This is a genomic window from Maledivibacter halophilus (genome assembly GCF_900167445.1).
GTDB classification, from domain to species: Bacteria; Bacillota; Clostridia; order Peptostreptococcales; family Caminicellaceae; genus Maledivibacter; species Maledivibacter halophilus.
On the sequence record NZ_FUZT01000003.1, the window covers coordinates 57,672 to 115,342 of the forward strand.

Consider the following 57,671-nt stretch of genomic DNA (forward strand, 5'->3'; position numbering starts at 1 on the left):
AAGGTATATTTAAAACCTCAGACATATATCTGCATATTATTTTTGCTTCATCATACTCCTTCTTATAATCATCTACAATATATGATGTATTATAAACTGGTGGAGTATCGCCCTTTTTCATATATGATAAAAAGGAATATATATGTAAATAGAAACTATTTTTATTATTATCATCTAAAATTCTTCCAGTAACCTCTTCTATTTTACCAATTATTTTATTAATTTTACTAGCCATGGGCTCATCTATGACCTTTTTAGTAGACATAGACTGTAATTTATTATGAAAAGTATATTGAAATAAAGTTTGTATTTTATTTTCCAATAGTACTTTAATTTCTGAATGTGATAATTCTTTTTCCATAAGTACACTATATTCTTTTATTAGTAAAGAATAAAAATTTATTTTATCATCTTCTAATTCCTTCAAATCTATTTCTTTTGTATATAAATTTGTGTTTTGAGTATTAATAATAATAAATTCATTATTCTTATATATAGATTTTAATAAATTTTTAATTCCTAATTCCTTCTTACTAATTTTTTCTGTCACAAAAGTGTCATCTAAAACAATGCTATTATAGCCTTTTGTCATAACATTCAAAAAAGCTTGAGCACACTTATATTGAATTTCACTTTTTAATTCACCAATATTTCCTTCAAATTCATGGGTCATAAGATAATAAGCAAAATCATATGAGAGCCTAATATCTAAATTAGTTTTTATACTTTCCTGCTGCAAAAACTTAAGAATCATTTCCAATCTTTCCTGCAAAGTTCTTTCCTTTAATGATGGAATCTCAATAACTACTTGTATTCTTCTAAGAAAGGTTTTTAAAAAAGTTGAATTTACATCGCAGGTTGTTGCTCCAATAAGCCTTACTGTAACCTTTTCTTCCTTATTTGAAGAACCCAATTTCCTAAATTTGCCTTTATCAAGGAGCGAAAAAAGCTTTTCTTGACCTTCTGCAGGCAGTCTGTGAATTTCATCTAAGAAAAAAAACCCTCCATCGGCTTTTTTTATTAGTCCGTCCTTATCATTAACTGCACCTGTAAAGGCTCCTTGAGTATACCCAAATAATTGTCCAGTTAACAGCTCAGGATTATTATAGTACTCAGAACAGTTGAAATAAACAAAGGGAACTGCTGTATCAGTTTTATTATATAGCTCATAAAAACGATACATTAATTCAGCAAAATAAGTCTTACCCACACCAGACTCTCCCGTTAATAAAACATGTAATCCATTGGGAGGATAAAAAATAGCAGATTTAGCCTTATATATTGCCTCCTTCAAACTTTTATCATATCCTATTAGATTTTTAAAAGGGTTTCTATCTTGATTTTTAAAATTTTTTTCATTTTTCTTAACTAAATACTTTTTTCTTAAGACTTCAAAGGACTTAACTTCATAATCCTCTTTGTCTATAGTAGTATTTAATAAATTTTCTATATGATACTTTTCTATAAAAAGTACTGGTCTACTTTTTACTTTAATTACTTTTCCTTCTTTATTTAAAATATTTAACTCCTGGCTAACTGAATTCCTTGCAATATTAAGATTTTCACTTATTGATTGGGCAGAATATCCTATAGAAGAATTATAAAAAAGGGATTCTCTATCTATTTTTTGAGATAATTTTCTTATTTCATTATATATACGATCTTTTCTTTTCATAAGATCTCCTCCATGGACCTTTATTAAGCAAATATTTTAAAAATTTGTTAGATAAAATAATTAACTTTAAGATTTAATAGATTTGAAATCTTATATTTATAGTATATTCTTACGACATATTATGTCAAATTTCTTATTGTTTAAACAATAAGGCCACATAATCTGAAAAATTTAACCATACTCAAAGAGTACAGCAAAATGGAGTCAAAAAAAAGTTAATTGAATATCCCTTAAGAAATCCCCCTGACCAATTTGATTACAAATTTTCAATTGTACTCAGCTTGATTTTATTCAAAACAAACAATTTTTAAAAATTTTCTTTATTTCTATTTTATAACATGTTAAGCTGATTATGTAATTAAGAATTCGAATTCCTAACACAAAACACGATGATCATTTATAAATGAAAAATATCCAAAAGGAGGTAATTATTATGCAAAATACTGAATTACCAACATTAAATTGGAAATCCACAGAATCTCAACGTATAGAAATAATTCCAGAAAAACTATCAGAACTTGATTCCATAATAAAATCAAAATGCAATAATATAAACGGTATAATCGTCGTAAAAAAAGGAGATATAGTTTTCGAAAATTATTATAGAGGATACGGTCCAAATGACATTCATCACGTAGCTTCTGTAACAAAAAGCATTCTCTCTGCTCTTATCGGCATTGCTATAAAAAAAGAATATATTAAAAGCATAGATCAGAAAGTGCTGGATTTTTTCCCTGAATATATTTCCGATACCGACAATGAAAATAAACAAAAAGTAACTATTCGTCATCTTCTTACTATGACCGCCCCCTATCCTTATGATGACTGGAATGAACCCCTTGATAAGCTGTGTACCTCACATGACTGGGTAAAATATACTCTAGATATGCTAGGACAAGGTGGAAACATTGGGGGGTTTAAGTATTCCACAGCTGGATCACACTTGCTATCGGCCATCATCACCCGTAGCACAGGAAAAAGCGCCCTTGAGTTTGCCAATAAATATCTTTTTGGCCCCATAGGTATGAGAATAATTCCACAATATAAAATGGAATCATTTTCTTATGATGATTTGTTTGGAAAAAATGTAAGGGGATGGGTAACCGACCCACATGGAAACTCTACAGGTGGATGGGGTCTCACACTTACTCCCCGTGATATGGTCCGTTTCGGTCTATTATATCTCAATTATGGATTTTGGAACAATCAAGAGATTATTCCAAAATCATGGATTGAAGAATCAACAGCCTCTAATAAAAATAACTATGGATATCTGTGGTGGTTATTCAAGGAAAACACTGTTTTTGCATACGCAGCAATGGGGGATGGCGGTAATACTATTTGCTGTATTCCATCAAAAAACATGGTTGTATCAATCGTTTCAGAATTTATGATAAACCCGTATGATCGTTGGAAATTGATTAAGGAACACATCCTTCCAATTTTTTAAAATTAAATGTTCCCTATCGCTTGTAAACAGTAATAAACTCAAAAATCAAGAACCTCTCATCTATTTATAGATGAGAGGTTCTTGATTACACATTGATATTTAATAGAAAAGTAGATAATTATATTTTACAAATAACACATGATACAAACTCTTTGTCAATTTATTTTAAGCCAGTGGTATTATTCCCACTCGATAAGTTAGAATGAAGCTTAAACTTATTTGTTTAATTTTAACGGTGGTTTATAGTAATTTTGGATATTTTACTGATATTATTTGAGGTTTTAAAAGTTTTTAATAGCATTTTAATATCAATGGCTACTTATTAAAATAACCATATAGCATTTTATAAATCCATTTTGATTTAATCGCATCTAATTTTTTTTGTAAGTTACTAATTTTATTCTGTAGTGAAATGTTTATATCTTTAATGCTATTAATTTCATTTTAAAAAAAAGATAACTCACTTAATTTCTTTTTTTCATTAATAGTAGCTAGTCTAAGTTGCTCTTTCAGTTCTCTATTTTGTGCATCAAGTTCATTAATTTTCTCAGAAATTAGGTATTCTTTTGAAATAGGGTCTACCAGAATAGAAACATATAAAGTATTATTTAGTTTTGACACAATGTTTTTGTATTGTTTTTCTTCTTCTTCCTGGGTTTTGAAATCCTCTTTAATATATTTCCAATTTTTAGCATTAAATTCTATTATAGGTATTTCTAAATCTCTAAACTCTTTTATTTTCAGTTCATCAACTTTATAACTATAATATATTTCTATAGCTAACTTTCCAGCCCACTTTTCATAATATATAGCTGGTTCTGATTTTGTAAAATACACCATTACATCTACTACTCTATACTTGGTTTTACTAGTGTATACGACCTCTTCTTGCACAGATTTGTCAATATAAATTTTAACAGGTTGCCCCTTAACTTTTATATTAATAACTTCTAATCTAGAAATACACTCCTTAAAAAATTCGTGTCTATAACTTTCTTCATAACCTTCATGAATTCTATTTGATTTATTTGATTTATATCTAAAATGACTTTTGCTGAGCACTCCGTTTTTCCCTAAAACAAAAGTCATTTTTTCCTTAAAGTTAGCATTATATGTACTATAAAAATTGTCTTTGTTTCTTTCCCAATATTCCGTTTCAAACGTTTTCCAATGAATTACATCCCAGATGTTGATTCTTTTATATTCTCCATTAATTAGTAAATCAGCACTTCTTTTCATATATTCTCCTCATATTTATTAATTTCCTCAATACCTATCTCTTTCATATACTCATAAATCCCATTATAATATTCACATATTCTTGTATGATCATTATCATCTCCATATGGGACATATATAACCATACCTTGTCTAGCTCTAGTTAGTAGCACCCTATAAGCGTTTTTTAAGTATAATTTTTTGTCATTACTATTTATATTGATCCACTTATTACCTCTAAATTGTTTATAAATAAACTTTTCACCATTAAATCTAAAATCAGCCCCCCAAGCTACTAATGCGAAGTCTAGCTCTAACCCCTGTATATCAAACTCTGTAGCTGTATCCTCAAGATAATATGATGATCTCACATCTAAGCAATCATTTAAAAACCAATTTTTTGCCTCAATATCGTTCTTTACATATATTCCTTCTGCCTTTAATCTAAGTGCTTTAGAGCTTGCGACCATGCCGTATCTCTCTGTGCCTCTAGCCTTATTTTTAATCCAATTTTTAGCAACAATCAAATCTCTTGTTATTACAATATCATAATTATCCTTAAGTGTATTAAAAAGTTCTTTAGCAACAACATGCTTAACATCTAATAAACTCTTCACAAAACCAGATAAATTTTCACTTCTAAAAGAACGTAATGATACAGATAAATGAAGTTCTTCCTTAATATTTGCATTAATAGCCGATAACATCGCATTAAGATCTTTTCCTCTTCTATATTCGTTATCCGTAATTCTATTAGAAACAAATACATTCCAATCTTTATGTTTATACTTTAACGCCTGAAACCATTCTCCTAACCCTGCTTCTCCAGTGTTTATTTCTTGTCCACCACCGACAAGACAAATGATAACAGCCCAGTCTTCATGTCTATTCATATATTGAATCAAAAATTCTGGTTCTGACATGTCAAAATCAAGTTGTCCTTTTTTAGTTCTCATGAATTTTGATGTTTGCTCTTTAGTCCACGCTCTTTGTGCTTCATCAAATATTGTAACTTTTTCTGTAGGTGGATGCTCGCTTTTAAGTGCTTCATCTCTGAAATGATGTATTATTTGTATAAAAGATTTTGCTTTTCTTAAAGCATCTGTTTTCTTTACTTTAGAAGTTAAACATTGATCCCTAGCTAGCGATTCTTGTAAAACATCAACAAGAGGCCCATTCCCTGACAAAAATACTGCATGCTCATTTTCATCAAAATTTTGCCTTACACTTGCTATATTAAGTCCCGCTAAAGTTTTTCCCGCACCAGGTACCCCTGTTATAAAACAAATGCTTTTCTTCTTATTTGACTTTGAGTAATCAATAATATTATTTATTATCTCCGTAGTTTGATTAAGGTTAATAGCACCTGCATCAGACCTTGAAATTTCTTCAACATTATGTCCAGAATAGAGAGCTTGTGCTGCCTCTATGATTGTGGGCGTTGGTTTGTATATAGAATTTTCCCAATCTTCAGCTACTATTTTTGATTCTTTATCAAGTGAACTAATGTTATTTAAACAGCTGTAAATATTTCTCTTATTACAGCAAATAGGAACATATATATTATCATCATACTTTTGTAATGAATTATTAATTGCATTCGCTTCAGTAGCAATCAAAACTGGGACTAATTTTACATTATGACTTTCAGAATGAAAATACTTAAGATCAAGCGCATAATCCATAACCTGATCAATATTATGATTAAGATAATTTTTTTCTCCAACTTTAAATTCTAGTAAATAAACAGTATCATTATGTATAAAAACGTTATCTATTCTTTTACCTATTCGTGGTATAACATATTCAAATATAATCTTCCCACTTTTAAAATTTCTTAACTCCTCTTTTAATATTATAATCTGCTCAATCCATGCTGATTTTTGTGCAGAGTCTATACCAAATTTATCATTAGAAGCAATTTTCCCTAATATTTCACTATTTGATTCTGCTAAAAATCTATGTAATAAAGCACTATATAAGCTTCTTTTCATCTTTTTCTCCTAACTTTATTTGTCCTTCCTTTTTAAGTACCTTTATCCTATTAATATTTTCAACTGTTGCTTTTGAATGTCTATTTACATGACTAAGGATATCATTAAGTATCTTATTTTCCTCTTTTATTTTTTCAATATCCCTTAATTTTTCCTTTAGTATATAATGGGGTCAGGCTTTACTAATTTTTGTTATTTTCAAAACAATCAATTATTACTTTGACCTCTTTCGTCAATTTTTTCTCCTTCAAATACACTTTGCCTGTTATTTCTCTCTAGTTATTACATGATATAGTGCTCCTACATAATGTATTCTAGGTTTTCTTGCCATAGTATCACCTTCACTCTTTTAAAGCTTTTATTATTTTAATTATATCATTTTTAGTAAATAGTAAAGCCTGACCCTATTTCCTTCCTTCCAAACTATTTAACGACGCATTTTATGAATTATGTCTAACTAACACTCTAAAATATCTTCTATATAACTTAAAACTATATAATTTCCTTCATTAAATTGTTTAATTTTAAAGATCATATTTCAAAAATAGAAGCCATTGCTAATTTTCTTTAAGTTTCAATAAATAATGAGTATATCCCTTTAAATCGTCTTCTGTTTCTCCAAAGGATATAGTTTCCATGGCGACAAAAATATTATCTTTTGTTATATAAAACATAGGATTTGACAAAACCCCATCTTCTACATACATAGTATAATGCTTGATTTCATTGACACCTAATTCTTTTTTAATGTCATCATAGTCAAATATAGAACTCAAACCCTCAAAATTCTCAAGATTTTCTCTGGCTAAATCATCATAATATTTATCACCGTAGTCCTTTATGGTGATAAATTCAAAACCTTCTGATGGATTTTCTCCAAACGTTCCTGAAGTTTCATAGAAATAACCCTCTTCTATTGAAAACTCTACACCTGTGAAAGTTTCTGTTAGTGCTTTTAAGTCATTTTGATATTGTTCTTCACTTATTGCAGAAGATTTGGGCATATATACTACTTCATCAAATGTGTATTCTCCATAAAAATCAGCTATATTTAGAGATGTATTATCTATAGATTTATTAGAATTTGATACCAGGACAATAGCAACCACTATTAAGAAAATAATCGAAACTAGCGCCACCCAAAATTTAGGTTTCTTATAATTAATCACGTTTTTAATCCTCCTTTTACCTTCCCTTCGCCGAAAACAAGGGGGCTAACATTTAATATATGTCTTCCAGCAGCTAATGATAATGAAAAATTAGCGTAGTATTTTTTTATGTTTTCATTCATTTCTTTCAGTACTTTTTCGTATCAATATATAAATCTATGTCACTGCCATAAATAGCTTCATCCTTTACAGATGAACCAACTAATATTGCCTTATCTACTGGGTAACTCTTTAATATTGGAATCATTTTTTCTTTTATTGTTTTAATTGAAATAACGCTAGAAGTCATCATAATCAACATCCTTAATTTATTTAATTATAGATTTATTATATCATTAGACAAATAACATTTGTAATTATAGCTTCAATAATATTTTAGGATAAACTTCAAATATTAATATTCTTTACTACAATAAATCACGCGATAGAAATTCCCGTCCTAATAAAATGAATGAAGTATTAAATTCAATTTATGCCGAATATGTGCCAATGACAATATGCCTTGACAAAGGGATTGTAATCAAGGCATTTAGCGGCGAAAATATGGTGACAAACATTAAAAATTATTTTGATTCTAAAGAAGGGTCACTGTTTCTAAAAAAGCTCAATCCTTATTAAATCATAGTCAATATCTCTAGCTCTTATTTTTTTGCCAAAACTATAATGATTGGTAAATATAATTTTATAGTTTTGGTAAGTCTATAATCAAAGTTAATATCAATTTTGTTTTATATTATTTAATTTAATAGTTATTGTCAGATTGGAATTAAACTTTACTAAAAGCACAAAGTTATTTACAGACTCGCATTTAAGCAAGCTTGCCATAATTGCATTTGTGATAAACTCAAATATTTTAAACTAAAAATTATTTAGCTAGTATTAATATTAATGATGTGACTTTGATTTCAATCTCTTAATTATTTATTGATATTCTAAAAACTTGGGTTTCCTGTCCTTTTCCATCATGTGTTTTATATACATACTCCCATCCTAATTTTTTATAATATTCAGAAGTATGCTCGGTTCTTAAATATAGTGTTTCAAATCCTAATCCTTTTACCACTTCCCGAACTCTATTGATTAACTTTTCCGCTATTCCTTGACTTCTATAGTTTGGTCTTACATATAGTGAGGCTAACCACGGTGTTAAATTATCTTGGGTTTTTAAATCATTTTCAAAAATAGAGATTGTTCCCACACACTCACTGTCTATAACTGCTACAAGTGTTATGGGAAAAGATTTTACATTGGTCTTTTTAAAATACTCAGTAATCAGGTCCAACTTTTTTAAACTCTTTTCTGATTCTATAACAAACTCATTATGAATCCAATTTGCTACTGTTTCTACATATTCAGGGTAGTTACATAAATAATCTATATACATTTTTATCACTCCACTAATAAAGTCATTGTCTTTTACTCATTTGTTTCATCATCCATAACACTTATTGTATATTTATCTAATGATGCGACATAAGCTTTCTTCTTTAAACATATTCGAATAAGTTTTTAAGACTCGTTTTAAAAACTTATTCCTATCTTCTAGAAGTTTTATATTATGTATTTACAAAATATAAGTAAAGTGCCTAGTATAGTTAGATTGATTTTTTAGATAAGAGACTAATGAAGAGATTTGTGTAAGAATCCCACTAAGAGAAAAAATTGCTTAGGTTCGAACTGTTTGACCATAGTGAGTTTTCAAACCTATTTTTTATCGTGTGGTGATTATTACCAAATCTTGAACCTGACGGAACGTTCTAAAAAATCAATCTAACTTCCCAAATAACAAAATATTTCTTAAGACACATCAATATACTAATGTGACATCTTTCACATTGCTTTTACATCTAGCTTTTTCAATACATATACTGCTCACATGTAATTATACCATTATTTGTAATGAATTCATTCAATTCTTTGCTTTTATAAATTTCTTTTATATGATAATTAATCGTATGAGATTCTCCTTCAAAACATTTTCTCATTTTGCATTTGATGGGACTTGATCATCTCTTAGAAGAATGGTATGAAAAGAAAAAAGCTCTTGAGAGCGGTAAAATATCTCAAGAAGAATATTATGAGTGGAAAATGAATTGGCCTAAAAATATAGATAGACGTTAAAAGTTTTTTACTCTTATAAGATACTTAATATCAAAAGACATTAAAAAGCCTCTATAATCCTTAATATTAAAGGATTACAGAGGTTTTGTTTATTATTCCCACTCAATAGTTGAAGGAGGTTTACTAGTTATGTCATATACTATCCTATTTACATTGTCTACTTCATTTACTATCCTATTTGATATCTTTTCTAGTATATCGTAGGGTATTCTAGCCCAGTCAGAGGTCATACCATCTGTAGAAGTAACAGCCCTTATACCTACTGTGTGGGAATAGGTTCTTTCATCTCCCATAACTCCCACCGACTTCATATTTGGCAGGGCAGTAAAGTACTGCCATATTTCTCTTTCCAAGCCAGCTTTCTTGATTTCTTCTCTTAAAATGGCATCTGATTCTCTTACTATTTGAAGCTTCTCTTCCGTAATTTCACCTAAAACTCGAATGGCAAGGCCTGGTCCCGGGAAAGGCTGTCTCCATACAACTTCCCTTGGCATGTCCATTTCTTCTCCAACTCTTCTAACTTCATCCTTGAACAATTGCCTTAAAGGCTCTATTAAATCAAAATCCATATCTTCAGGAAGTCCACCAACATTATGATGACTTTTGATTACCGCAGCTTCATCGGTGCCGCTTTCTATAACATCAGGATAAATTGTACCCTGTAGTAAATAATCTATTTCTCCTAATTTTTTAGCTTCTTCTTCAAATACCCTTATGAACTCTTTTCCAATTATTTTCCTCTTTGTCTCTGGATCCGTTACTCCATTTAATTTTGTTAAAAATCTTTCTCCAGCATTTATTCTTATAAGATTCATATTGAATTTTTCGCCAAAGACTTCTTCTACCTGATCTCCTTCATTTTTTCTTAAAAGACCATGGTCAACAAAAATACAGGTTAGATTATCTCCTATGGCTTTATGGACTAAAACTGCAGCCACAGAAGAATCTACTCCTCCTGATAGTGCACATAAAACCTTTTTATCTCCAACCCTTTCCTTTATTTCCTTTACAGTTTTTTGGACAAAATTATGCATAGTCCAATTTCCACTACATCCACATATTTCATATAAGAAATTTTTAATAAATTCTTTGCCAAAGGGAGTATGATTAACTTCTGGATGAAACTGAACAGCATATAGCTTCTTGTCTGTATTCTCCATTGCTGCAACGGGACAGCTTTCTGTTGTAGCTGTTATTTCAAACCCCTCTGGAGCCTTTTCAATAAAATCAGTATGGCTCATCCAGCAAACGGATTTATCCTTAATATTTTTAAATATATCCTTATTTGGTACTATATTTAATTTAACTTTACCATATTCCCTTGAAGATGCTTTATTTACCTTTCCATCAAAAAGCTTTGCCATAAGCTGTCCCCCATAGCAAATTCCAAGTACAGGTATTCTTAGCTGAAATATTTCCTTTGAAATAGTGGGAGCATTTTCAGCATATACACTTGCAGGTCCACCCGTAAATATTATACCCTTAGGTTTCTTTTCATTTATTCCTTCTAAGGCCTTTTTATAGGGAACAATTTCACAATAAACATTGGCTTCTCTAACTCTTCTTGCTATTAATTGATTATATTGTCCACCGAAGTCAACAATTAATATAAGTTCCTTAGCTTCCATAGTAAACCTCCTTTTCTTTATTAGCCATTATAAATTAATCTCTTAAGCTGTAATTTGGTGACTCCTTTGTGATGTGGATATCATGGGGATGACTTTCCTTAAGTCCTGCACCGGTTATTCTTATGAATTTTCCATTTTCTTTTAAATCCTTTATTGTAGGAGTTCCACAATATCCCATACCAGCTTTAAGTCCTCCTAATAATTGGTAAATACTTTCTCTAAGGGGTCCTCTATAGGGAACTCTACCTTCTACACCCTCTGGTACAAATTTCTTTGTATGCTCTTGGAAATATCTATCTTTACTTCCTGCAGCCATAGCTCCAAGGGATCCCATCCCTCTATAAACCTTAAAGCTTCTTCCTTTATATATAACTGTTTCACCAGGGCTTTCCTTTGTTCCTGCAAATAACGAACCAACCATTACTACATCAGCTCCTGCAGCTATTGCCTTAGGAATATCTCCTGAATATTTAATACCACCATCTGCTATTATTGGAATACCATATTTCTTTGCAGCCTTTGCACAATCGTATACCGCAGTTATTTGTGGAACACCTATTCCTGCCACAACTCTAGTTGTACATATGGACCCAGGCCCAATTCCTACTTTAACTGCATCGGCTCCAGCTTTGATTAAATCCTCTGTTGCCTCGGCAGTGGCAACATTTCCAGCTATAACCTGAAGCTCTGGATACTCTGACTTAACTTTTTTTACAGCATCCAAAACTCCTTGGGAATGTCCATGGGCAGTATCTAAAACAACAACATCTACTCCAGCCTTTACCAGCGCCTTAACCCTTTCCATCATATCCTCGGTTATTCCTATTGCAGCCCCTGCTAAAAGTCTCTTACTTTCATCGGTGGATCTATTAGGATATTTAATGGCCTTTTCAATATCCTTTATTGTTATAAGTCCTTTTAAATATCCTTTTTCATCAACTATTGGAAGCTTCTCTATCTTTCTTTTGGTCAATATCTTTTGAGCTTCGTCTAAAGTTGTTCCTTCCTTAGCAGTTACTAAATTTTCCTTAGTCATTACTTCATCTATTTTTTTATCAAAGTCATTTTCAAATCTTATATCTCTATTTGTTAAAATACCAACTAATTTCTTATTTTTATCTGTTATTGGAACACCAGAAATATGATATCTCTCCATTAGCTCCAATGCATCTGCTATCAAATGTTCCCTAGATAAATAAAAGGGATCAACTATTACTCCATGTTCACTTCTTTTTACCTTATCCACTTCCATTGCCTGTCTTTCAATCGACATGTTTTTATGAATTATCCCTATTCCACCTTCTCTGGAAATTGCAATGGCAAGCCTTGCTTCGGTAACAGTGTCCATTCCTGCACTCATAATAGGAATATTAAGCTTTATTTTTTTAGTAAGTCTTGTTTTCACATCTACTTCCTTAGGAAGAACATTTGATTTTTGTGGTATAAGTAATACATCATCAAATGTTAAACCTTCTTTAATTAATTTTCCCTCCATAAATTCACACCCTTCACTTTTTTCATATTATTTGTAAATTACCGAAATATAAAACCTATAGAAAAATAAATTTTACTTTTTTATGTTTCAATATATTGGAAAACATAAAAAAGTCTACATAATAACTTCATAAGAGTGAAATTATTACCTAGACTAATTACATACTAAATTTAAAGCCTTACCAATAAATTTTACTATACAAACAAGTACATTTGAAGTATATTATTGCTAAAGAAAATAGTATGTCCTATAATAATTCCACCCATAGTCGGACAATTTAAGGTTGACCGGTAGAGACTTCCAGACCATATTTCTGGATTTATATGAGTGCTATAAATCTGTTTATTATTTTCTATATAAAGTATCAAATTTATTTGTAATTGTCAATATAGTAAAAAATTATTGTAATATTTAGTGAACTAAGCAAATTGCATAATTACCTTTTCAAAAAACTAACTATTATATATTGTTTTAAAATCTCTTAAGCTATACCATATATATTATGCAATTTCCTCAACTGTCAAAAGTCTTAATCTGGGTTAATATATATTTTACTATATTTTTTTATAATGGACCACTGATAATTGTCTTCCTCTTCTTTTAAATTTGGTTAAATTAATAACAAATAGGGTAATTTAGAAATAGATTACTAATATTAAAAAGGAGGAATTTAAAATGGGAAAAATTATTAGCTCCCCAGGAAAATATATACAAGGAAGTGGTGAACTCAAAAACCTTTATAATCATACTATAAACCTAGGTACCACTTTCATGGTTTTAGCTACTGAAGGTGGTATGAAAAGAACAAAGCATATTGTTGAAAAAAGCTTTGAAGGTAAAGATAAAAAATTAGTTTTTGAAATATTTAACAAAGAATGCTCCAAAGAAGAAATTAATAGATTAATTGAGATTTCTAAGAAGAATAATTGTGATGCTGTAATCGGCATAGGTGGAGGAAAGCTGTTAGATACTGCAAAAGCAGTTTCATATTACGAAAAAATTCCAGTAATTATTATACCTACTATTGCTTCCACTGATGCTCCATGTAGTGCATTATCTGTTCTATATACGCCAGAAGGTGTTTTTGACGAGTATCTGGTACTTCCTGAAAATCCTAATCTAGTACTAATGGATACAGATATAATTGCTAAAGCTCCTGTAAGATTATTTGTATCTGGTATGGGAGATGCCTTAGCAACTTATTTTGAAGCAAGGGCTTGTAATATTTCTAACGCGAAAAACATGGCAGGCCTTCTTCCTGCAAAATCAGCCTATGCTTTAGCACAACTTTGCTATAAAACACTTTTAGAAGATGGTCTAAAGGCAAAATTGGCAGTAGAAAATAAAGTAGTGACACCTGCCGTTGAAAATATTATAGAAGCCAATACCTATTTAAGTGGTATAGGATTTGAAAGCGGCGGACTTGCTGGGGCACATGCAATACATAATGGATTTACAGTCCTTAGTGAATGCCACCATCTATATCATGGAGAAAAAGTGGCTTTTGGAACTCTAGTACAATTGGCCATGGAAAATGCTCCAATTGAAGAAATAGAAGAATTTATTCTTTTCTGCATTAATATTGGTCTTCCAGTAACTCTAGAGGAAATGGGAATTAAGGAAATAAAGTCTGAAGAAATAATGGAGGTTGCAAAAGCCTCCTGTGCAGAAGGAGAAACCATTTACAATATGCCCTTTGAAGTAACTCCTCAAAGTGTCTATGCAGCCATTATGACAGCAGATGCATTAGGTAGACAATATATATAATAAAGTAAGGGCTAGGAAATTCCTAGCTCTTTACTATATTTTAATTATATTTATCCTTTCTAAAAAACTATTTACTTCTTCTATTTTAATAATCCCAGCTCCATAATTTAAAACATTGGATGTTGCAGCAGCAGTTGAAAGCCTTATCACTTCTTTAATATCCATATTTCTACTTAGTCCAATGGCAAAGCCCGCAACCAATGCATCCCCACATCCTACAGGATTTACAGGGGTTATTTGTGGTGGAATTACTTTATATAAATCCCCATTATACCCTACTATTGAACCATCCTCTCCCATAGAGACTACAAATAATTTTATTCCCTTTTTCATATATTTGTCAGCAGCATTAATAATATCATTTTCACATTTCAATGATATACCGAGTACATTTTCTAATTCTTTCCTATTGGGCTTTGCCATAAAGGGAATAGCCCTTAGTCCTTTTTCCAGACTTTCTTTACTACTGTCAAGAATAGTCACAGCTTTATTTTCCTTAGCTATATTGATTAGATTTTCATATATCCCTTTAGGTACTCCATTAGGCAAGCTTCCAGACAAAGCCACTACATTAGCCCTTTTAGAAAGATATTTATATCTTTCTAAAAATCTATCCAGTTCATCTTCATAAATATAGGGGCCAGCTTCTAATATTTCTGTACTAGTATTATTTTTGCTATCTAATACATTTATACAGGTTCTGGTTTCTTCTTTAACAAACTCAAAATCACTTTTAATTCCCTGATCCTTTAGTCCTTCTAAAACAGTTTTTCCATTATTCCCTCCAATAAAGCCAGTTAATCTAACATCCTCCCCCAAAGCCTTTGCCACTCTAACCACATTAACACCTTTACCACCTGGCAAAGCCTTATATTCTTCAGTTCTAAAGACATTTCCAATACTATAATCAGGTACTGTGTAGGTTTTGTCTACTGCCATATTTAAAGTAACAGCAAGTATCAATACCCTCACCTCCATTTCTTTCTATAAAGCTTTGCCTATTATATAAATACCTTATTGGCGGAACCAGCTAAATCAATTTTTTGTCTGATAACATCCTTCATCATTTTTATACCAGGCTTTAAAAATTTCCTAGGATCATTTTCATTGCTACTGTCCTTAAAAAATTCCTTTATGCCATTAGAAAATGGAATTTTTAGTTCAGTTGCAATATTAATTTTATTTATACCAAATTCTATACATTTCTTTATGCTTTCATCGGGAACTCCTGAAGCACCATGTAAAACCAATGGAATATCCACCATACTTCTTATCTTTTTAAGTCTTTCAAAATCCAATTTCGGATCCCCCTTATAAACTCCATGGGCCGTTCCTATTGCTATTGCTAAAGAATCTACCTTTGTTTTATCTACAAAATCCACAGCAGCCTCAGGATCAGTATATACTGCACTTTTTTCATCCACAATTAAATCATCTTCTGTTCCCCCAATTACACCCAACTCTGCTTCAACAGGTACTCCCACTGCATGGGCTGCTTCAACAACTTTTTTTACCATATTTATATTTTCTTTTAAATCCAATTTTGATGAATCTACCATGATAGATGTAAATCCTGCCCTAAGGCACTGAATTATCATATCAAAATCTTCACAGTGATCAAGATGCATAACAATAGGTATATTATACTCATCAGAAGCTGTTTTAGCCATGTTTGCAAGGTAATTTACCCCTGCAAATTTAATTGTTCCAGGTGTTGCCTGAAGAATTACAGGAGATTTTTTTTCTTCAGCCACACTAACCGCTGCCTTTAAGGTTTCTAAATTATGTATATTAAAGCCGCATATGGCGTATTTATTTTTTTGAGCATCTATTAAGTATTTCTTTGATGTAGCCAATGCCATTTCGATTCCTCCTTATTTTTTAAATATTGAGCATAATTTTTATGGAATTCTCATTTTTATCTACCATTGTTTCAAATGCCTTCATTCCATCCTTTAGACCATATGAATGGGTTATTAAGGGTTTCAAATTTATTTTTCCTTCTTTTATAAGATTAATGGCTAAATTCCATTCATGGCCAGGATAAGGTCCACTATATGACATCCATGATCCTGTAATCAATAATTCACCCCTTAATATTTTTTCAAATGTGGATCCATCAAGCTCAACCTTGCCATGGGCTGTACCTATATATACTATTTCCCCTAGCTTATCCACTACATCAATACATTGTCTTTGTGTAACAGGAGTTCCAGCAGTTTCAAAGGCAAATAGAGGTTTACCATTTTTCTTTATATGATCTATTAAATTTACTTCTCTAGGATCTATAGCTTCATCTGCCCCCAATTTCTTTGCTATATCTAATTTTTCCTTTACTATATCCACTATATAAACCTTTCCTGCCCCCAATGCCTTTAAGCACTGAAGTGTCAAAAGTCCTATTGTTCCTGCACCAAATACTATACAAGTCTCGCCAGCTCTAAGGTTTATCCTTTCTATGCCATGTAATGCAACGGTAACAGGCTCCACCATAGCAGCCAGATCATAATCCATATAATCTGGAATTTTTATTACATTTTCTGCCTTTACAGCCACATACTCTGCCATGGTACCATTTTGCCTTGAACCCAGAAAACCATAGTTTTCACACATAGCAGGCTTTGCGATTTTACAATAATGACACTGTCCACATGGTAAAAGGGGAGCAGCTATAACTTTATTTCCTATCTTAAGATTTTCTACCTCTGAGCCTATATTAACAATTTCTCCTGAAAATTCATGACCAAGTACAATTGGATAATATCTGGCTCCATCACCCATTGCCCTGGGTATATCGGACCCACATATTCCACATGCCCTTACCCTTATTAGAACTTCATCTTCACCATACTTAGGTATTTCTATTCCTTCATATCTTAAATCCCCTTTTCCATGGACTAATAATGCTTTCATTTTACCCATAATAATCCTCCTTTTAATACACAATAAAGCAATTTCCCCATATAAATGAAACCAAACACAAAAGCTGTAGAACTTTGCTTTTAAATATAACTTAGGGAGTTTTAATATTTCGTTTGAGTGATTTTAATAAACTTGTTTTTTCCTTTTGGGTTTATATAAAAAAACAGGTTTATTACATGAACGAAAAGGAAATATTAAAACTCCCGATATATAAACTAGCACAAAGAGTTAATTATTATATTGTTTTACTACCTTCCTGCTGCTTTAATTTTTTGAAATATAATACAGTGAACACAACACAGAATATATAAATACTTCCTATCACTAATAAACCACTAATATTTTCTAATTTGAATAACTGAGTTAATATATAAGTTATTGGAGAACCACCCTGGTCCAATGAAGCCACTTTTGTCACACCATCGGCTAGTTTTGCACCGGATTGTTCAGCTAATATAGTATGTAGTCCTATTGTTTGTGTTGAAATCCATATTGTCATAAACATAATTGCAAATCCAGATATAAGGGTTCTAAATAAATTCCCCTTGTGAATACCAACAGCCATAGCCACGAAAAATCCTATTGTAGCTAAATCACCAAAGGGCAACACCTTATTTCCAGGTACAATCACAGCTATTATAATTGTAAGTGGTACAAATAATAAACTTGCAGATACAACTTCAGGCTCCCCTAAAAGTACAGCTGGGTCTAATCCAATATAAAATTTCTTTCCATTAAATTTCTTAGAAAGTAATTCTCTTGCAGCTTCAGATACAGGAATAAGTCCTTCCATAATACATTTAACAACCTTTGGCATTAAAATCATAACAGCAGCCATTTGCATACCTAATTGTAAAGTTATTTTAAACTCATATCCTGCTAAAAATCCTATTATTATTCCCAGTATCAAACCAATAATCATTGGCTCACCTAATACTCCAAATCTTTCGCTTATTTTCTCAGAGTTAAAATTAATTTTTTTAACTCCCGGAATTCTATTAAGGAGCCATTCTATTGGTACAGCAATTGGCCCACAATATGCTGAAGTCCCATGGGGAACAGCTATTCCTTCCAGTCCAAAGTATTTTTCTGTAATAGGAGCAAACCAATCCCCTAGCTTATAAGCAAAGGCTGCATGAATAATAACACCCACTATTCCTATTGCAAAGCTTCCTGTAGCTATATGTAGTATTGCACCTGTAAAGGCCATATGCCATATATTCCAAATATCTACATTTACAACCCTTGTCAACCCTAAAACCAGCATAATAATATTTACTGCTACTGCAATAGGTATAGCTATAGTAGCAATGGGAGTGGCCCAAGTCATCGGAGATGAGCCTGGCCATCCAACATCTACTACACTAAGCTGAACACCAAATCTTTGAGCCATAGCTTGAGCTGCTGGTCCAAGATTATCTAGCATCAATCCTATTACAAGACCAATTCCTATGAAGCCAATACCTATCATTACTCCTGATCTAAAAGCTCTACCAGGTTTTTGTCCCAGTAAAATTGCAAATAAAAATATAACTATAGGAAGCATAACTGATGGTCCTAAATCCAAAATATATTTTATAAACTCCATGAAAAATCCTCCTATCACAACTTAATATTTGTCTTTATTCATATACATCAAAGAATTTGTATAATTCTAGTTCGGCAAAATTGCATAATATATAGTATTTCTGCAAAGATTTCAATACCACAGTAATGGCTGATTTTTTGATAACATAATTATGCAATTTGCTCACATCAATTCATATAAAATAATTCAATTTTTTATTTGAGGAAATTGCATAACTAGTTATTGTAAGAATTCCAATATTTCACCCTATATATTATGCAATTATCCCAAAATCAAATTATAAAATTAATTTTCTTATTTTTTATATCTTTATTTTAAATAGCTTAATATGGTTTCCTCTGTTTTTTCAACATTTATTCCTGAAACAAACGACATTCCACTTACAAGGGGTATACCATAATCCTTTTTAACCCTTGATGTTGTTACTATTAAGTCAACATTGTCACATTTAGATGCAATTTCTGATACCCTGCATTGAATAATTTCTACAGGTATATTCTCCTTTTTACACAATTCTGCTATTTTGTCTGCTGCCACTGTGGAAGTTGCAACTGCTCCACCACATGCCACAATTATTCTCTTTTTCATTTTATATTTTTCCTCCCCTCAAATTTAATTTTTATTTTTTTTATAAAAATGATATACTATTACTACATCAATTTTATATAAAACAATTTAATTTTTTATTTGTCTTTCCTTGTATAGAGATTTAAGGAAAGATTTTTTTTCTATACTTTCAATTCCTGCTTCAAAAGATTTATTATATCCTTTGACTCCTTCATCTCTTTGATTTTTTGTAATACCTCTATTTTTTGAAACATAGCCATAAGTCTTTTTAGGAAAAATAATTGAGTCTTAGGTTCTTTAACTACTAATATAAATACTATTTCAGCATTTGTATTTCCATCTTCGGCCATAAGCTCAAATTTTATAGGTTTTTCAAGGGTTACCATTGCTATAGTAGTTTTATTTACATGGACAGCATCGGTATGGGGAATGGCAATTCCAAGCTCACCTACCTGAATACCGGTAGGGTGCTCTTTTTCCCTGTTTATTAGAGCTTCTTTAAATGTTTCTTTCACATAGCCCTTTTCCTTAAGCAAATCTCCCATTTTCCCCAATAATTCTTCCCAATTATTTACATTTACATTTGGCCTAATTATGCCTGGATCAAATTCAATTGCTATTTCATTTTCTTCTTGCATATTTTAAAACCTCCTTTATTACATCTTCGCCATTATTCAACTTTTTTATTTTTTGATTAAGGTCTGTTCCTTTAATTAATTTGTATATTTTAAGAAAATTATTCTTATGCTTAGGAGTTAAAGCCAACATAAGGACAATATTTACTTTACCATCATCCCAGAGCAAAGGTTTTTTTAGTATGCCCACCCCAATAATTGGCCTGATTATAGAATTTTCCCTGGTTGTATGGGGAATAGCCACATTATCGCCTATATATGAGCTTGCATCCTCTTCCCTTTCCATGACATCATTGTAAAATTCCTTTTTAACATATCCTTCATGTACTAAAGTATCTACCATATTTGCTATTAATTCCTCTTTAGACCTACATGAATCAAAAAATTTAATTGCTTTACTATCAAATAAATCCTTTATAGATACTCCCCCATTGTTTTTCATAATTGAATTATTGCTGAGCTTAACTGCATTAAGTAAAAAATCTAATTTTTCTCCATCTAATATTTTTTCAAAGGGAATAAATATTAGATTTTTATATTCAGGATCTACTGTTCCAACTATTAATAATATTTCATAATCCTTTTCTATCTCTAAAATTTTTTCTAGAAAATCACCATCTAATAATCCAACAGGTATAATATCTATACCACAACTTAAATCCCCAAGCTTCTTTTTAATTACTTCCTTAATCTTAAGGGCTGTACCTTTTCCTGTGATACAAGTTGTAATAATCGCTTTACTCTTTGGCTTGCTTCTAAAGTCCCATTTCCTTATTTTGCTGTTGGATACCATTCTATCTAACTCTAAAATAGAATCATAAACCCCTTCTAGTGTATTTGAAGATATGGATGCTTTTCTAATTGCCTCTATAACCATTAAAGTATCTACTCTAGGTATTGCCTTTACCTTTACCCCAAGCTCCTCTGAAATAATTTCTTCAAAGGATACAAGGGAACCCATATCTACTAAAAGTAAAACTCCCTTTCCTTCATGGACCTTTGTTATAGTATCCTTTACTTTTTCCAATATTTCTCTAGGTTTAACACTAAGTTCCATACTTATAGCTATGCCGTCATTGATTCCAAGGAGGGCTTGTGCCACCTTTAGCATTGAATCAGCCACCTGCCCATGGGTTACAACTACTACCTTTACTCTTCTTTCTTTATAATTCCTATTTTTTTTAATATAGTGAATTAAATATAATGCTATAAACCCTGCCTCATCTTCAGGAACAGTAATATCTAATTTTTCATTTAATATATTTGCCAGCCTCAGTGCAATTTCAAATTCCTTTTTATTGTTTCTTTTTATATTATCAAGCTGGGGATTTATTATGATATTTCCAGCCATTAAGCGCTCTACAGCAGAATTTATATGTAGAGACAATATATTAAAAAGTGATTGCTTTAATTTTTCATCTATATTAATTTCCTTTAATACATACTCAACAGCCTGGGTTATATCTATGCCTAAAAAGTTTTTTAGATCCTTTTTAGATATATATCCATATTTTTTTTCAATACTATTTGTATAATTTTCTACAATTGTATTTAACTCCTTAACTAAATTCTTCTTCTCCTTTAATCCTTCTTCAGTTTTTTTGATTTCATCAATTCTCTTTTTCATTAAATATCCAATATCATGTTTAATTAGCTGTTTCTCAATATCTTTATTATTGGGAACAATCGTAATATCATTGAGTCCCAATAAATTATGCTCATCCCTTTTATTGGATATATCCAACACCTGATTTTTTATATGGTTTGGAAGTTCTTTTATTGTGATCTTTATAATATCTTCCTTTTCAGATAAAAGCTTTAAAAAAGCCTTAGCACATATCACCTGTACATCTGATTTTAATTGGCCTATATTTCCTGTACATTTGTAAAACAATAAAATTTCTAATATTTTCTCAGATAATTTAATACTACAATTTAGCTTAGCTGCTTCAATGGAAAAAAACTTATATATAAGCTGCAATCTTTCTTTCATTGGCCTATCCTTAAGAGGAGGAATTTCAATTAAAACTGGAATCCTTCTTCTAAATGTAATCAATAAATTAGACTCTAAATTTTCTGTTGTAGCACCAATTATCATAATATTTACTTTTCTAATACGACTGGTTTCCCCCAGTCTGGAAAATTCTCCTTTATCTATTATCCTGAATAGAATTTCCTGCCCTTTGGGGGGAAGCCTATGAATTTCATCTAAAAATAATATACCTTCATTTGCTTTTTCAACTAAACCTTGCCTATCTTTATCAGCACCAGTGAAACTACCCTTTGAATAACCAAACAATTGAGAAACTATGAGTTGAGGATTATCACTATAATCAGCACAATTTAATGTAATTAAAGGCATATTTCTGTTTTTTCTAATTGTTTTAGCATAATTATATATCTCCTCAACCAATTGACTTTTGCCTACTCCCGTTTCCCCAAATAAAAGAGTATGTAATCCATTTGGAGGGTATAATACCGAAGCCTTAGCTAATTTAATAACTTGTCTAAGACTCCCTAAGGCACCTATAACATTGGAAAAATCATCAATTTTATTAGCAGCATCATTAGTATCAACAAATTCAAATTCTTCCCTTTTTAAATATTCTCTTTTTTTATTATCTATATATTCCTTATATTTTCTTACTCCAAAGGTTGAAATCTTAAATCCCAGTTTATTTAATTCGCTAGTTATTTTTCTTAAAGATATTTGGGGATCTGAGATAATTATATTGTCTATATTTTCTATTAAGTAACTTTCTCTTCTTTCTAAATAATTAGGAATATTATTTTCCTGCCTTAATAGATTAATCTTTTCTCTATTTGTATCTAAGATTTTAGCCAATTCATCATCTTTCATAGGATTTCTTTTGTCTTCTCTCTGGATAATAGATAATAAATCACTAATCAACTTAATCCCTCCATTATTCACCTGAGAAACTTGCATAATTAACATTATTAATTTCAAAATACAATATGTAGATAACTAACCTGACTTTCTCCACTCCATTTTGTATTTTAAAATTCTTTACATGTATTATGCAATTTCCTCAACTATTAATATTAGCAAAACTTATGCCAAGATAAATATATTCGTTGAACTTTTAAAAAGACTGGTATCACTAATGTTGGAAATATTTTTTAACAAACTATATCACATTTTATACTATCTCTTGTTTTTTAACAAATTTACTAGAGGTATTTCTTGTGATATTTTCTGTGATATCTATTGTATAATATAACACTCCATTATCTCTTTGTATATATAGTGAAATAAATCCGTCTTAAGTTTTAATATTGTATCTATAGATAAGTAAATTAAAAGGTGAATTTATACATAAAAATTAGGCCGTCTCACATTTTATTGTGAGACGGCCTGTGAAAATTACTCTATTTCATCTTCTGGATTTCCTATTGTGCCTGGATCTTCTCCAAAGGATACATGGGTATCCTTCATATTTGTTAGATTGTTATCACTTGCAGTATTATTCCTCTTATCTCTTTTGTCTTTAAACATATTAAAAAAATTATCTAAAAAACTCAAGTTAACACCTCCTTATAATTTTTCTAAAGAATATCCATTACTGTAAATTATGTTTATCTTCTTCATAATTTACAAGAAATATAAATTAATTTATTTCAAATAATATAATTAAGAAAATCTCATAACTACGATTTGGCAAAATTGCATAATATATATGGTATATCTCTGAAAATTTTTAAGCTATATATAATATATGGTTCTTACAGAAGGTAATTATACAATTTGCTCAATTAAATACTATTTCTAAAGGAGGATTAAAAATGTACCCTAATCCTAAATTTGACGAATCTAATTTAAAAGTCCTTGAAAACCAAATGTCCTATGAAGCTATGATGAACAAAAAATATAATTTGTATGCATCATATTTTAATGATGCTCAGTTAAAAATTCTCTGCCAAAACTCTGCTGAAAAGCATAAGGAAAATTACAATAATTTACTTAATTATATAGAGTCCAACCATAAATCTACATTTTAATTTTTTTAAACTATATTAAAAGTAGCTTTTGCAAAAGAAGACAATTATGCAATTTCCTCAGTTATATATAGTATTTCACATTTTTTCATATTAATTCAAAAATGTTCCATGGAGGTTGAAAAAAATGTCTTACAGTCTAGATTTTAGCGAGAAAGAATTACTCAGTGACTTACTTATGTCAGAAGAACAGATTACTCACTCATATACTTCATCTATCATGGAGTCAACTTGTCCAGATTTAAGAAATGCATTAAGCATATGCTTAACAAATACTCAAAATTGTCAGTTTGAAATTTTAGATTTAATGAATCAAAGAGGTTGGTATAAAATTAAAGAGGCAGATTCAGTTGATATAGAAAATATTAGAAATAAATTTTCCATATTATACAACGAACTATCATAAACTAACTCATTGTGCAAGTTCTTATATAGGGGTTTTAATATTTATTTTTAGTTTATTAAAATCACTTAAATGAAATATTTAAAACCCCTGATAATCTTTTTAGCCAAAACCATTAACCATAATCCATAAGCTAAAAATATGATATCATAATATTATAAATATGCTTTTAAATGGAGGTAAGACATATGGAGTTTATTTATGGAGCTACTACTATAAAGTTAGTTCAAGGAGATATTACAAAGCAAAATACCACAGCCATAGTCAATTCAGCAAACTCAACATTATTAGGAGGCGGCGGAGTCGATGGCGCCATTCATAGGGCAGGAGGACCTAAAATACTAGAAGAATGTAAGGTCATAAGAGCTAGGTATGGTGGCTGCGATGTTGGTGAAGCTGTAATTACCACAGGAGGAAATTTACCATCGAATTATGTAATACATACAGTAGGTCCAATATGGAAGGATGGCAAGCATAAAGAGCCTGAGCTTTTGACAAACGCCTATAGAAACAGCTTAAAGCTTGCCCATAAAAATAACATAGATACCATTTCTTTTCCTTCCATTAGTACCGGAGTATATGGATATCCAATTGAAAAGGCCTCAATCATAGCCCTAAACACTGTTAAAAAATTTATAGATGAAACAGACTTTAAAGAAATAAGGTTTATATTATTTTCAAAAAAAGATTTTGATATATATTTAAAATCAGTAAAAGAAATCTTCAAAAGCCATATTTAAGCCCAGATTATTCATGGAAAGTTTGAAAGAGTGCAGCAGAGTTTTAAATTTTTTATGAATAATCTGGTTTAAAACCCATGAGAAATTTCTCATGGGTTTTTTATTTCTATTTTTTACCATATACAATTTCATAAATATTTGTATATAAGAATCCTTTAAATCACAAAATAAAATTGAGTAATACAAAATAACTCTTAGTGTAAGAAAGGAGAATCTTTGTGGCAAATTTAAATCAAGTTGACCTTACTAATGTATCTCAACAAGAATTGCAAAATTTAAGACATATTATTGATGAGCATCAAACTATGGCTAGTAAGCTAAATGAATACTCAAATAGGTGTCAAGATAGCCAGCTAAAGCAGATGTTTAAACAAGCTGCTCAATCTGCTCAAACCACTGTACAGCAATTAACAAACAAATTATAGAAAATGGAGGTAAAGTTTATGAATATGCAAGAAAGAGATATGGTAAGTGACGTTCTTTCTGGTACAAAATCCAGTATGGTTACCTACACCAATGCAATTGGAGAATGTAGCAATAAGAGTTTAAAAAATGCCTTAACACAGCTTAGAACTGAAGCTGAACAATTTCAAGACCAATTAGGACAGATAGCAATACAAAAAGGTTACTACCCATCTGCTCAAAATGCTACTCAACAAGACAAACAACAGCTTAAATCAGCTCTTTCTAAAAATATATCTGGTGGAAATATGACCGGTGGAAATATGAATAATAAAATGAGCTAATAATTTAAATGTTTAAGGACTCCATTACTTTATGGAGTCCTTGTTTTGTTTATTATCTTAAATGCCAGGGAATACTATTTTTAGCTATTAAATCTTCATATGTTTCCCTTTCAACTATCACCTCGGCATTTCCTTCATTTAAAAGTACTACGGCTGGTCTTAAAGCCTTATTGTAATTACTGGCCATAGAATAATTATAAGCTCCAGTGCTGAGAACTGCCAAAAAATCTCCAGGCTGGATTTTAGGAACATTTAAATCCCATATAAGTATATCTCCCGTTTCACAACATTTTCCAGCTATTGTAACAGTATTATCAGCAGGCTCATTTACCTTATTAGCAACAACAGCTTCGTATTTTGAGTCATAAAGAGCTGGACGCGGATTATCAGGCATTCCACCATCAATTGATACATAAGTTCTAATTCCTGGTATTTCCTTGATAGCACCTATAGTATATAAAGTAATTCCCGCATCTCCTATGATCCATCTTCCAGGCTCTATTATAATAGTAGGTATTTCCAAATTGAATTCTTTACACTTTTCAAATACCTTCTCCATTATTGCATCGGTAAAATAACTTAGAGGCTTTGGATCATCTCCCTTTGCATAATAAATACCATATCCACCACCAGTATTTAATTCCCTTGTAATAAAACCAAACCTATCCTTGGCTTCCTTTATTAGATTCATAATTTTCTCAGCTGCAATTATATAGGATTTATTATCAAATATTTGAGAGCCTACATGAAAATGAAAGCCCAAAAGGTTAATATTTTCATATTCTATACCTGCCTTTATGGCTTTAAATATTATATCTTCCACAATAGGAATACCAAATTTTGAATCCTTTTGTCCTGTTATAATATATTTATGGGTCTCGCTTTCTACTCCAGGAGTAACTCTAAACAATACATTGGTCTTCTTATTATATTTTTCACTAATACTATTGATTAGTTCAAGCTCATATAAGTTATCTACAACTATCCTCCCGATATCCTTAGATATGGCAAGCTGTAACTCATCCTCACTTTTGTTATTACCATGAAAAAATATTTTCTCTATTGGAAAATCTGCCTTTATTGCAGTAAATAATTCTCCACCTGAAACCACATCTAAATACAGCCCTTCTCTTTCAATAATCTTGCACATAGCAAGATTTAGAAAGGCTTTACTAGCATATGCAGCCTTAACATTCTCATATTTTAGTAAAAAACTTTCTCTTATCTCTTTACATTTTTCCTTGATAATATCTTCAGATACAACATATAAAGGAGTACCATATTCTCTAGCAAGCATCACAGTATCTAAACCACTAAACATATAATTACTATTATTAATTTTATTTTCCATAATAATCACCCATTCTTTTTAGTAAATTCAATTTTATTTTTAGCAATTTTTATGCCAAATATAATTGCAGGAAGAATAGGGGATTTATAAATTCACAATTTAATTATTTTCCGTTTAATCGAACTAATATTATAGACAATCTCCCTTAATGCTGTATTTTTCGACAAAAACATAGTTCGTTTTAGCGGACCATTTTCCGTATTATCGAACTTCTATTTCATACTTCTTTATCTTGTCATAAAAAGAAGTTTTTCTAATATTCAATATATCCATGGCTTGTTTTTTATTACCATTGCAAATTTTTAGAGCATTAATAATAGCTTTTTTCTCTGCCTCCATTACTGCTTGTTTAATAGTTTTAATATTATTTATATCTTCTTTTGCATCCCCATTACCTGTTTCAATTTTTAAATGCTTTGAAAGTATAGTTCTACCATCACAGAGAATTACTGCCCTTTCAAGAATATTTTCCATTTCTCTAACGTTTCCCGGCCAATTATAATTTTTAAGTTTTTTTAAAGCTTGTCCAGAAATATGTTTTTCTTCACATCCAACCTTTTTACAGATTTCTGGCAATTTTGAATATACAATAGGGTATATATCCTGCTTTCTTTTCCTAAGTGGTGGTATCCAAACGGGAAATACATTTATTCTATAAAATAAATCCTCCCTAAATCTACCTTTTAAAACTTCCTCCTCTAGGTTTTTATTAGTGGCTGCTATAATTCTCACATCAATTTTAATTTCCTCTGTACCACCTACTCTAAAAAAAGATTTACTTTGTAAAACCCGTAAAAGCTTTACCTGAGTTGAAAGAGGAATTTCAGATATTTCATCTAAAAATATAGTTCCCGATTTTGCCATTTCAAAAAAACCAATTTTTCCTTTTGTTCTAGCTCCAGTAAAGGCTCCTTCTTCATATCCAAAAATCTCGCTTTCAATAAGGGATTCTGGTATAGAAGCACAATTAACGTGAATAAAGGGGTTATTCTTAAATTTACTTGCAGCATGTATTTCCCTTGCCATTAAACCCTTTCCTGTTCCACTTTCTCCAAGAAGGAGAACTGTAGAGCTTGAATTAGAAGCCTTATAAAGAAGTTTTTTAACCTCATTTATTTCATCACTTTCTCCAATTATATTTGGAAACATATTAGCAACACTTTCTCTTCCACTAATTTGTTTTTCAATTTCTTCTAATTTCAAAAATGCTTCATTTCTCTCTTCTATGAGTTTCTTAAGTTCTGATATGTCCTTAACTTTTAAAATAGCCCCTACTCTTTTACCATCTCTATCCACTGGTGAAAGAGAACACAGAGTAGGTCTGCCGTTTATTTCTATAAATTTATTTTTAAAGCTTATACTTTTACCTTGGGCAGCTTCATAGAATTCCTTAATATCAGAAACATGCCCATGAATATCAAAAATATCTCTCCCTATAACTTCTACTTCAAGATTTTGCCCCTTTGCCATATATTCCTTACCATTAAGCAAATCTAAAATACTTTCCTTTCTTATGGTATATCCATTAGCTTGATAAAACTTTACTTCTCCAGTTTGGCCTTCAAGTACCACCATATGACCTATTGCACTTATATACTCAATTTCAAACTTTTCACCATTTACGATAATATCAATAATTTTACCTACTATATCAATATTTACAGTTATATCTATTCCCTGAAAACTTGTATTCAGTTTCATAAATTTTCCACTATCATTTTTCATATATTTATATATAGGAATAATCTTTTTATTCATATAGGAGCCTATAGCTATAATGGAATCCCCTATTTTTATATTTTTATCTTCAATACCTATTACACTTAAATTATTTGGAGTAAGTCCACCGTCATCTCTTCCAAGATTATTATCTGCTATTATTACAATATCTCCCTCAATGATTCTTCCTGATTCATGTCCTCTTCCCTGATTATAAATAACACCAAAAACTTCCTTTGCCTTTTTATTATATATTTGAATTTTGCCATTATTATCAATAAAAATAAACCCTTCAGACATCATATCTGTAAATTGATTAATATAATCTATATCAGCAAACATAAAAGCCTCCTTGTCATAATCTTTAAGATAAAGTTTTAGAATTAAAACTAAAATCTTTACTTAAACCCCTATATATATTTAATTACTACCATTATATACAAATTATAATAGATTTAAAACAAGAATTGTTTTCAGAGTATTTGGTTTATCCATATAATTGAGGAAATGAAAAAGAGGCTTTACAAAAGTTCTAAGAACTTATGCAAAGCCTCTAATATTAGCAAAATGTTGTTAAATCAGTTTTATGAAATTATAAAACTGTTGTAATCAACAGATTTAACCATTTTTTACATCATTGGAGGCATTCCGCCGCCCATTCCACCCATTGGTGGCATATCAGGTTTTTCTTCTGGAAGCTCAGCTACTGCAGCTTCAGTTGTTAAGAATAACGCAGAAATTGATGCAGCATTTTGAAGAGCTGAACGAGTTACCTTAGTTGGGTCAACGATGCCAGCTGCAAGCATACCAGTGTATTTTTGATTTAAAGCATCAAAGCCAACACCATCTTCACTATTTCTAACTTTTTCAACTACTATTGAGCCTTCTAATCCCGCATTTATAGCAATTTGTCTTAATGGCTCTTCAAGGGCTCTTCTAACTATTAATGCTCCTGTTCTTTCATCTCCCTCAAGGCCTTCAAGCATTTTTTCTACTGCTTTAGCAGAATTAATAAGTACTGTACCACCACCAGCAACAATACCTTCTTCAACAGCTGCTCTTGTTGCATTTAATGCATCTTCTATTCTTAATTTTCTTTCTTTCATTTCAGTTTCAGTAGCAGCCCCTACTTGGATAACTGCAACTCCACCAGAAAGCTTAGCAAGTCTTTCTTGTAATTTTTCCTTGTCAAAGTCAGAAGTAGTTTCTTCAATTTGAGCTTTTATTTGTTTAACTCTATCTGATATAGCTGAACTATCTCCTGCACCATCTATGATAGTAGTGTTCTCCTTGTCAATTTTAACAGACTTAGCTGTACCAAGCATATCTATTGTAACGGTCTTAAGATCTAATCCTAATTCTTCAGAAATCACTTGACCACCAGTTACTATAGCTATATCTTCAAGCATTGCCTTTCTTCTATCACCAAAACCTGGAGCTTTAACTGCAACACATTCAAAGGTTCCTCTTAATTTATTAACAACAAGTGTAGCAAGAGCCTCACCTTCAATATCCTCAGCAATAATTAACAATTTCTTTCCTTGTTGAACTATTTGCTCAAGAAGTGGAAGAATTTCTTGAATGTTTGTAATCTTCTTATCTGTAATCAAGATATATGGACTTTCAAGGGCAGCTTCCATCTTTTCAGTATCAGTCACCATATATGGAGAAACATATCCTCTGTCAAACTGCATACCTTCAACTACATCTAAAGTAGTTCCCATAGTTCTTGATTCTTCAACAGTAATTACTCCATCTTTTCCTACCTTTTCCATTGCTTCAGCTATAAGAGATCCTATTTGACTATCGGCAGCTGAAATAGAAGCAACATTAGCAATAGCTTCTTTTCCTTCTATTTGCTTTGAATTTTTCTTAATTTCTTCAACAGATACTTCAACAGCTCTTTCTATACCTTTTTTAAGTATCATTGGATTTGCACCTGCTGCAACGTTCTTTAATCCTTCTCTAATTATAGCTTGAGCAAGTAATGTAGCTGTAGTTGTACCATCACCAGCAACATCATTTGTCTTAGTAGCTACTTCTTTAACTAATTGAGCACCCATATTTTCATATACATCTTCTAATTCAATTTCACGGGCAATAGTTACACCATCATTAGTAATAGTAGGTGAACCAAACTTTTTATCTAAAATAACATTTCTACCCTTAGGTCCTAATGTAACCTTAACTGTATTAGCTAATTTATTAACACCTTCTTCTAGTTTACGACGAGCATCTTCACTGAATCTAATTTCCTTTGCCATTGTATTACCCTCCTTATGTAATCAGTTAATAGTTTAAATTAAGTAAATTGCATAATTATTACCTTTAAAAATTTACTACCCATATAGTTTTTAAGTCTTTAAAACCATACCATATATACTATGCAATTGTTCTAATTTAAATTTATGAAATTTCCTAAATCGTTAATTGATTTCTCTATTCTACTACAGCTAATAAATCACTTTGTTTCAAAATAGTATATTCTTCTCCGTCATACTTGATTTCAGTTCCTGCATATTTTGAGAATATAACCTTATCTCCGACTTTAACTTCCATTTTAACCTCTTTACCATCAACCATACCGCCTGGTCCTACTGCCATTACTTCAGCCATTTGAGGTTGTTCTTTAGCTTGACTTGGTAAAACTATACCGCTTTTAGTTTTTTCCTCAGCTTCTACTTTTTTGATAACAACTCTGTCACCTAATGGTTTGATGTTCATTATAAAACCTCCTCTTTTTTTCTTTATTTAAATGTAATTACAAACTTATTTATTAGCACTCACCTCAGTTGAGTGCTAATCACAATACTAATTTACAATATAAGTAATTATAACGCAAATCCTATTTAAGTCGATTTAGAGTTGTTTTAAGTAATTTTTTTTAATTATAATTGCTTTTTAAAATTTTTTTTCTATTATCTTCATATTTCTCTTTATTATTCTAATTTATTAATAATTATGTTATTTTTTCATGTTTTCTTTAATTTTTTTTGCTTTTAACCCCACTATAAAAGGACTGTTTTTTGTAAAATTTATCTTTTAGATTGCTTTTTTCCTCTTCCTATCTTTAATTCCCTAGCATAATAAAATAAATACTGCTGAGCAAAACCAGCCAAGGGTCCAAACTTATTTTGTGCAAATTGCTGAATTTTTTTTAGACTCGTACCTTCTGGTATATAAAAATACTCCATGACTCTTTTTACCCATATATCTATAGGAAATGCATCATCTTTATCCATAGAAAAAAGCATAATACAATCTGAAACCTTAGGCCCTATTCCTGGAAATTCCATAAGTCTCTCCCGAGCCTTTTCAGTACTTAAGTTTTTAAGTCCATAGATATCTACTCCATCTTGAACTATAAGCTTTGCGGCACTTAATATATATTTACCTCTAAAGCCTATTCCACTAAACATAATATCATCTACATCTAAATTATATAATCTTTCAGCTTTGGGAAAGTTGTAATGGTCTCTTCCTTTGTACTGTCCAATATACTCTCCATAATTTTTGCTTAGGGCTTCTATAGCTCTTTTTATCATAGGTATCCTATTATTTGCTGAAATTATAAAGGATACGAGGGTTTCCCATTCATCCTGTTTCAATATTCTAATACCATATCCAAACTTCGTTGAAGTTAACATAGTATCATCAATTTCAGATAATTTTTCTTTTATATCTCCATAATCTCTTTTTAAATCAAAGTAATTATACCATACATCCATAAATTCACTATAATTGGTATTATCAATATATACATTATCTCCTTCCTTTTTTAAATTGATAACCTTACCCAGGGCAACTCCCGTATAGCTTCCGTCATCTTCCTTATTCCATCTAAAGCATTGTCCACATTCAAATATATGGGGTAGTTCAAAATCCTCTACTTCTTCTAAGATTACTCCATTTTCCTTTTCTTTAACTCTCATATATTAAAACACTCCTTATCTATAAAAGTTTTTTATCTTCAACATACTAATCTTTGAAGGATTTGAAAATTATATGTAGAATTAGTTATTAGTCAAAAATGGTAAAAAGGGTGAATCTTTATGGATGATTTTATAAATAAAATGAAAAACAATATTATATTATCAAATCAAGATATAAATCTTCTACGAAATGCCATCAATAAAGAACATCCCCAGCTTGATGAATCCTCTAAAGCTCGTATTTTGGCCAGAAATATTCACAATATATTAAATAAAAATCTAAAGGGCTTCACTAAAGATTATAAAAGCAATGTGAAAAACAATCTGATAAAAAATACATTCCTAAGCAATAGAAAAATCATATATCAATACGATGTACTAAAAGCATGTGCAGCAAACCAGGATACAAGTCTTGAATTTATATATCAAATAAACAAATGGATAAGCACACAAATAGATGAAGAAATAGACTTAAATATTATAAAAAATATAATTCAAGAATTAAGTGTTGAACCTGAAAGCATTACATATAATGATACTTCCTTAAGTAAAATTCTAGAAGAAAACGATAAAAATATTAAAGAAAAAAAACATGACAATATAAAAGAAAATCATAATAATTCTTCAGATAATAAAACAATATCTGATGATGAGTGCATCATAGAAGATGAAAACCTCAATGATAATAAAGAAATATCCTCTAAATGCCATGTAAAAGTTAAACCTATTATAAAATATATCGCCAAACTTAAAAACAAAATTCTATATATTTTGGAAACAAATATGTCAGATGAAGAAACCAGAAAATATATACTTATATATTCCCTAGCACTGTGCCTTTTACTCATACCCATTACTCATATTTTTAAAAACTATATATATAAAGACAGAGCAGCTTTTATTGAACTGGTTACAAGTGCAGAATATAATAATATAAACTTAGAATTTGAAGACAATGATTATGAAATTAGCAAGGATTTAGAACTCATGACCAGTCACTTACCGGATCATTTTAAATACAAGAGAATAAATGAAAAGGAATTGAGAAATTACTTAATAGAAAAAAACTCTCTTTTAGCTAAAGAACCCTATTTCTCAACCATAATTAAATGCGCCAAAGAATTCAATCTAAATCCTATCCTATTATTTTCAATAGCTGGTCATGAGCAGGCCTTCGTTCCTAAAAATCATAAATTTGCTAAAAAAATTGCTAATAATCCCTACAATGTATTTAAGAGCTGGGAAAATTACAATACTAATATAGTAGATTCTTCTAGAATCGCCTCTAGAACCGTTATAAATCTTTTAAAGGGTCGACCAGAAAACGAAGACCCTTTTAAATGGATAAACAGAAAATATGCCCAAGACAAAAAGTGGTGGAAGGGAGTTAAGGAAATATATAGTACCCTAGAGAAAAAATCAGGGTTAAAGGTAAATATTGATGGTTCTACTAAAGCCAATGAAAAAGTATATTTTGATCCTACAAATTAAAATGGTGACAGGAAAATATTCTCTCAATCCTCTCACCATATTTGTCAATCATTCCTTTATTAACAAATGAAATTTTCCCACCTCTCTTTATTCACTCTTCACACTTAAATCTATAAAGTCAAATTTCGTCACATCAAATAGCCCTACGTCTGTAAGCTTAAGCTCTGGTATTACAGGAAGTGCAAGAAATGCTAGGGTCATAAAGGGATCTATATCCTTATTTACGCCCATATCATAGGCTATTTTTAACATTTCCTTCAGCTCTGCACTTACCTCATCTAGAGCCTTATCAGACATCAAACCAGCTATAGGCAGGGGTAATGATTTTAAAACCTTACCCTTAGAACATATGGTAATTCCACCACCTATTTCGTCTATTTCTTTAATAGCTAGAAGAATATCTTCATCGTTATCTCCGGCTGTAATGAGATTATGGGAATCATGGGCAACAGTCGATGCTATAGCTCCACTCCTTAGATTGAAGTTTTCAACAAGTCCAAGTCCAATGTTTCCAGTTCTATTATGTCTTTCAATTACAACAAGCTTTAAGATATCAAGCATATCATTATATTTAAAATACCCCCCTTCTGTGTCTACCTTCCTAATTACCTTTTTAGTAACAAGGCTGTGGGCCGATAATCTCATAACATTTACAATGTCACTCTCTAATTTTATTTTAAGCATATCCTTATTTACTTCACTTAATTTTACGGTATCAATTACCTTTGAGTTATTCTTGACTTTAACCTCAAATAGGGCCTTGCTGTCTTTGGCAACCAGCTTACCCTCTTTAAATACCTTTTCAATATTAAAACTTTCCATGTCATCTATAACTATTAAATCTGCCAAATACCCTGGTACAATAGCCCCTCTGTCATATAATCTATAGCACTCAGCCGCATTCAAGGATGCGATTTTAATTGCAGCTATAGGCTTGATTCCATTCCTTATGGCCAACCTAATATTGTTATCAATATGTCCGTCGTTCAATATATCCTCTGGATGTCTATCATCGGTACAGAACAATGTTCTCCTGAGATTAGCTCTAGTTATCCCCTTTACCAAGGCCTCCAAATTTCTTGCAGCAGAGCCCTCCCTTATTAGTATATACATACCTAATCTAATCCTGTCCTGCATTTCTTCCACAGTTGTACATTCATGTTCCGTTTTTATCCCTGCACTAACATAAGCATTTAATTCTTTTCCAGCAATCCCCGGTCCATGCCCATCCTTTAACTTATCTCCTGCCATTTTTATTTTTTCAACAACCCCTTTATGTCCTCCAATTACACCGGGATAATCCATCAGTTCCCCTAGACCCAAAACCCTATCACTATTAATCATTTTTTCAAGCTCAGTAGCGCAAAGCTCTGCACCCGAATTTTCAAAGTCCGTTGCTGGTACACAGGATGGAAGCATTACAAATACATCAAGGGGGATATCCCTGCTTCCCTCTAGGATATACTCAATCCCATCCAAACCACATACATTGGCTATTTCATGGGGATCAGCTATTATGGTCGTAGTTCCATGGGGAACTATGGCCTTGGCAAATTGACTTGGTGTTACCATGGATGACTCAATATGTACATGCCCATCTATAAGTCCCGGTGCCACATATTTGCCATTTAAATCGATTTCTTCTTTCCCAGCATATTCTCCTATACCTGCTATCCTACCATCACTTATTGCTATATCTCCTTCGATTATTTCCTCTGAAAACACATCGACAATCTTCGCATTTTTTAGTACTAAATCCCCATCTACTCTTCCAGCTGCTATATCGATTCTTTTTTTCATATACTTGTTCACCTCTCTTTAATTCCCTTTAATATTTTCTCCGGTGAAGCCGGTAGTTCATTTATCCTCACACCAACTGCATCATATATCGCGTTTAATATAGCAGGAGCTACAGGTATCATTACTGGCTCACCTATTCCCTTGGCTCCATAGGGTCCCGTTGATTCTGGATCTTCAATAATAATCTTCTCTATCTTAGGTATATCAAGACTAGTTGGAATAATATATTTTGAGAACTTATTATTTTTTATCATCCCATCCTTCAATACAATATCTTCAAATAGTACATATCCGACTCCCATGGCAAATCCTCCTTCTACCTGTCCCTCTACCATAGAAGGATTTATTGCTCTTCCCACATCTTGTGCACAAACGGCACTGATGATATCAACCTTCCCAGTTTCAGTATCTACTTCTACCTCAACTCCGTAGCAATTAAAGGTGTATGGCCAATAGGGTGCACCCTGTCCAGTAGCCCCGTCCATTTCAGTAGTCTGGGCAACAAATCTCTCGGTTACAGTTAATTTTTTACCCCTGTTCTTAAAGCCCTTAGCAATTTTTTCAAAGCTTATTCTTTTTTGGGGAAACATTTTAAGATATACCTCTTTATCCTCAGCCTCTAATCCCAAGGATGTATTTAACTTTAATTCATCCTTCGCAGCTTCAAACAGTCTTTTCTTAAATTCTTCCACTGCTAATTTTACTGCATTACCTGTATTGTAGGTCTGTCTGCTGGCTGCTGCCGTACCTGAATCAGGAGTTTCGTTACTATCTTCATGGACAATCCTAATATCATCAATGCCAATTCCTAAAGCCTCAGCCCCTATTTGACATAGAATTGTCTTAGCTCCTTGGCCAACTTCCGAAGCTCCAACAGAAATCGAAATTTTACCATTCTCCTCTAATCCTACGGTTGCAATAGAAATGTCAGGAAAACCATTGCCATATCCAGTCCCATAAAAGGATGCAGCAATCCCCTTACCCCTTCTCTTCATATTATATCATCTCTCTTTCTCTTGAAAACATTCTTTCAAATACAGCTTCTATACATTCTTTAAGGGGGACACTCTCCGTAAGAACTTGACCAGTTGCAGTTATACTTCCAATTCCAAAACAATTTTTAAGCCTAATTTCTACAGGGCTGATGCCAAGCTTTTCTGCCAAAATGTCCATTTGCTGTTCATTTGCCACAGGAGTTTGGGTTGCTCCAAAGCCTCTCATTGCTCCACAGAATGGATTATTTGTATAAACTGCATAGCTATCAATCTTAATATTAGGAATTTCATAGGGACCAGTAGCATGGACTCCAGCTTTTCTTAGAACATTAACAGCCCAAGATGCATACGCTCCTGTATCTCCAACTATTTCAGCTTCAAAAACTGTAAGCTTTCCTTCCTTATCCGCTCCCGTTTTAAATTTCATATAAAGGGGATGTCTTTTTGAATGGGCATAAAAGGATTCCTCTCTGGAATAGCATACCTTAACGGGTCTTTTTGTAAGCAAGGCTCCTAATGCAATATGTATCTGCATTGTTATATCCTCACGACCACCAAAGGCTCCACCAACAGCAGGATTCACTATTCTTATCTTCTCCTTTGCATAGCTAAGGGCCTCAGCCACTTCTATCTGATCAAAATGAGGATACTGAGTAGCTGCGCATATTACTATTGTCTCATCTTCTTCCACATAAGCTAAACCACTTTCCAGCTGTAAAAAAGCATGATCCACCATTGAGGTCTTATACTCATTTTCCACTATGACATGGGAGGATCTGAAGCCTTCATCAATATTTCCTTTTCTGCATTTATAATGATACACTATATTGCTGTCTCCATGTATTTTAGGTGCATCATCCTTCATTCCTTCCCTTGGATCAAAAACCGCAGGAAGTTTATCATACTTAACTTCCACATGTTTGCTAGCTTCAATGGCCAACTTCTCATTTTCTGCAATTATAAAAGCCAAAGGATCTCCAATTCTTCTTACTTTATCCTTACAAAAAACCTCGTGGTCTTTAATATATACGCCATGATGATTTTCTCCAATAATATCCTCATGGGTCAATATCTTTACTACGCCTGGAAGTTTCTCTGCTTTACTTACATCCATCGAAAAATATGCATGGGGCTGCATTGACCTTAAAGTAACTCCATAAAGCATATCATCCATGTATAAATCACCAGGATACTTTGCCTTTCCTAGTATTTTTTGTTTCCCATCGACTCTAATTAGATTCTTTCCTACATTTCTATAATCACCCATGGGCTTCACTTCCTTGCTCTTGTAATAATTCTGAAGCCCTTTCAATGGAATCGATAATTTTTTCATATCCCGTACATCTGCATAAATTGCCTGAAATAGCCTCTCTGATTTCTTCCCTTGTTGGATTAATATTTTTATCTAGCAATGCCTTTGCAGACAGAACCATTCCCGGTGTGCAATAACCACACTGCACCGCGCCATTATCTAAAAAGGCCCTTTGTATAGGATGCAAATTGTTTTCATCGCCTAAGCCCTCTATAGTTAAAATCCTCTTACCATGGGCCTGGGTTGCTAAAATCAGACATGAAGTAACTGTTTTACCATCTAATATTACTGTACAAACTCCGCATTCCCCCTCACCGCAGCCTTCCTTTGTCCCTAGCAGTCCCATCTTTTCCCTTAATAAATCTATAAGCCTCAAGTCCTCTTCAACTTCAAGCTTATAATCCTTATCATTAATATTAACCTCAATATTAATCATGGAATTCACATCTCCTTCGTTCTTTTACTTTCCTTAACCTTAAGCTCCCTGCAAAAAATATAAATCCACGCTATCCATTAATGGCATTATAAACAACCTTCTTAAACACCCCCTTTACAGCTTCTCTCTTATATTCTAAGGAACTTCTACCTGCAAGCCTTCGTGTCAAGCTCTCTGAGTACTTCTCTGAAGCCTCTTCAATGGTCTTGTCACAAAGCTCTTTACCCTTTAAAAAGTTCTCAACACTGTACTCTCTGAGGGGATAACCACCTAATGCACCAGAGGCAATCCTAATATTCTTCATTACCTTATCTTCAATCTCTATATAAACCGAAGAACTGATTTTCGATATGGACAACGCATTTCTGGGCCCAAGCTTTTCAAAACCCATATGGATTTTCTTATTCTTTTGAAGGGGAATTTTTATGCTGATTAGCATTTCATTAGATTTTAATGCAGTTTTATTTTTATCCTTATAGAATTCACTAAGCTTTAAGGTTCTTTCTTCATCCTTACTTTTAATATTCAGTATTGCATCCAAGGCCAATAATGGTGGAACTATATCTGCCGCAGGAGAAGCATTACAGATATTTCCTCCAACAGTACCCATGTTTCTTATTTGTGGTGAGCCTACTGACTTTGCAGCCTCCCATAATCCTGGTATTTTGTCTTTAATATATTTACTCTGAACTATTTCAGAAAAGGTCGTTAGTGCTCCCAGTACTATCTCCTTCTCAAAAATTTCAATTTTCTTCATCTCTCCGATATCAGAAATATCAATTATTATGTCTCCCTTATTCTTATCTTCTTTAATATGGACTAATAAATCGGTACCGCCTGCTAAAACCTCTGCTTTATCTCTATGCTTTTCCAGTAGCTGTAGAACGCTATTTATGTCAAATGCCTTGTGCACCTTTGTAATTCCCATAGAATAACTCCCCCTTTATTTAATGGTGAATTTCTCCATTTGCTGCTTAATAAGCATATTAGCATCATCTATGATTGACCTTTCATTTAAGGTTAGAAGCTCTCTATTCCTCATAACAATTTTTCCGTCTATAATTGTAGTTTCAACATTGTGCCCTGAAGCAGAATAAACTAATTGAGATATAATATTAGAACCTTCATGGGGTGCATTACTAATATCATTAAGATCAACAATTGTAATATCAGCTTTTTTTCCTACTTCTAGGCTTCCAAGCTCATTTTCCATGCCCATAGCTTTTGCACCATTTATCGTAGCCAGCTCAAATACCTTTTCTGCCGGCATCGCAGTAGGATTAAGAAGCCTTGCTTTTTGAATTAATGCTGCACTTCTCATTTCTCTAAATATATCTAGATTATTATTGCAAGGTGCCCCATCTATTGCGATGGATACGTTTGCTCCTAATTCAAGTAATTCTGGAATTTTTGCAATACCTGAAGCTAATTTCAAATTAGAATTCGGACAGTGGGCTATCTTAGTTCCTGTATCAGCTAGGATTTTCATTTCCTCATCATCTAACCATACACAATGGGATAATATTAGGTCTTCACCGGTCATTCCAAGCTTATGAAGATACTTAATATTCCTCATTCCCCTATCCCTTTCAACTAATTCTATCTCTTTTCTATTCTCCGACGCATGGGTATGAACCATAACTCCATATTCCTTGGATAGGTCCCTAACCCTTATAAGAAGCTCCTCTGTACATGAAACAACAAATCTTGGTGCAAAAGCATATTGAATTCTTCCATTTGCTGACTTATGCCACTTTTTAAGCAGCCTAACACTCTCATTAATCGACTCATTTGTATCTTCCATAAGAGTTTTTGGTACTCCCACGCCATAATCCATCATACATTTACCTATTATGGCTCTAAAACCACTTTCTTCAATTGCATTTAAGGCAGACTCAGTATGATTTACTGTCTCCATATCTATAATTGAGGTAGTTCCACTCTTTATAAGCTCTGCTATTCCAAGCTTTGCAGAGATATAATTTGTTTTTGCAGTATGACCGCCCTCTAGGGGCCATATTCTCTTTCTCAACCAGTCGAGTAATTCTAAATCATCGGCCTTACCCTTGAATAGGGTTTGAGTTAGGTGAACATGGGTTTGTATCAATCCAGGAATTATAATCTTCCCCTTTGCATCTATCTCTAAATCCCCAGATTTCCCAATAGATGGAGCAATTTGATCTATTCTATCGTCCTTTATAAATATATCGCCCTTAAAAATTTGTCTCTCTTTGTTCATTGTTACTATTGTGCCCTCTGTGATCTTCAGTGTTGACATCTATATCCTCCTTTAGTTGTTTCAAGTTCCAAGTTCCAGGTTCCAAGCTTCTAGCTATGAGCCACTAGCTGCTCTCTAATCTTTTCTGCTTGGAACTTACAACTTAAAACTTGTAACTTAAACCCGGATTTAATATTATCCCCTATCACTTATCATAAAAGATAGGGGATAATAGATTTAAATGAAGAATTTAAATACAAAGATTATGGAAATTATAAACATTAGAGGCGATACGTCTCTGTACTTTCCTGTTAAAAGCTTTAATATTACGTAGCTTATCATACCAAATACAATCCCTTCAGCAATACTATATGCAAGGGGCATCATTATTATTGCTAGGAAGGCTGGTATTGCCTCAGTAAAATCATCAAGATCTATTTCTTTAATAGGACTCATCATGAAAAGACCTACAAGAACTAAGGCTGGTGCAGTTGCAGCGCCTGGTATCATGATAAACACTGGTGAGAATAATAATGCTAGAGCAAACATACCAGCACTTGATAGAGCTGTTAAGCCAGTTCTTCCTCCCTCTGCAACACCAGAAGCACTTTCAACATATGCCGTAACTGTACTTGTTCCTAAAAGAGCTCCTACTGTTGTTCCAACGGCATCTGCAAAAAGAGCTTGTTTAGCATTAGGTAAATTTCCTTTTTCATCCAGCATATCTGCCTTGGTTGCTACACCAATTAGTGTTCCTACGGTATCAAACATATCTACAAACAAGAAGGTAAATAATACAATTAACATATCAACCGAAAAAATATTAGAAAAATCAAGCTTGAAAAGAATAGGACTAAGTGATGGAGGCGCACTTATAAGCTTAAAGCCCTCTAAACTCGTAACTCCCATGGGTATACCTATAATAGTATTAGCTAATATACCTATTAGCAAAGCTCCCTTAACACCCTTAGCAAGCAGCACACCTGTAATTACTATACCTATTAAAGCTAATAATGGATCTCCTGAAGTTATCTTACCTAACTGAACTATAAGACCGTCAAGTTTTCCATCTCCCACATGGAATTTACCTGTTGTTATAACTCCTGAATTTACTAAGCCTATTAGTGCAATGAACAATCCAATACCAACTGAAACGGCTCTTTTTAGGTTCAATGGTATACAATTTATTATTGCTTCACGAATATTTAAAAAGGTAAGAATAATAAAGATAATCCCCTCTAAAAATACTGCTGTTAAAGCAAATTCCCACGAATAACCCATACCTAAAACAACAGTATATGCAAAGAAGGCATTCAGACCCATTCCAGGAGCTAGTGCAACGGGTAGATTAGCGTAAAAGGCCATTACTAATGTAGCAATCATTGCCGATACAGCAGTTGCTGTAAAAACTGCTCCAGAATTCATTCCCGCCGATGATAAAATCAAAGGATTAACTATGAGAATATATGCCATGGTCATAAAAGTAGTTATTCCTGCTGTCACTTCTGTTTTGATATCTGTATTATTGTCGGAAAGCTTAAATCTCTTTTCAAAAAATCCACCATTCTTTGTAAGACTCGTCAATTGTTGCCCCTCCTTTATTTTTAGATCTACTGCTTAATCGATAAATAAATCCCCCCTTTTTCTTAAATTGCAGTAGGTAACTTTAATTTATTTTACTGGGTCTAATATCTCAAAATTTTCTACATCTATTAGGCCCCTATCAGTAATCTTCCATTTAGGACTAGTTGACAGAGCAAGGAATGATAAGTGCATGAATGGAGCATGAACCTTACATCCTAATTGATTCTTAGCTGTGTTCTCTAATTCATTTATTTTTTTACTCACTTCACTGCCTGTAAGTTCGTCGGTTATTAGACCGCCTACGGGTAATCTGAGTTGGCCTAGTATTCTACCCCTATCTGCGATAGCTAGGCCGCCGCCCATTTCTATAACCCTATTTACTGCTAAAGTCATGTCCTCCAAATTTGTACCAACTACTATTATGTTATGGGTATCATGGGCAATACTTTCTGCAAAGGCACCACTATTAAGTCCAAATCCCTTAACAAAGGCCTTTCCAATATTACCATTTCTTCCATATCTTTCAATGCAAGCAATTTCAAGAACATCCCCTGAGGTATCCGGTAGAACTATACCATTTTGTACCCTTAAATCAAACTCAAGGCTGCCCGATAGATTCTGATCAGGTATAAGCTCTAGGCATCTAACAGTGGCTCTACTTCCAGAAGCTTTTATCTCAAGGTCATCCTTTGAAATCGGCCCTCTTTTAACTGAGTTTTTAACTGTGTCTGGGTATACATACTGAGGTATATCTACAACCATTTGTCCCCTGGCTGCTACTAAATTTCCCTCTATAAATACTGCATCAACAATCATATTATTTAAATCACTTATTATGGCAATATCGGCAAGTTTACCAGGTCCTAAAACACCTCTATCCTCAAGTCCAAAATATGTAGCAGGATTTATAGTAACCATTTGTATTGCCTCTACTGGATCTACTCCCTGGGCTATGGTCCTCTTAACAATTTCATTCATATGACCTAGCTTTTCTAAATCCTCTGCCACCATATCGTCGGTTGCAAGTATTGCCCTTCTAGAGTCTAAGCCTTCCTCAGTTACGGCCCTTATGCACTCAGCCATATTCCTTTGGGTAGACCCTTCCCTCATGAAAACATATACACCCTGTCTAAGCTTCTCAACACATTCTTCCTTAGTCGTGGTTTCATGACATGAGCATCTACCTCCTGTTGAAATAATATGGGCTGCAAGCTCATTTCCAAATAACTCCGGTGCATTTCCATCAACAACCTTTCCTATACTTCTTGCGTAGGCCGTTGAAGCAACTAGATCAGTTATTATTTCAGGAGTATTTCTATATACATGTTTAGCGTTACTAAAACCCTGAAGCTCTCCGATTCCAATTATGTTTTTATAATTCAGCATTTCCTCCATATCCTTGGAGCTAATATCTACTCCTGCAGTTTCAAGCTGTGGACAATCTGGAGTTAAGGCAGGCACTACTAAGTGTACATGATTTGGTGTTACATCAGCCTCATCGGCCATTGCTAACATTCCTACAGAACCTAAGGCATTCCCTATTTCATGGGGATCAGCCACTAAAGTTGTAGTTCCTGAAGGTATAGATAGCCTTGAAAACTCTGAAATAGTTAACATACTGCTTTCAAAATGCATATGAGAGTCTATAAAACCTGGTGCCATATATTTTCCATTTACATCTATAAGCAGAGTTTCATTACCAATAAGCTTTTCAGAGTCTCCAACAACTAATATGTGTTTCCCCTTAATTGCTAGGTCAGCTCTATATACTTCTCTAGTTATTACATTGATTACATTCCCACCATGTAAAACTATATCTGCATGCTTCATATCAGACATTAGTACATCTATAAGCTCTCTATATTCCATTGCTTTTTTTATAATATCTGGCTTCACTCCCATCACCGCCTTCCTATTTCTTTTCAAATACATCTAAATATATATCAACGTTATCTATAATCCCAATAATGGCTGCATCAATAGGTGCATCAAGTTTTCTAGCTGCATATCTGGCTGCGGTTCCCTTGGTGTATATTACATATTCACCAATACCTGCACCAACCGTATCCACAGTAATTATTGGATCCCCCATAGGGTTTTTATTAATATTTAGGGGCTGAGTGAATAATAGCTTACACCCAATAAGCTTCTCATCTTTTCTTGTAGCTACAACAGTCCCAATTACCATTCCTGTATACATAGGAACACTCCTTTATTCAGGTGAAGGATAATAGTTTACCTCTAAGTTAGCGTAGTATTATTCTTATCTTATTTTCCTTCGCTACATCTTTGGCTAGAGGAGTTATAATGGTTCCTCTACTTACAGTAAATTCTCCTGTTTTTCCTACTAAATCTAGGATATCTCTTTCTGTTATGACCTTCTTTAAATCTGCTTTTTCTCTTTTGGCAAATTCATTTTTTCTATCTTCATATATACCTGTTTCTTTACCAATACATGCTTGATAGTCATGTTCTTCAATTATTTTTACTCCAAATTCTTTTAGTATTTCCATATGACTATTCATCAAATCCAACATCTTCTTGCTCTTACAGGACATTTGCTTTCTTCCCCATGCTGAATTTTTATTGACAAACACCTTCTTACCAGCCCATAAAAGCTGCCATAACAGCATAGATATAAAGCTATCCTGTATTCCTACAGCTACCTTAGCTAGGGTATTTTGGGTTAAGGCAGGCACTAGGACTATATCCGAGGATTGCACTATTTCCAAGCACCTTTCCTTATCATGCTCAAAATAAATCCTATGTGGACTAAGTAAACCGGTTATTCTTTCAACATCAATAACTTCCTCAGCATTTTTTGAAAAGCATAATGTCAGCAAACAGCCATTCTCTATAAGCTTTTTGAGATTATCAAGGACTTTATCAATTTCTAGATTGCTTCCTGTAAACAATACTAAAATATTATCCTTTTCTACCTTAGAATATTTCTTAGGCTCTATGCTTTGATTATTTATTCTTGTGGTGATATCTCCAAGAACCTTAATTATCAAATCTTTATTAGACATGAAAATATCTCCCTTTTACGAGTTAAACGTTAAACGTTTAAACATCATTATTCTTTATTTAATATAACTCTCTCTACTTCAGAATGTGGACGTGGGATTACATGTACAGAATGAAGTTCTCCTACGGATCTTGCAGCTTCTGCTCCTGCGTCTGTAGCTGCTTTAACTGCACCTACATCTCCTCTTACCATAACTGTTACAAGTCCGAAACCTATCTTCTCATAGTTTACTATTGTTACATTTGCTGCCTTAACCATGGCATCAGCCGCCTCTATTGCCCCTACTAATCCTTTAGTTTCAACTAATCCTAACGCTTGACTCATATAAATGACCTCCTATTTTTTTGTTTGTAATTTAAATTTTTGATTGTTATTTCTCTGAAACTTCCTTTAAATCTTGTATATCTGTCTCTTCTTGCTTAACTTCGTCTTTTTTTATAGATGCACTTTGTTTTTTTCTCGATACTGTTCGTTTCTTCTTTGGCCCACTCTTTTTCTTGTTGTCCTTTTTACTGTTTTCCTTGAACATCTCAATTAGTCTATTCACATCTTCGTGGGGTCTTGGTATTACTTTAGATGCCAAAACTGTTCCCACTTTTCCAGCGGCACTAACTCCAGATTCAACTGCCGCCTGTACAGCTGCTACTTGACCAACTAAATGTATCGTTACACTTACTGATTTGCCTGCACCGATAACCTTTTCACATCCAATAAGTTCTACATCAGCCGTATCTGTAGCTGCATCCAGCGCTGCTGCCGCTGCAGATAGCCCTACTGTTTCTATAAGTCCAAGTGCTGCACCCATAAAGGCTTACACCTCCAAATCTCTATCTTTTCTTCCCAATGGAAGTTAAAGAAACCTTTGGAACTATATCTTCTAAACTGACTTTGTTAATTCTCCCTATATATGGCTCCTTGATTTTCTCAGTTCCTGAATCATTTTCTGTCCTATTCTGACCTATACTTTTACTAATAAGCTCCTCTAGTGTAATATGCTTACTTAAATTTTTACTTTCAATGTGTCTACTTACGTCAACCTTTCTTTTGGTTTCAGCTTGTGAATTCCTATTATTTTCCTTGTGTATAATATTCATTATCATATTTTTTTCTTTATCGCCTATATGCATCTTACTTCCTCCGGTACCGGTATTATTACCTTTGCCAAGGGTACATTTCTCTACTATGTTTTGCATAATTACTCTGGTTAACTGATTTGTCATTCTAACACCCCATTACTCGCCAAATAATTTGTCCAGTTCTTCATTTGGTCTAGGTATTACATTTACGGATATTACCTCAGCCATGTGCCCCGCAGTAGACTTTGCATTCTCAATTGCAGCCTTTACAGCCGCCACATCGCCTTCAATAATAACTGAAATTACTCCGGAACCCACTAAGTTAAAGTCCTTTATACTTACATCAGCAGTTTTAAGCATGGTGTCGACAGCTTGTATTGCTGCTACCTTACTTCTAATTTCAAAAAATCCAATTGCTTGCCTCATCTACATACCCCCTTTAAATTTGGGGAAGTACTTTTCTATATCAATCTTTTCATAACCAGGAATTATAGCCTTATTAAATTTTATTCCTGCTTCCCCCAGCGGTTTAGTAGCATCGATACCTACCTTGTCGGTAATCCCCCTAATATTATGAGAGGGATCTAATCCTGATCCATGTGCACCACTTACTACCACTATATCCTTAGATGCTTGAACTCTGGTGGCAAGGGCTCCTTCTATATCATCACCGTCAAATATATCAATATCTTTATCTACAACAATTACATGCTTCATATCCTTATTGCTGCCAAGTGCTCCTAGAATGACGCCCTTTCCATCCCCTTCCTGCTTTTTGTTAATTGAAACAATTCCATGAAATCTGCATCCCCCACCTATTGTCATATTTACATCCTTAATATCTGCAAACTTGCTGACATGCATATAAAGCTCAACTTCTCGCATCAGTCCATTGGAGAGATGTTCTTCTCTGCAAGGGAAGGAGACCTGAAAGATCGGATTATTTCTAAACATCACCGTTTTAACTTCTATAACAGGATGATTAGCTATATTACCGTAGTATCCCATCAGCTCGCCAAATGGCCCTTCAACCTCTTCTTTGCCATGGGGGATAACTCCCTCAAATACTATCTCAGCGTGGGCAGGAACTTCCAAGTCAATTTGATGGCACTTAACAAGTTCTAAAGGTTCTCCCCTTAATGCACTATCTACCTCGTATTTGTCCACACCATAGAGTTCACTACTAACTTGTGATGCTAAAAGAAACCCATAGTCATAACCTAATATAACTGCCACCTCAAGATCCTTCTTCTTAGCCTTTAGTTCCTGTAGCTGCCCTGTAAGCAACGGTGATGCTATTAATATGCTTAAGTTATCTCCTCTATTTACTTGAAGTCTTCGGATAGAAGTATATCGCTTTCCGGTTTCATGATCTTTGATTATTACAACACCTGCTGTGATAAAACTAGAAGAATCACTTTCATGAAACGTTGGTATAGGGAATAGCCGTGTAATATCTATATTTCTAGTAAGTATATTTTCCTTAACAGGACCATTATCCAATAGTTTAGTGCTCTGGGGATTTGCTATTGCATCCATGAACTTACAAATACGCTGCTCATGGTTTGTATTTACCATATGGTAGAATATATCCCTATCTCCGAACATACCTCCTATAACCGATACATTACTTCCCTTTACATTGTTAAACAGTATTGGTTTTTTGTTGCTGAAGTGTTTAAGAACTGCTCCCAATTCAAACTTAGGATCAACTTGTCTTTCACATACTAAAAGTTTGCCACTCTTCCTTAATTTCTCTAAATCAGCCCTTAACATTTGTCTTTCCATTTAATCACTCCTAAAGCAAAGGTGCCTTCGTCACTTTGTCAGTTACAAGTTCCATGTTGCAAGTTCCTAAGTCTTTTTTAGGGTCTTAAAACAAAACTCATTCTACTATTTTTCTATAATAGTTTAATGCTCCAAGCTACACCTGTCTTGTAAGATTCTTTTTCTTGGAACTTGTAACCTGCAACTTGAAACTCAGAAAATATCCTATTTCCATCTTTTAAATAGGTTTGTATCTATGCCTAGTTGGTCTAAGACTCTTCCAACCATTATATTTACTAAGTCCCCTATTGTCTGAGGGTGATGATAGAAACCAGGGGATGCTGGAACTATTCTTACACCCATCCTGGCAAGTTTTAACATATTTTCAAGATGTATTACACTGAGAGGTGTTTCCCTAGTCACTAAAACCAGCTTTCTACCTTCTTTGATTGTTACATCTGCTGCCCTATGAATTAGATTTAAACTCAAGCCCCCTGCAATAGCACCCAGGGTGTTCATTGAGCAAGGTATTATTATCATTCCATCGGTTTTGAATGAACCACTGGCAACAGGAGCTGCCAGATCATCTATTTTATGGAAATAAGCTGCCATAGATTTTAGGTCATTAATTTCTATATCGCATTCATGCTTAGTAACGTATTCTCCCATCTTCGATACGATTAAATGGGTTTCTATATCTAATTGTTCTAGAGCTTTGAGCAGCGCCACTCCATATAAGGAACAGCTTCCCCCTGTCACCCCAACTACTATCCTCATAGTTTTCGACCCCATTTACTCAACTTTATTCTCTTGGTCTCCTCCACCTAGCCATGGGTCTTCACCTTTTTCCCATGCATCTATATACTCGTCAATAGTCATTACCTTAGTAAAGATACTTAAATCATTTAAGCCATATTGATGCATTTCTTCGGTTTTTGATGCACAAGCATCACTCAAAGTGATAACCTTATAGGCATTATATAAAGCGTCAGATGCCGTACTTCTTACACATACGTTTGTCCAAACCCCTGTAACTACTACTGTATCAATATTTTCTTCCCTTAAATAAAGATCAAGATCAGTGTGGGCAAAGGCACTGTGCCTTCTCTTAGGGATGGTATACTCATCTCCCTCGGGATAGAGATCCTTTATGAAGTCTGAACCCCATGTTCCCTTAACGGCGTGAACAGGTCTAACTCTAAAGTCTGCATCGTTTTTTCTATGGGCTTCTTGGATATGAACTAGATGGATATCATCGTCCTTTCTCCCTCTAACCCACTTAAATAATCTTTGTAGATTAGGTACTATATCATCTCCACCTGGACACCTAAGTGGAGCTTTTTCTCCTATAAAGTCATTTAACATATCTATTACAACTATCGCATGTCTTGGCATTATGATTCCCTCCATTTTTTTATTCATAATAAACTACTACCTAGATCAAGACCCTTGAGCAGGATATATATGAAAACCCTATATCCCCCTACTCAAAAGCCTATCTCAAACCTAGTAGCTAATTAATATTTAATCGTCTTATCAAGCTTCTGAATATTTTGCCTTCTTACGAATTCTCCATATCCCTCTTCTCCTACGATTCCATTTTCATCATCATAAACCAATTTACCTCTAAGGATTGTTTTAACTGGCTTACCCTTTAACTTATAACCGTGAAAAGGAGTATATTTAGCCATTGTATACATTTTGTCCTTATCTATAGTCCATTCTTTGTCTAGGTCAATTATGGTAAAATCAGCATCTGATCCTATGAACATAGCGCCCTTCTTAGGATAGATTCCATAGTGCTTAGCTGGTCTTGAGCAAAGTACCTCTACTAATCTGCTGAGGCTCAATCTTCCCTTATTGTATCCCTCACTTACTATAACAGGAACCATTGTCTCTACTCCAGGAATTCCAGGGAAAGCATTCCATATATGCATTCCTTCTGCATCCTTTTCTGTAGGTATTTCATATGGAGCATGGTCAGTTGCAACGAAGTCAATTCTTCCATCTTGTAGAGCCTTCCACTGCTCTTCATTGTCTTCCTTAGTTCTAAGAGGTGGAGCAATTTTCGCAAACTGCTTGAATTCTGTCATTGCATCTTGATAATTCAAAGTCAGATAGTGTGGGCAGGTCTCTGCAGTAACATCTAGCCCTCTCTTTTTGGCATCTCCAACTAGTTTTGCACCTATTCCACTACTCATATGAACTATGTGTAGTCTAGCTCCAGTTTCCTCTGCAAAGCTTATACCTAATTCTATAGCAACCTTCTCAGCCAAAGTGCTTCTTGCCTGAGCCCATGCAGGTGGATCCATTCTACCTTCTTTTTCATACTTTTTAACATAGAAATCACACAGTGCAAAGTTTTCAGCATGTATTCCAACTGGAACACCGGTCTCAGCTACTGCCCTAAAAGCTTCAAGCATTTCAGGATCGGTAACTCTGGGATAGGTTGGAACTGAAGGCGTCATGTAAACCTTAAATGCAAGAACACCATAGTCAGCTTGCTCCTTCACATTATGAAGCCAGCCATTTCTTACGTCTTCTCCGGTAACTCCTCCCCACATACCGTAGTCAATTATGGCTTTATCCCTTATGGCATTAAGCTTGTGTTCTAAGTTTTCAACGCTTCTTACCGATGGTACAGAGCAGCACGGCATATCAACTATAGTTGTAACACCTCCGCTGGCTGCTGCAGAGCTTCCTGTCAGAAAATTTTCTCTGTGGGTAAATCCAGGGTCGTTTATATGGGTATGTGAGTCAATGCAACCCGGTAGAGTGAGGTGACCTTCAGCATCTATAAACTTTGAAGCTTGAATTCCATCTAAGTCCATTGTAAAGCCTGCAATCTTTTGATCCTTTACTAGTATATTTGTAACAACTGTGTCATCACCTTGAGGTATACGTGCATTTTTAACAATCACATCATAAGTCATAAATATGCCCTCCTTTATTTTTTTATTAAATGAGCAAATTTCATAATTACCTTCTCAAAAAACTAACTACAGCATATTATTTTAAAAGCTCCGAAACTATACCATATATATTATGTAATTTCCTCAAATATTTGATTTCTTGTATTATTAGAATAAAAGTTTGTACCTTCTTTAAGTAGGTTTATCCATCCTAAAAAAGATTAATATAGGGATTCAAGTAGAAACTTTAATTTATACTATATAAATCCTATATATCTAGTCCATAAGATGTGTTTCTAGTATTTGCTCCCTATTAAAGTTTTCAAATCCAAGCAGGTACTCTAAAGAGTTTAATAGATAATCTAACTTAACAGGTCCAACTATTTCAGAACCAGTTACTGCTACACCATATCTTGCTGCTTCTTGCTTAACAAAATTAAATGTTCTATATAATGGTGTTTTTCCGCAATCAAACATGTTCATCGATACAACAACGCCTTCCCTCTCAGGGAATTTAATTCCTACTGCCCTTACAGTTGAAAATCCACCGCTTGGTCCCCTTACACCCTTAGCAATCTTCTTAGCTATTTGTAAATTTTCAGTATCTAAGAAAACATTGTAGGCAGTTAATCCTTCTAAATCTGCACTTAGAATAGTAGCTCCTGCAGTTGGATGTAATTTAGCAGGTCCCATATCAGGTTTTCTTTCATCGGTATGACAGACTTCCTTTAAACCTTCGTATTGTCCCTTTCTAATGAATGAAAGGGCCTTTCTTTCTTCACACCTTGCATTTTGACCTGAGAAGTACAGTGGAACTTGGCATTTTTCGTAAAGCTCTACTGCTAGTTCCTCTATGTACTTTACACACTCTTCTAAGGTAATGTTTTTGAATGGGAATATTGGTATAGTATCCTGAGCCCCTATTCTTGGATGTGTACCCGATTGTTCTTCCATATTAATTAGCTCATAGCTCTTACTTGCTAGATTGATAAGGGCTTTCTTAAGGGGCTTAGGCTCACCAATTAAAGTTACTACTGTCCTATTGAAATCATGCTCTGGCTCATAGCTTATAAGTTTTACTCCATCTATATTTCTTGCTTGATCGACTATGGCTTCAACTACCTCTTCTCTCCTCCCTTCACTAAAATTTGGAACAGCTAAAATATACTTTTTCTCATTACTCATTTTATATTGCCTCCTCCTTTATAAATACATAGATTGAAAATTTTCATAAAAGACTTTCTTCTTATCTACTAATAGATTTTATGTGTTTTTACTTCTACTATTTATCTAATTCAAATTTTCTATGAAATATTACAAAAAGCCTTTGTGTAGATTTTATGAACAAACATAAATTTTCTGAATATTTTTATATGTATTTTTGTATATTTTACATAAGGGATTTTAATACAAGTTCGTCAAATATAGTTAACAAATAGATTTAGATATTAATATAAAGGGGGTAACAAATGATGGGTTTAAAATTAATTGATCTTTCCCAAGAGATATTTCAAGGCATGTCAGTTTTTCCTATGCATCAGCCTACATTTATAATGGTTAACATGACCCATGAGGAAAACATGAAATTAACGGGAAGCAAGACATTAGGTTTTTCAGCAAGAAATTTGCTTATCAGCGAACACGGTGGTACCCATTGCGATGCAGTATGGGAGTATAATCCAAAGGGAGCAACCATAGACAAAATGCCTATGGAATACTTTTGGGGCAGTGCAATATGTATAGATCTATCCCATATACCTGCAAGTAGATATATTGAATCAAAGGATTTAGAACAGGCAGTAAGAAAATCTGGACAGGAAATAATGAAGGGGGATATAGTTCTCCTTTATACTGGCCACCACGATAGAAATTTTGGCACTGATAAATGGCAGACTGAATATACGGGCTTAAGCTATGCTGCTGCAAAATGGTTGGCTAAACAGGGAGTAGTTAATATAGGTGTAGATGCCCCCGCAATAGATCACCCTGACGACTTAGATTTTTCAGGTCATTTAGTCTGTGGCGAATATCATATTTCTAATACAGAGAATCTATGTAATTTGGATCAGATTGTTAATAAAAGATTCCTTTATATAGGACTCCCTTTAAAGATAAGAGATGGATCAGGTTCTCCAATCCGGGCTGTGGCCTTGGTAGAGGAGTAGAAGATTTATCAGATCAAACTAAAATTAGAAAACATTTTTAATACTCTAAAAAAGATTAAGCCGATACCGACTTAATCTTTTTCTATATTATATTTTACTGTAAACCACCTTTAAAATACATTCTCAGCTAAAAATGTAGTAGAGAGAGTTAAGTAAGTTATCTATATATTATTTACAAATTTATTAGATTTTAATTCCCATAATTTGCTTTATTTTTAGGGCAGTTTCTAGATTAAATCTATCATGTTCATTATCTAGATTCATGTCTGTAATCTCATGTATTCTATTGATTCTGTACAAAATAGTGTTATAGTGGGTATAAAGATGCTCTGACATTTTTTTTAAGTTTCCATTGGTCTTAAAATACACCTCTAGGGTTTTAACTAGTTCGGTATCCCTTTTTGCATCGTATTGACATAGTGGAAATAATGTGGAGTTATAAAACTTTAATAATTCCTCCCTTAGATTATCATGGCAAAAGATTTTATATATTCCCAGATTGTCAAAGTCAATAACAGTTTCATCTATAAAGGTTTTTCTTGCTTCTATTGCTTTATCAGCATCCTTCAAACTTTTATAAACGTTTTCCACTCCTTTATAAACCCTTCCAATTCCTATACTATGTTGTGTAAAGCTCATTTTTTCATTAATTGATTTATTAATATTCTCAACTATTTTATCTAGCTTTTTCTTTAGGCTTTTCTGATCCTTCCACATAAACATAATAATAATGCTTTTCCCTTTACTTGTAATCAAGTATTTGACATCTTGATTATTACATATTTGATTTATGATGTAAATCCCCTTATTTTTATATTGATTAAAATCATATTCATCACCAATACTGGGCGTCTTATTATCAAAATATATATTAACAATATTATAAAATACCCTATGATCAAACTTGTAATACTTTGCTCTTTCGATAGCCTTTTCTTTTCTTATTTTATCAAGGGAAATAAGGTCTTCAAAAAATTCCGCTGCGTACCTATTTTCTACATCTTGAACTGAGATTCTCTTCAAAAACTCTACAGCCATGATTGTAGATGCTCTTTCGATTGATACAATATCAAAACTTGTTATACTTTTTTCTGCAGCTACTGCTATGACATGTCCAAAAATACTATTTTTCACTACTATCGGAACCATTATAGCTTCATATTTTTTGTCTTTTATCTTAATTTTACAGGAATATGTTTTAGATAAGTTTGAATTATATACATTATTGTTTAAAAATTTCTCAATGTTCATTGTAAACTCTTCATAATCAAATGGATAAAATTTATCATCATATATTAGATCGTCGAAATGATGATTTTTAACTAAGATTGGATTACCTATTATTTTAGATAATGTGGTGGCGATATCCTTGGCATCTCCACCTCTGAGGATTATATTCATCAAATCATTATGGAGTTCTTCAACTTTTTGAAGCAACAAAGTCTGCTTATTAAATACTTTTTTAAATATTGGACTCATTATATCAGTAAAGGGTATTTCATAGTCTAAATCAATGATTGGAAATTTTAATTCGTTTGCTAAATTTGTTACTTCCTCTGGCAATCTTTCTAAATAGGGATATACCTTTATTGCTATCCCTGCCAGCTTCTTCTTTTTAAGCTCTCGAATAAACTCAACCTGTTCTTCAGTTTCAACAGCTTTAAAAAAATATGCTGTAGTTAGTAAAAGCTCACCTTCACTAACCCAGTTAAGTATCTCGTAATCGGCCATAATGTTAACTCTATAAATTACATTATTGTAGCCTTCAAACCCTGCAATCAGCTTACAGGTTTTAAAGCAGTCCATTTGCAATGCTTCTTTAAGAGTAATACCAGTTTCCTTTAACAAACCTTCCCCCCCTTACCTTAGTCAAAATTATTCATAGAAAATTCAAGGCTACCTATATATTTTCAAACCCTTCATGAATAATTCTGACTCATATTAAGTTCCTAACAAGATTAAACACCCTTAATAATGTAATTGAAGAGATTGCATAACTCCGATTTTCATATGCAAATATTATCCTTAATTTAAGCATTTAAAATAAAGCATGTTTCGATGGTATAGCTCTAGGGCTTTTAAGACTATATATAGTAGTAAGTTTTTTAGGGTTATAATTATGCAATTTACTCAATTAACTTAATGTCATTTAGTTATAATATATAGTTCTTAATAAAATTGTAAAATCCCTTCCTTCTTTTGAAGAATTTTAACAATATTGATTGAAAAAAATCGTGCTTTTTCTTGATTCATTTGTGCATTTTTCACAATTTCTCACTATTTTCATTTAATAATCAGTGTATTTTTTCATATAAAAATCAGTAATTTTTTAAAGTTTTTGTAGATACTCTACAAAATAGAAAAGGGGATGTTTGAGAATGACAAATTTCAATCTTACTTGAAATTCATTCTGAAACATCCCAGGTTCTGTGTTCACAAGATTTCTTTATAAAACAGCTCCCGCTTTAGTTTGCAGTCTTCTGTTTCTCCACTACATCCCCTTCAATATATTCTTCTTTCAAAACTATATTAAGAAGTAAAGCTGTTATAGTCCCAGCACTTATTCCTGAAGAAAATAAACTCTTTAACATACTAGGTAAATGCTTTAGAAAATCAGGTCTTACGGTAACGCCAAGCCCTATTCCTAAAGATATGGCAAGTATAAGCATATTTCTATTATTGAGTGGAATATTTTTTATTGTCTTTATTCCTGCAGCTGCCACCATCCCAAACATTATTATACCCGCTCCACCTAACACGGGATTAGGCATTATTGCAATAAGAGCTCCAAACTTAGGAAATATTCCTAAAAGCATAATTACAACCATAACCGATACCGATACCGCCACATTTGTTAAACTGCCATAGTCAGCGGCTCCATATCCTCCAGCTGCCCAGTCTATTGATACAGGAAGTAATGTAAGACCTATTAACATCACTACTGTTCCAGTAACTATCGGTGGAAAAAATCTCCTTAAGGGCTTAATAAAGCGGCTAAGAATAATTTCTATAAAGGAACCTAGTATTGTAGCTCCAAATATTCCTGGAAGCCCCATTGTTGTTCCAACAGCTATAGAAGGCCCAACAAAGGTAAAATCTGTTCCCATTACACATGCAACCCTGGCTCCTACTTTTCCAATACCCCTAGCTTGAATAAATGTAGCAATTCCTGCAGCAAACAGTGATGCACTAACAAGAAAAGCTAAATCATTTACCGGCAGACCTAATACCCCGCCAACAACTAAGGGTACCGCAACTATTCCTCCAAATGCCGCCATAATATGTTGAAACGCTAGAAGAATGCTAATTTGAATAGTTGGTTTGTCATGAATCTTATAAAGAATTTCCGAACCAGACTTAATTTTCCTTTTTTCTAACTAGATTTTATTTTTCTCTTAAACATATGTAAAAGTTATACAAATATTTTTTTCGGTAGATTAACATTCTGCATATCTATTGTATATTTCTTATATTTTGTAAAATATATACAATTAAATTAGAAAAGAGTTACTATAAAATCGGAGCTTTTTATAGTAACTCAATATATTTATACCATTTCCTATTCTTAATCCCTCATTATGCCAGCTTCTTCAAAGGTAATCATTTCATTATTCATATAAACCGCAGCTTCTATTAGGTTAAATGTTAAAACTGCTCCAGTCCCTTCTCCTAATCTCATGTCCATATTCAGCATAGGTTCTAATCCTAAAAGCTTAGATGCTCTGGCCGCTCCCTTTTCCAAGGAAGCAT

General features: G+C 32.9%; 54 protein-coding genes and 1 riboswitch (2 of these 55 cut by a window edge). Of the genes, 11 read left to right on the forward strand and 43 right to left on the reverse strand.

From position 1 onward, the window contains the following. On the reverse strand, nucleotides 1-1,675 hold the 5' portion of the coding sequence (gene dagR, locus B5X81_RS06315) for a transcriptional regulator DagR (protein ID WP_079490285.1). It extends 1,184 nt beyond the left edge of the window; 1,675 of the gene's 2,859 nt are visible here — the first part of the coding sequence; it begins with the start codon at nucleotides 1,673-1,675; its stop codon lies beyond the left edge, outside the window. 433 nt (nucleotides 1,676-2,108) lie between these two features. On the opposite strand from dagR, the gene B5X81_RS06320 reads away from it, so the two are divergent. Continuing rightward, nucleotides 2,109-3,125: a serine hydrolase domain-containing protein gene (locus tag B5X81_RS06320; protein WP_079490286.1), complete on the forward strand. Its 1,017-nt coding sequence runs from the start codon at nucleotides 2,109-2,111 to the stop codon at nucleotides 3,123-3,125. A gap of 444 nt (nucleotides 3,126-3,569) precedes the next feature. Here B5X81_RS06320 and B5X81_RS06325 read toward each other — a convergent pair whose 3' ends face one another. From B5X81_RS06325 to B5X81_RS26975, 4 genes are all read right to left on the reverse strand, one after another. Further along, nucleotides 3,570-4,364, reverse strand: a complete 795-nt coding sequence (locus tag B5X81_RS06325) for a hypothetical protein (RefSeq protein ID WP_079490288.1) — start codon at nucleotides 4,362-4,364, stop codon at nucleotides 3,570-3,572. Further along, entirely contained in the window at nucleotides 4,361-6,337 is a 1,977-nt protein-coding gene (locus tag B5X81_RS06330; RefSeq protein ID WP_079490289.1) for a DUF2075 domain-containing protein, read from the reverse strand. Before B5X81_RS06330 ends, B5X81_RS06325 begins: the two co-directional genes overlap by 4 nt. Before the next feature lie 557 nt (nucleotides 6,338-6,894). Continuing rightward, entirely contained in the window at nucleotides 6,895-7,506 is a 612-nt protein-coding gene (locus B5X81_RS06335) for a hypothetical protein (protein ID WP_079490291.1), read from the reverse strand. Between the two features lie 127 nt (nucleotides 7,507-7,633). After that, nucleotides 7,634-7,798, reverse strand: coding sequence for a nucleotidyltransferase domain-containing protein (locus B5X81_RS26975; RefSeq protein WP_170917304.1), 165 nt, complete (start codon nucleotides 7,796-7,798; stop codon nucleotides 7,634-7,636). Between the two features lie 155 nt (nucleotides 7,799-7,953). On the opposite strand from B5X81_RS26975, the gene B5X81_RS27725 reads away from it, so the two are divergent. Further along, the gene (locus tag B5X81_RS27725; protein ID WP_208985002.1) at nucleotides 7,954-8,124 is read left to right on the forward strand and encodes a hypothetical protein; all 171 of its coding nucleotides are present in this window, start codon (nucleotides 7,954-7,956) and stop codon (nucleotides 8,122-8,124) included. 295 nt (nucleotides 8,125-8,419) lie between these two features. On the opposite strand, the gene B5X81_RS06340 is transcribed toward B5X81_RS27725, so the two are convergent. Beyond that, nucleotides 8,420-8,890 carry a GNAT family N-acetyltransferase gene (locus B5X81_RS06340; protein ID WP_079490293.1) on the reverse strand — a complete coding sequence of 157 codons (471 nt, stop codon included), beginning with the start codon at nucleotides 8,888-8,890 and terminating at the stop codon, nucleotides 8,420-8,422. A gap of 611 nt (nucleotides 8,891-9,501) precedes the next feature. On the opposite strand from B5X81_RS06340, the gene B5X81_RS28360 reads away from it, so the two are divergent. After that, complete coding sequence (locus B5X81_RS28360; RefSeq protein ID WP_280175249.1) at nucleotides 9,502-9,627, forward strand: hypothetical protein; 126 nt, start codon at nucleotides 9,502-9,504, stop codon at nucleotides 9,625-9,627. A 92-nt stretch (nucleotides 9,628-9,719) separates the two neighbouring features. Here the strand turns inward: B5X81_RS28360 and guaA are convergent, their stop codons facing one another. Next, nucleotides 9,720-11,255, reverse strand: coding sequence for a glutamine-hydrolyzing GMP synthase (gene guaA, locus B5X81_RS06345; RefSeq protein WP_079490294.1), 1,536 nt, complete (start codon nucleotides 11,253-11,255; stop codon nucleotides 9,720-9,722). Nucleotides 11,256-11,289: 34 nt separating this feature from the next. After that, nucleotides 11,290-12,750 carry an IMP dehydrogenase gene (guaB, locus tag B5X81_RS06350; protein WP_079490296.1) on the reverse strand — a complete coding sequence of 487 codons (1,461 nt, stop codon included), beginning with the start codon at nucleotides 12,748-12,750 and terminating at the stop codon, nucleotides 11,290-11,292. Between the two features lie 245 nt (nucleotides 12,751-12,995). After that, nucleotides 12,996-13,097: riboswitch (purine riboswitch) on the reverse strand. Between the two features lie 328 nt (nucleotides 13,098-13,425). Between guaB and B5X81_RS06355 the strand changes: the two genes are divergently transcribed. Next, nucleotides 13,426-14,517 carry a glycerol dehydrogenase gene (locus B5X81_RS06355; RefSeq protein WP_079490297.1) on the forward strand — a complete coding sequence of 364 codons (1,092 nt, stop codon included), beginning with the start codon at nucleotides 13,426-13,428 and terminating at the stop codon, nucleotides 14,515-14,517. A gap of 33 nt (nucleotides 14,518-14,550) precedes the next feature. Here the strand turns inward: B5X81_RS06355 and B5X81_RS06360 are convergent, their stop codons facing one another. From B5X81_RS06360 to B5X81_RS27300, 8 genes are all read right to left on the reverse strand, one after another. Then, nucleotides 14,551-15,480, reverse strand: coding sequence for a 1-phosphofructokinase family hexose kinase (locus B5X81_RS06360; protein WP_170917305.1), 930 nt, complete (start codon nucleotides 15,478-15,480; stop codon nucleotides 14,551-14,553). Nucleotides 15,481-15,518: 38 nt separating this feature from the next. Beyond that, on the reverse strand, nucleotides 15,519-16,379 hold the full coding sequence (gene fba / locus B5X81_RS06365; protein ID WP_079490300.1) for a class II fructose-1,6-bisphosphate aldolase: 861 nt from the start codon (nucleotides 16,377-16,379) through the stop codon (nucleotides 15,519-15,521). A 19-nt stretch (nucleotides 16,380-16,398) separates the two neighbouring features. After that, nucleotides 16,399-17,439 (reverse strand): galactitol-1-phosphate 5-dehydrogenase, encoded by a 1,041-nt coding sequence (locus B5X81_RS06370; protein ID WP_244282019.1) that lies wholly within the window; start codon nucleotides 17,437-17,439, stop codon nucleotides 16,399-16,401. Nucleotides 17,440-17,674: 235 nt separating this feature from the next. Beyond that, complete coding sequence (locus tag B5X81_RS06375; protein ID WP_079490302.1) at nucleotides 17,675-19,027, reverse strand: PTS galactitol transporter subunit IIC; 1,353 nt, start codon at nucleotides 19,025-19,027, stop codon at nucleotides 17,675-17,677. Between the two features lie 309 nt (nucleotides 19,028-19,336). Next, nucleotides 19,337-19,615, reverse strand: a complete 279-nt coding sequence (gatB, locus tag B5X81_RS06380) for a PTS galactitol transporter subunit IIB (protein ID WP_079490303.1) — start codon at nucleotides 19,613-19,615, stop codon at nucleotides 19,337-19,339. A 140-nt stretch (nucleotides 19,616-19,755) separates the two neighbouring features. Further along, nucleotides 19,756-20,232: a PTS sugar transporter subunit IIA gene (locus B5X81_RS06385; RefSeq protein WP_079490305.1), complete on the reverse strand. Its 477-nt coding sequence runs from the start codon at nucleotides 20,230-20,232 to the stop codon at nucleotides 19,756-19,758. Continuing rightward, nucleotides 20,216-23,140 carry a sigma 54-interacting transcriptional regulator gene (locus B5X81_RS06390; protein ID WP_170917306.1) on the reverse strand — a complete coding sequence of 975 codons (2,925 nt, stop codon included), beginning with the start codon at nucleotides 23,138-23,140 and terminating at the stop codon, nucleotides 20,216-20,218. The genes B5X81_RS06385 and B5X81_RS06390 overlap by 17 nt, the downstream gene beginning before the upstream one ends. Before the next feature lie 474 nt (nucleotides 23,141-23,614). After that, on the reverse strand, nucleotides 23,615-23,773 hold the full coding sequence (locus tag B5X81_RS27300) for a hypothetical protein (protein ID WP_170917307.1): 159 nt from the start codon (nucleotides 23,771-23,773) through the stop codon (nucleotides 23,615-23,617). Between the two features lie 260 nt (nucleotides 23,774-24,033). Here B5X81_RS27300 and B5X81_RS06395 point away from each other — a divergent pair, with 260 nt between their 5' ends. The 5 genes from B5X81_RS06395 (at nucleotide 24,034) to B5X81_RS06415 (ending at nucleotide 26,135) form a co-directional block, all read left to right on the forward strand. Further along, complete coding sequence (locus tag B5X81_RS06395) at nucleotides 24,034-24,249, forward strand: hypothetical protein (protein ID WP_079490308.1); 216 nt, start codon at nucleotides 24,034-24,036, stop codon at nucleotides 24,247-24,249. A 124-nt stretch (nucleotides 24,250-24,373) separates the two neighbouring features. After that, nucleotides 24,374-24,652, forward strand: a complete 279-nt coding sequence (locus tag B5X81_RS06400; protein ID WP_079490309.1) for a spore coat protein — start codon at nucleotides 24,374-24,376, stop codon at nucleotides 24,650-24,652. A gap of 185 nt (nucleotides 24,653-24,837) precedes the next feature. Beyond that, nucleotides 24,838-25,389 carry an O-acetyl-ADP-ribose deacetylase gene (locus B5X81_RS06405; RefSeq protein WP_244282020.1) on the forward strand — a complete coding sequence of 184 codons (552 nt, stop codon included), beginning with the start codon at nucleotides 24,838-24,840 and terminating at the stop codon, nucleotides 25,387-25,389. A 218-nt stretch (nucleotides 25,390-25,607) separates the two neighbouring features. Next, nucleotides 25,608-25,814 carry a hypothetical protein gene (locus B5X81_RS06410; RefSeq protein WP_079490312.1) on the forward strand — a complete coding sequence of 69 codons (207 nt, stop codon included), beginning with the start codon at nucleotides 25,608-25,610 and terminating at the stop codon, nucleotides 25,812-25,814. Between the two features lie 18 nt (nucleotides 25,815-25,832). Beyond that, nucleotides 25,833-26,135, forward strand: a complete 303-nt coding sequence (locus B5X81_RS06415; protein ID WP_244282021.1) for a spore coat protein — start codon at nucleotides 25,833-25,835, stop codon at nucleotides 26,133-26,135. A 52-nt stretch (nucleotides 26,136-26,187) separates the two neighbouring features. Here B5X81_RS06415 and lysA read toward each other — a convergent pair whose 3' ends face one another. From lysA to B5X81_RS06440, 5 genes are all read right to left on the reverse strand, one after another. Continuing rightward, nucleotides 26,188-27,486, reverse strand: coding sequence for a diaminopimelate decarboxylase (gene lysA, locus B5X81_RS06420; protein WP_079490314.1), 1,299 nt, complete (start codon nucleotides 27,484-27,486; stop codon nucleotides 26,188-26,190). A gap of 201 nt (nucleotides 27,487-27,687) precedes the next feature. Then, nucleotides 27,688-29,547, reverse strand: a complete 1,860-nt coding sequence (locus B5X81_RS06425; protein WP_079490315.1) for a sigma-54 interaction domain-containing protein — start codon at nucleotides 29,545-29,547, stop codon at nucleotides 27,688-27,690. 287 nt (nucleotides 29,548-29,834) lie between these two features. Beyond that, nucleotides 29,835-31,469, reverse strand: a complete 1,635-nt coding sequence (gene groL / locus B5X81_RS06430) for a chaperonin GroEL (protein ID WP_079490317.1) — start codon at nucleotides 31,467-31,469, stop codon at nucleotides 29,835-29,837. A gap of 175 nt (nucleotides 31,470-31,644) precedes the next feature. Further along, entirely contained in the window at nucleotides 31,645-31,929 is a 285-nt protein-coding gene (gene groES / locus B5X81_RS06435) for a co-chaperone GroES (RefSeq protein ID WP_079490318.1), read from the reverse strand. A 311-nt stretch (nucleotides 31,930-32,240) separates the two neighbouring features. Beyond that, nucleotides 32,241-33,137, reverse strand: a complete 897-nt coding sequence (locus B5X81_RS06440) for a DNA-3-methyladenine glycosylase family protein (RefSeq protein ID WP_079490320.1) — start codon at nucleotides 33,135-33,137, stop codon at nucleotides 32,241-32,243. Nucleotides 33,138-33,257: 120 nt separating this feature from the next. Here B5X81_RS06440 and B5X81_RS06445 point away from each other — a divergent pair, with 120 nt between their 5' ends. Further along, the gene (locus tag B5X81_RS06445) at nucleotides 33,258-34,628 is read left to right on the forward strand and encodes a hypothetical protein (protein WP_079490321.1); all 1,371 of its coding nucleotides are present in this window, start codon (nucleotides 33,258-33,260) and stop codon (nucleotides 34,626-34,628) included. A gap of 87 nt (nucleotides 34,629-34,715) precedes the next feature. Here B5X81_RS06445 and ade (B5X81_RS06450) read toward each other — a convergent pair whose 3' ends face one another. The 19 genes from ade (B5X81_RS06450) to ftcD form a co-directional block, all read right to left on the reverse strand. Then, nucleotides 34,716-36,428: an adenine deaminase gene (gene ade, locus B5X81_RS06450; RefSeq protein ID WP_079490323.1), complete on the reverse strand. Its 1,713-nt coding sequence runs from the start codon at nucleotides 36,426-36,428 to the stop codon at nucleotides 34,716-34,718. A gap of 8 nt (nucleotides 36,429-36,436) precedes the next feature. Beyond that, nucleotides 36,437-37,423 (reverse strand): xanthine dehydrogenase family protein molybdopterin-binding subunit, encoded by a 987-nt coding sequence (locus B5X81_RS28365; protein WP_079490324.1) that lies wholly within the window; start codon nucleotides 37,421-37,423, stop codon nucleotides 36,437-36,439. A 1-nt stretch (nucleotide 37,424) separates the two neighbouring features. Further along, on the reverse strand, nucleotides 37,425-38,756 hold the full coding sequence (locus B5X81_RS28370; protein ID WP_280175250.1) for a xanthine dehydrogenase family protein molybdopterin-binding subunit: 1,332 nt from the start codon (nucleotides 38,754-38,756) through the stop codon (nucleotides 37,425-37,427). Beyond that, nucleotides 38,683-39,171, reverse strand: coding sequence for a (2Fe-2S)-binding protein (locus B5X81_RS06465; RefSeq protein WP_079490327.1), 489 nt, complete (start codon nucleotides 39,169-39,171; stop codon nucleotides 38,683-38,685). Before B5X81_RS06465 ends, B5X81_RS28370 begins: the two co-directional genes overlap by 74 nt. 70 nt (nucleotides 39,172-39,241) lie before the next feature. Then, complete coding sequence (locus B5X81_RS06470) at nucleotides 39,242-40,099, reverse strand: FAD binding domain-containing protein (protein WP_079490329.1); 858 nt, start codon at nucleotides 40,097-40,099, stop codon at nucleotides 39,242-39,244. Between the two features lie 15 nt (nucleotides 40,100-40,114). Further along, complete coding sequence (locus tag B5X81_RS06475; protein WP_079490330.1) at nucleotides 40,115-41,449, reverse strand: 5'-deoxyadenosine deaminase; 1,335 nt, start codon at nucleotides 41,447-41,449, stop codon at nucleotides 40,115-40,117. A 177-nt stretch (nucleotides 41,450-41,626) separates the two neighbouring features. Next, the gene (locus B5X81_RS06480) at nucleotides 41,627-42,973 is read right to left on the reverse strand and encodes an NCS2 family permease (RefSeq protein ID WP_079490332.1); all 1,347 of its coding nucleotides are present in this window, start codon (nucleotides 42,971-42,973) and stop codon (nucleotides 41,627-41,629) included. Between the two features lie 87 nt (nucleotides 42,974-43,060). Continuing rightward, a complete protein-coding gene (gene ade, locus B5X81_RS06485; RefSeq protein WP_079490333.1) occupies nucleotides 43,061-44,875 on the reverse strand; it encodes an adenine deaminase in 1,815 nt (604 codons plus the stop codon). A 10-nt stretch (nucleotides 44,876-44,885) separates the two neighbouring features. Further along, the gene (locus tag B5X81_RS06490) at nucleotides 44,886-45,173 is read right to left on the reverse strand and encodes a EutN/CcmL family microcompartment protein (protein ID WP_079490335.1); all 288 of its coding nucleotides are present in this window, start codon (nucleotides 45,171-45,173) and stop codon (nucleotides 44,886-44,888) included. A 46-nt stretch (nucleotides 45,174-45,219) separates the two neighbouring features. Continuing rightward, nucleotides 45,220-46,002 carry a flavoprotein gene (locus tag B5X81_RS06495; RefSeq protein WP_079490336.1) on the reverse strand — a complete coding sequence of 261 codons (783 nt, stop codon included), beginning with the start codon at nucleotides 46,000-46,002 and terminating at the stop codon, nucleotides 45,220-45,222. A gap of 47 nt (nucleotides 46,003-46,049) precedes the next feature. Beyond that, on the reverse strand, nucleotides 46,050-46,325 hold the full coding sequence (locus tag B5X81_RS06500) for a BMC domain-containing protein (protein ID WP_079490338.1): 276 nt from the start codon (nucleotides 46,323-46,325) through the stop codon (nucleotides 46,050-46,052). Nucleotides 46,326-46,371: 46 nt separating this feature from the next. Next, nucleotides 46,372-46,806 carry a BMC domain-containing protein gene (locus tag B5X81_RS28375; RefSeq protein ID WP_079490339.1) on the reverse strand — a complete coding sequence of 145 codons (435 nt, stop codon included), beginning with the start codon at nucleotides 46,804-46,806 and terminating at the stop codon, nucleotides 46,372-46,374. A 22-nt stretch (nucleotides 46,807-46,828) separates the two neighbouring features. Beyond that, complete coding sequence (locus B5X81_RS06510) at nucleotides 46,829-47,221, reverse strand: hypothetical protein (protein ID WP_079490341.1); 393 nt, start codon at nucleotides 47,219-47,221, stop codon at nucleotides 46,829-46,831. A gap of 12 nt (nucleotides 47,222-47,233) precedes the next feature. Then, entirely contained in the window at nucleotides 47,234-47,503 is a 270-nt protein-coding gene (locus tag B5X81_RS06515) for a BMC domain-containing protein (RefSeq protein ID WP_079490342.1), read from the reverse strand. Further along, entirely contained in the window at nucleotides 47,504-48,865 is a 1,362-nt protein-coding gene (locus tag B5X81_RS06520) for a UbiD family decarboxylase (RefSeq protein WP_079490344.1), read from the reverse strand. It abuts the gene before it with no gap. Nucleotides 48,866-49,069: 204 nt separating this feature from the next. Further along, nucleotides 49,070-49,636 carry a UbiX family flavin prenyltransferase gene (locus B5X81_RS06525; protein ID WP_330397343.1) on the reverse strand — a complete coding sequence of 189 codons (567 nt, stop codon included), beginning with the start codon at nucleotides 49,634-49,636 and terminating at the stop codon, nucleotides 49,070-49,072. Then, a complete protein-coding gene (locus B5X81_RS06530; protein WP_079490345.1) occupies nucleotides 49,637-50,239 on the reverse strand; it encodes a cysteine hydrolase family protein in 603 nt (200 codons plus the stop codon). Nucleotides 50,240-50,361: 122 nt separating this feature from the next. Beyond that, nucleotides 50,362-51,777 (reverse strand): allantoinase AllB, encoded by a 1,416-nt coding sequence (gene allB / locus B5X81_RS06535; RefSeq protein WP_079490347.1) that lies wholly within the window; start codon nucleotides 51,775-51,777, stop codon nucleotides 50,362-50,364. A gap of 255 nt (nucleotides 51,778-52,032) precedes the next feature. Continuing rightward, nucleotides 52,033-52,941 (reverse strand): glutamate formimidoyltransferase, encoded by a 909-nt coding sequence (gene ftcD / locus B5X81_RS06540; RefSeq protein ID WP_079490348.1) that lies wholly within the window; start codon nucleotides 52,939-52,941, stop codon nucleotides 52,033-52,035. Nucleotides 52,942-53,225: 284 nt separating this feature from the next. Between ftcD and B5X81_RS06545 the strand changes: the two genes are divergently transcribed. Then, a complete protein-coding gene (locus B5X81_RS06545; protein ID WP_244282022.1) occupies nucleotides 53,226-53,921 on the forward strand; it encodes a cyclase family protein in 696 nt (231 codons plus the stop codon). 183 nt (nucleotides 53,922-54,104) lie between these two features. Here the strand turns inward: B5X81_RS06545 and B5X81_RS06550 are convergent, their stop codons facing one another. The 3 genes from B5X81_RS06550 to cobT form a co-directional block, all read right to left on the reverse strand. Continuing rightward, nucleotides 54,105-55,769: a PucR family transcriptional regulator gene (locus B5X81_RS06550; RefSeq protein ID WP_079490350.1), complete on the reverse strand. Its 1,665-nt coding sequence runs from the start codon at nucleotides 55,767-55,769 to the stop codon at nucleotides 54,105-54,107. A gap of 617 nt (nucleotides 55,770-56,386) precedes the next feature. After that, nucleotides 56,387-57,283 carry a solute carrier family 23 protein gene (locus tag B5X81_RS06555; protein WP_079490351.1) on the reverse strand — a complete coding sequence of 299 codons (897 nt, stop codon included), beginning with the start codon at nucleotides 57,281-57,283 and terminating at the stop codon, nucleotides 56,387-56,389. Between the two features lie 203 nt (nucleotides 57,284-57,486). Then, nucleotides 57,487-57,671, reverse strand: partial view of a nicotinate-nucleotide--dimethylbenzimidazole phosphoribosyltransferase gene (gene cobT / locus B5X81_RS06560; RefSeq protein WP_079490353.1) — the end only. 865 nt of this gene lie beyond the right edge of the window; only the last 185 of its 1,050 coding nucleotides appear in the window; the start codon falls outside the window, past its right edge; the stop codon is at nucleotides 57,487-57,489.

Coding starts and splice junctions, on each gene's coding strand:
- B5X81_RS06320 (WP_079490286.1), top strand. CDS start 2,109: ATGCAAAATACTGAATTACCAACATTAAATTGGAAATCCACAGAATCT.
- B5X81_RS06325 (WP_079490288.1), bottom strand. CDS start 4,364: ATGAAAAGAAGTGCTGATTTACTAATTAATGGAGAATATAAAAGAATC.
- B5X81_RS06330 (WP_079490289.1), bottom strand. CDS start 6,337: ATGAAAAGAAGCTTATATAGTGCTTTATTACATAGATTTTTAGCAGAA.
- B5X81_RS26975 (WP_170917304.1), bottom strand. CDS start 7,798: ATGATGACTTCTAGCGTTATTTCAATTAAAACAATAAAAGAAAAAATG.
- B5X81_RS27725 (WP_208985002.1), top strand. CDS start 7,954: ATGAATGAAGTATTAAATTCAATTTATGCCGAATATGTGCCAATGACA.
- B5X81_RS06340 (WP_079490293.1), bottom strand. CDS start 8,890: ATGTATATAGATTATTTATGTAACTACCCTGAATATGTAGAAACAGTA.
- B5X81_RS28360 (WP_280175249.1), top strand. CDS start 9,502: ATGGGACTTGATCATCTCTTAGAAGAATGGTATGAAAAGAAAAAAGCT.
- guaA (WP_079490294.1), bottom strand. CDS start 11,255: ATGGAAGCTAAGGAACTTATATTAATTGTTGACTTCGGTGGACAATAT.
- guaB (WP_079490296.1), bottom strand. CDS start 12,750: ATGGAGGGAAAATTAATTAAAGAAGGTTTAACATTTGATGATGTATTA.
- B5X81_RS06355 (WP_079490297.1), top strand. CDS start 13,426: ATGGGAAAAATTATTAGCTCCCCAGGAAAATATATACAAGGAAGTGGT.
- fba (WP_079490300.1), bottom strand. CDS start 16,379: ATGGCATTGGCTACATCAAAGAAATACTTAATAGATGCTCAAAAAAAT.
- B5X81_RS06370 (WP_244282019.1), bottom strand. CDS start 17,439: ATGGGTAAAATGAAAGCATTATTAGTCCATGGAAAAGGGGATTTAAGA.
- B5X81_RS06375 (WP_079490302.1), bottom strand. CDS start 19,027: ATGGAGTTTATAAAATATATTTTGGATTTAGGACCATCAGTTATGCTT.
- gatB (WP_079490303.1), bottom strand. CDS start 19,615: ATGAAAAAGAGAATAATTGTGGCATGTGGTGGAGCAGTTGCAACTTCC.
- B5X81_RS06385 (WP_079490305.1), bottom strand. CDS start 20,232: ATGCAAGAAGAAAATGAAATAGCAATTGAATTTGATCCAGGCATAATT.
- B5X81_RS06395 (WP_079490308.1), top strand. CDS start 24,034: ATGTACCCTAATCCTAAATTTGACGAATCTAATTTAAAAGTCCTTGAA.
- B5X81_RS06400 (WP_079490309.1), top strand. CDS start 24,374: ATGTCTTACAGTCTAGATTTTAGCGAGAAAGAATTACTCAGTGACTTA.
- B5X81_RS06405 (WP_244282020.1), top strand. CDS start 24,838: ATGGAGTTTATTTATGGAGCTACTACTATAAAGTTAGTTCAAGGAGAT.
- B5X81_RS06415 (WP_244282021.1), top strand. CDS start 25,833: ATGAATATGCAAGAAAGAGATATGGTAAGTGACGTTCTTTCTGGTACA.
- lysA (WP_079490314.1), bottom strand. CDS start 27,486: ATGGAAAATAAAATTAATAATAGTAATTATATGTTTAGTGGTTTAGAT.
- B5X81_RS06425 (WP_079490315.1), bottom strand. CDS start 29,547: ATGTTTGCTGATATAGATTATATTAATCAATTTACAGATATGATGTCT.
- groL (WP_079490317.1), bottom strand. CDS start 31,469: ATGGCAAAGGAAATTAGATTCAGTGAAGATGCTCGTCGTAAACTAGAA.
- groES (WP_079490318.1), bottom strand. CDS start 31,929: ATGAACATCAAACCATTAGGTGACAGAGTTGTTATCAAAAAAGTAGAA.
- B5X81_RS06440 (WP_079490320.1), bottom strand. CDS start 33,137: ATGAGAGTTAAAGAAAAGGAAAATGGAGTAATCTTAGAAGAAGTAGAG.
- B5X81_RS06445 (WP_079490321.1), top strand. CDS start 33,258: ATGGATGATTTTATAAATAAAATGAAAAACAATATTATATTATCAAAT.
- ade (WP_079490323.1), bottom strand. CDS start 36,428: ATGAAAAAAAGAATCGATATAGCAGCTGGAAGAGTAGATGGGGATTTA.
- B5X81_RS28365 (WP_079490324.1), bottom strand. CDS start 37,423: ATGAAGAGAAGGGGTAAGGGGATTGCTGCATCCTTTTATGGGACTGGA.
- B5X81_RS28370 (WP_280175250.1), bottom strand. CDS start 38,756: ATGAAAAAATTATCGATTCCATTGAAAGGGCTTCAGAATTATTACAAG.
- B5X81_RS06465 (WP_079490327.1), bottom strand. CDS start 39,171: ATGATTAATATTGAGGTTAATATTAATGATAAGGATTATAAGCTTGAA.
- B5X81_RS06470 (WP_079490329.1), bottom strand. CDS start 40,099: ATGGGAATTACAAAGGTGCACAAGGCATTTGACATAAATAGCGTTCTA.
- B5X81_RS06475 (WP_079490330.1), bottom strand. CDS start 41,449: ATGTCAACACTGAAGATCACAGAGGGCACAATAGTAACAATGAACAAA.
- ade (WP_079490333.1), bottom strand. CDS start 44,875: ATGGGAGTGAAGCCAGATATTATAAAAAAAGCAATGGAATATAGAGAG.
- B5X81_RS06490 (WP_079490335.1), bottom strand. CDS start 45,173: ATGTATACAGGAATGGTAATTGGGACTGTTGTAGCTACAAGAAAAGAT.
- B5X81_RS06495 (WP_079490336.1), bottom strand. CDS start 46,002: ATGTCTAATAAAGATTTGATAATTAAGGTTCTTGGAGATATCACCACA.
- B5X81_RS06500 (WP_079490338.1), bottom strand. CDS start 46,325: ATGAGTCAAGCGTTAGGATTAGTTGAAACTAAAGGATTAGTAGGGGCA.
- B5X81_RS28375 (WP_079490339.1), bottom strand. CDS start 46,806: ATGGGTGCAGCACTTGGACTTATAGAAACAGTAGGGCTATCTGCAGCG.
- B5X81_RS06510 (WP_079490341.1), bottom strand. CDS start 47,221: ATGACAAATCAGTTAACCAGAGTAATTATGCAAAACATAGTAGAGAAA.
- B5X81_RS06515 (WP_079490342.1), bottom strand. CDS start 47,503: ATGAGGCAAGCAATTGGATTTTTTGAAATTAGAAGTAAGGTAGCAGCA.
- B5X81_RS06520 (WP_079490344.1), bottom strand. CDS start 48,865: ATGGAAAGACAAATGTTAAGGGCTGATTTAGAGAAATTAAGGAAGAGT.
- B5X81_RS06525 (WP_330397343.1), bottom strand. CDS start 49,636: ATGGGGTCGAAAACTATGAGGATAGTAGTTGGGGTGACAGGGGGAAGC.
- B5X81_RS06530 (WP_079490345.1), bottom strand. CDS start 50,239: ATGCCAAGACATGCGATAGTTGTAATAGATATGTTAAATGACTTTATA.
- allB (WP_079490347.1), bottom strand. CDS start 51,777: ATGACTTATGATGTGATTGTTAAAAATGCACGTATACCTCAAGGTGAT.
- ftcD (WP_079490348.1), bottom strand. CDS start 52,941: ATGAGTAATGAGAAAAAGTATATTTTAGCTGTTCCAAATTTTAGTGAA.
- B5X81_RS06545 (WP_244282022.1), top strand. CDS start 53,226: ATGATGGGTTTAAAATTAATTGATCTTTCCCAAGAGATATTTCAAGGC.